This window comes from Methanoregula sp., assembly GCF_003170075.1.
Taxonomy (GTDB): domain Archaea; phylum Halobacteriota; class Methanomicrobia; order Methanomicrobiales; family Methanospirillaceae; genus Methanoregula.
The window spans coordinates 2305-58067 of the sequence record NZ_PMZU01000061.1 but is presented as its reverse complement, the minus strand read 5'-3'; the positions used below and the strand labels follow the sequence as shown (position 1 = coordinate 58067).

63 protein-coding genes, 2 tRNA genes and 1 other annotated feature (2 of these 66 only partly in view) are annotated in these 55763 nt (G+C 56.6%); of the genes, 38 read left to right on the top strand and 27 right to left on the bottom strand.

Annotated features, from left to right (window positions below; translation table 11 throughout):
- The 9 genes from QZN75_RS08085 to QZN75_RS08045 form a co-directional block, all read right to left on the bottom strand.
- Positions 1-288, bottom strand: partial view of a type I restriction-modification enzyme R subunit C-terminal domain-containing protein gene (locus QZN75_RS08085; protein WP_292427146.1) — the 5' end (the start) only. 2394 nt of this gene lie to the left of the window's left edge; the window shows 288 of its 2682 coding nt (coding positions 1-288); the start codon lies at positions 286-288; its stop codon lies beyond the left edge, outside the window.
- A gap of 104 nt (positions 289-392) precedes the next feature.
- Entirely contained in the window at positions 393-605 is a 213-nt protein-coding gene (locus tag QZN75_RS08080) for a hypothetical protein (protein ID WP_292427143.1), read from the bottom strand.
- 424 nt (positions 606-1029) lie between these two features.
- Entirely contained in the window at positions 1030-1866 is an 837-nt protein-coding gene (locus QZN75_RS08075; RefSeq protein WP_292427140.1) for a hypothetical protein, read from the bottom strand.
- 5 nt (positions 1867-1871) lie between these two features.
- Positions 1872-2732 carry a polymer-forming cytoskeletal protein gene (locus tag QZN75_RS08070; protein WP_366652812.1) on the bottom strand — a complete coding sequence of 287 codons (861 nt, stop codon included), beginning with the start codon at positions 2730-2732 and terminating at the stop codon, positions 1872-1874.
- 13 nt (positions 2733-2745) lie between these two features.
- Positions 2746-3981, bottom strand: coding sequence for a 2,3-bisphosphoglycerate-independent phosphoglycerate mutase (locus QZN75_RS08065; protein WP_292427137.1), 1236 nt, complete (start codon positions 3979-3981; stop codon positions 2746-2748).
- 175 nt (positions 3982-4156) lie between these two features.
- Positions 4157-4762 (bottom strand): 30S ribosomal protein S3ae, encoded by a 606-nt coding sequence (locus QZN75_RS08060; protein WP_292427135.1) that lies wholly within the window; start codon positions 4760-4762, stop codon positions 4157-4159.
- 4 nt (positions 4763-4766) lie between these two features.
- On the bottom strand, positions 4767-5036 hold the full coding sequence (locus QZN75_RS08055) for a KEOPS complex subunit Pcc1 (protein ID WP_292427132.1): 270 nt from the start codon (positions 5034-5036) through the stop codon (positions 4767-4769).
- Entirely contained in the window at positions 5033-6250 is a 1218-nt protein-coding gene (locus QZN75_RS08050; RefSeq protein ID WP_292427129.1) for a DHHA1 domain-containing protein, read from the bottom strand. The genes QZN75_RS08055 and QZN75_RS08050 overlap by 4 nt, the downstream gene beginning before the upstream one ends.
- Before the next feature lie 27 nt (positions 6251-6277).
- A complete protein-coding gene (locus QZN75_RS08045; RefSeq protein ID WP_292427126.1) occupies positions 6278-6736 on the bottom strand; it encodes a 30S ribosomal protein S15 in 459 nt (152 codons plus the stop codon).
- A 269-nt stretch (positions 6737-7005) separates the two neighbouring features.
- On the opposite strand from QZN75_RS08045, the gene QZN75_RS08040 reads away from it, so the two are divergent.
- Positions 7006-7743 carry a hypothetical protein gene (locus tag QZN75_RS08040; RefSeq protein WP_292427123.1) on the top strand — a complete coding sequence of 246 codons (738 nt, stop codon included), beginning with the start codon at positions 7006-7008 and terminating at the stop codon, positions 7741-7743.
- Between the two features lie 171 nt (positions 7744-7914).
- On the opposite strand, the gene QZN75_RS08035 is transcribed toward QZN75_RS08040, so the two are convergent.
- Complete coding sequence (locus QZN75_RS08035; RefSeq protein WP_292427121.1) at positions 7915-8328, bottom strand: Zn-ribbon domain-containing protein; 414 nt, start codon at positions 8326-8328, stop codon at positions 7915-7917.
- Positions 8329-8342: 14 nt separating this feature from the next.
- Positions 8343-8996, bottom strand: coding sequence for an Era-like GTP-binding protein (locus QZN75_RS08030; RefSeq protein ID WP_292427118.1), 654 nt, complete (start codon positions 8994-8996; stop codon positions 8343-8345).
- Positions 8997-9246: 250 nt separating this feature from the next.
- Between QZN75_RS08030 and QZN75_RS08025 the strand changes: the two genes are divergently transcribed.
- The 5 genes from QZN75_RS08025 to QZN75_RS08005 all read left to right on the top strand — a co-directional run bounded on the left by QZN75_RS08025 (position 9247) and on the right by QZN75_RS08005 (position 13384).
- A complete protein-coding gene (locus QZN75_RS08025; protein WP_292427115.1) occupies positions 9247-9813 on the top strand; it encodes a cyclic nucleotide-binding/CBS domain-containing protein in 567 nt (188 codons plus the stop codon).
- Positions 9810-10559 carry a CBS domain-containing protein gene (locus tag QZN75_RS08020; RefSeq protein ID WP_292427112.1) on the top strand — a complete coding sequence of 250 codons (750 nt, stop codon included), beginning with the start codon at positions 9810-9812 and terminating at the stop codon, positions 10557-10559. The genes QZN75_RS08025 and QZN75_RS08020 overlap by 4 nt, the downstream gene beginning before the upstream one ends.
- A gap of 298 nt (positions 10560-10857) precedes the next feature.
- Positions 10858-11751, top strand: coding sequence for a CBS domain-containing protein (locus QZN75_RS08015; protein ID WP_292427163.1), 894 nt, complete (start codon positions 10858-10860; stop codon positions 11749-11751).
- Between the two features lie 5 nt (positions 11752-11756).
- Entirely contained in the window at positions 11757-12611 is an 855-nt protein-coding gene (locus QZN75_RS08010; RefSeq protein WP_292427110.1) for a CBS domain-containing protein, read from the top strand.
- Positions 12608-13384: an HPP family protein gene (locus QZN75_RS08005; RefSeq protein ID WP_292427108.1), complete on the top strand. Its 777-nt coding sequence runs from the start codon at positions 12608-12610 to the stop codon at positions 13382-13384. Before QZN75_RS08010 ends, QZN75_RS08005 begins: the two co-directional genes overlap by 4 nt.
- 89 nt (positions 13385-13473) lie before the next feature.
- On the opposite strand, the gene QZN75_RS08000 is transcribed toward QZN75_RS08005, so the two are convergent.
- Both QZN75_RS08000 and QZN75_RS07995 read right to left on the bottom strand, forming a co-directional pair.
- Positions 13474-14247, bottom strand: a complete 774-nt coding sequence (locus QZN75_RS08000) for a sulfite exporter TauE/SafE family protein (protein WP_292427105.1) — start codon at positions 14245-14247, stop codon at positions 13474-13476.
- A 50-nt stretch (positions 14248-14297) separates the two neighbouring features.
- Positions 14298-14864: a cysteine hydrolase family protein gene (locus tag QZN75_RS07995; RefSeq protein ID WP_292427103.1), complete on the bottom strand. Its 567-nt coding sequence runs from the start codon at positions 14862-14864 to the stop codon at positions 14298-14300.
- Positions 14865-15543: 679 nt separating this feature from the next.
- On the opposite strand from QZN75_RS07995, the gene QZN75_RS07990 reads away from it, so the two are divergent.
- The 23 genes from QZN75_RS07990 (at position 15544) to QZN75_RS07880 (ending at position 32867) form a co-directional block, all read left to right on the top strand.
- Positions 15544-15628 (top strand) — tRNA-Ser (locus QZN75_RS07990).
- A gap of 35 nt (positions 15629-15663) precedes the next feature.
- Entirely contained in the window at positions 15664-16125 is a 462-nt protein-coding gene (locus QZN75_RS07985; protein ID WP_292427099.1) for a 30S ribosomal protein S13, read from the top strand.
- Positions 16126-16128: 3 nt separating this feature from the next.
- On the top strand, positions 16129-16692 hold the full coding sequence (locus QZN75_RS07980) for a 30S ribosomal protein S4 (RefSeq protein ID WP_292427096.1): 564 nt from the start codon (positions 16129-16131) through the stop codon (positions 16690-16692).
- A gap of 1 nt (position 16693) precedes the next feature.
- Complete coding sequence (locus QZN75_RS07975; RefSeq protein ID WP_292427094.1) at positions 16694-17092, top strand: 30S ribosomal protein S11; 399 nt, start codon at positions 16694-16696, stop codon at positions 17090-17092.
- On the top strand, positions 17092-17922 hold the full coding sequence (locus QZN75_RS07970) for a DNA-directed RNA polymerase subunit D (protein WP_292427091.1): 831 nt from the start codon (positions 17092-17094) through the stop codon (positions 17920-17922). The genes QZN75_RS07975 and QZN75_RS07970 overlap by 1 nt, the downstream gene beginning before the upstream one ends.
- Entirely contained in the window at positions 17919-18284 is a 366-nt protein-coding gene (locus QZN75_RS07965) for a 50S ribosomal protein L18e (protein ID WP_292427088.1), read from the top strand. The genes QZN75_RS07970 and QZN75_RS07965 overlap by 4 nt, the downstream gene beginning before the upstream one ends.
- A gap of 7 nt (positions 18285-18291) precedes the next feature.
- Entirely contained in the window at positions 18292-18720 is a 429-nt protein-coding gene (locus QZN75_RS07960; protein ID WP_292427086.1) for a 50S ribosomal protein L13, read from the top strand.
- 10 nt (positions 18721-18730) lie between these two features.
- A complete protein-coding gene (locus QZN75_RS07955; RefSeq protein ID WP_292427082.1) occupies positions 18731-19132 on the top strand; it encodes a 30S ribosomal protein S9 in 402 nt (133 codons plus the stop codon).
- Positions 19133-19161: 29 nt separating this feature from the next.
- Positions 19162-19350: a DNA-directed RNA polymerase subunit N gene (locus QZN75_RS07950; protein ID WP_292427079.1), complete on the top strand. Its 189-nt coding sequence runs from the start codon at positions 19162-19164 to the stop codon at positions 19348-19350.
- 9 nt (positions 19351-19359) lie between these two features.
- Positions 19360-19434, top strand: a tRNA-Pro gene (locus QZN75_RS07945).
- Positions 19435-19475: 41 nt separating this feature from the next.
- Positions 19476-19649, top strand: coding sequence for a DNA-directed RNA polymerase subunit K (locus QZN75_RS07940; RefSeq protein WP_292427076.1), 174 nt, complete (start codon positions 19476-19478; stop codon positions 19647-19649).
- Positions 19650-19662: 13 nt separating this feature from the next.
- Positions 19663-20850, top strand: coding sequence for a phosphopyruvate hydratase (gene eno / locus QZN75_RS07935; protein WP_292427073.1), 1188 nt, complete (start codon positions 19663-19665; stop codon positions 20848-20850).
- Positions 20847-21458: a 30S ribosomal protein S2 gene (gene rpsB / locus QZN75_RS07930; protein ID WP_292427071.1), complete on the top strand. Its 612-nt coding sequence runs from the start codon at positions 20847-20849 to the stop codon at positions 21456-21458. The genes eno and rpsB overlap by 4 nt, the downstream gene beginning before the upstream one ends.
- Positions 21459-21527: 69 nt before the next feature.
- On the top strand, positions 21528-22319 hold the full coding sequence (gene amrB / locus QZN75_RS07925) for an AmmeMemoRadiSam system protein B (RefSeq protein ID WP_292427070.1): 792 nt from the start codon (positions 21528-21530) through the stop codon (positions 22317-22319).
- A 1-nt stretch (position 22320) separates the two neighbouring features.
- Positions 22321-23190, top strand: coding sequence for a mevalonate kinase (gene mvk, locus QZN75_RS07920; RefSeq protein ID WP_292427068.1), 870 nt, complete (start codon positions 22321-22323; stop codon positions 23188-23190).
- The gene (locus QZN75_RS07915) at positions 23183-23938 is read left to right on the top strand and encodes an isopentenyl phosphate kinase (protein ID WP_292427064.1); all 756 of its coding nucleotides are present in this window, start codon (positions 23183-23185) and stop codon (positions 23936-23938) included. The genes mvk and QZN75_RS07915 overlap by 8 nt, the downstream gene beginning before the upstream one ends.
- 5 nt (positions 23939-23943) lie before the next feature.
- Positions 23944-25041, top strand: coding sequence for a type 2 isopentenyl-diphosphate Delta-isomerase (gene fni / locus QZN75_RS07910; protein ID WP_292427061.1), 1098 nt, complete (start codon positions 23944-23946; stop codon positions 25039-25041).
- Between the two features lie 81 nt (positions 25042-25122).
- Positions 25123-26460 carry an RNase J family beta-CASP ribonuclease gene (locus tag QZN75_RS07905; protein WP_292427057.1) on the top strand — a complete coding sequence of 446 codons (1338 nt, stop codon included), beginning with the start codon at positions 25123-25125 and terminating at the stop codon, positions 26458-26460.
- Between the two features lie 13 nt (positions 26461-26473).
- Positions 26474-27439: a polyprenyl synthetase family protein gene (locus tag QZN75_RS07900; RefSeq protein ID WP_292427054.1), complete on the top strand. Its 966-nt coding sequence runs from the start codon at positions 26474-26476 to the stop codon at positions 27437-27439.
- Position 27440: 1 nt separating this feature from the next.
- Complete coding sequence (locus tag QZN75_RS07895) at positions 27441-29132, top strand: glutamate--tRNA ligase (protein WP_292427052.1); 1692 nt, start codon at positions 27441-27443, stop codon at positions 29130-29132.
- A 92-nt stretch (positions 29133-29224) separates the two neighbouring features.
- Positions 29225-29761, top strand: coding sequence for a GNAT family N-acetyltransferase (locus tag QZN75_RS07890; RefSeq protein ID WP_292427049.1), 537 nt, complete (start codon positions 29225-29227; stop codon positions 29759-29761).
- 70 nt (positions 29762-29831) lie between these two features.
- Positions 29832-31085 carry a DNA methyltransferase gene (locus tag QZN75_RS07885; RefSeq protein WP_292427046.1) on the top strand — a complete coding sequence of 418 codons (1254 nt, stop codon included), beginning with the start codon at positions 29832-29834 and terminating at the stop codon, positions 31083-31085.
- A 126-nt stretch (positions 31086-31211) separates the two neighbouring features.
- A complete protein-coding gene (locus QZN75_RS07880) occupies positions 31212-32867 on the top strand; it encodes an AarF/ABC1/UbiB kinase family protein (protein ID WP_292427043.1) in 1656 nt (551 codons plus the stop codon).
- Positions 32868-32894: 27 nt separating this feature from the next.
- Here the strand turns inward: QZN75_RS07880 and QZN75_RS07875 are convergent, their stop codons facing one another.
- From QZN75_RS07875 to cofG, 4 genes are all read right to left on the bottom strand, one after another.
- Positions 32895-33401, bottom strand: coding sequence for a DNA-deoxyinosine glycosylase (locus QZN75_RS07875; protein WP_292427041.1), 507 nt, complete (start codon positions 33399-33401; stop codon positions 32895-32897).
- A 33-nt stretch (positions 33402-33434) separates the two neighbouring features.
- Positions 33435-33716 carry a ferredoxin-thioredoxin reductase catalytic domain-containing protein gene (locus tag QZN75_RS07870; RefSeq protein WP_292427038.1) on the bottom strand — a complete coding sequence of 94 codons (282 nt, stop codon included), beginning with the start codon at positions 33714-33716 and terminating at the stop codon, positions 33435-33437.
- Positions 33717-33809: 93 nt separating this feature from the next.
- Complete coding sequence (gene purC, locus QZN75_RS07865; protein WP_292427035.1) at positions 33810-34574, bottom strand: phosphoribosylaminoimidazolesuccinocarboxamide synthase; 765 nt, start codon at positions 34572-34574, stop codon at positions 33810-33812.
- A complete protein-coding gene (cofG, locus tag QZN75_RS07860) occupies positions 34571-35560 on the bottom strand; it encodes a 7,8-didemethyl-8-hydroxy-5-deazariboflavin synthase CofG (RefSeq protein ID WP_292427032.1) in 990 nt (329 codons plus the stop codon). The genes purC and cofG overlap by 4 nt, the downstream gene beginning before the upstream one ends.
- Positions 35561-35702: 142 nt before the next feature.
- Between cofG and QZN75_RS07855 the strand changes: the two genes are divergently transcribed.
- Entirely contained in the window at positions 35703-36737 is a 1035-nt protein-coding gene (locus QZN75_RS07855) for a hybrid sensor histidine kinase/response regulator (RefSeq protein WP_292427029.1), read from the top strand.
- A 59-nt stretch (positions 36738-36796) separates the two neighbouring features.
- On the opposite strand, the gene QZN75_RS07850 is transcribed toward QZN75_RS07855, so the two are convergent.
- Entirely contained in the window at positions 36797-37276 is a 480-nt protein-coding gene (locus QZN75_RS07850) for a GyrI-like domain-containing protein (RefSeq protein ID WP_292427026.1), read from the bottom strand.
- Between the two features lie 109 nt (positions 37277-37385).
- Here QZN75_RS07850 and cofC point away from each other — a divergent pair, with 109 nt between their 5' ends.
- The 4 genes from cofC to QZN75_RS07830 all read left to right on the top strand — a co-directional run bounded on the left by cofC (position 37386) and on the right by QZN75_RS07830 (position 40917).
- Positions 37386-38024 carry a 2-phospho-L-lactate guanylyltransferase gene (cofC, locus tag QZN75_RS07845; protein ID WP_292427024.1) on the top strand — a complete coding sequence of 213 codons (639 nt, stop codon included), beginning with the start codon at positions 37386-37388 and terminating at the stop codon, positions 38022-38024.
- A gap of 210 nt (positions 38025-38234) precedes the next feature.
- A complete protein-coding gene (locus QZN75_RS07840; RefSeq protein WP_292427022.1) occupies positions 38235-40025 on the top strand; it encodes an MFS transporter in 1791 nt (596 codons plus the stop codon).
- Positions 40026-40061: 36 nt separating this feature from the next.
- Positions 40062-40493: a universal stress protein gene (locus QZN75_RS07835; protein WP_292427019.1), complete on the top strand. Its 432-nt coding sequence runs from the start codon at positions 40062-40064 to the stop codon at positions 40491-40493.
- A 163-nt stretch (positions 40494-40656) separates the two neighbouring features.
- Positions 40657-40917, top strand: coding sequence for a hypothetical protein (locus QZN75_RS07830; protein WP_292427017.1), 261 nt, complete (start codon positions 40657-40659; stop codon positions 40915-40917).
- A gap of 652 nt (positions 40918-41569) precedes the next feature.
- Here the strand turns inward: QZN75_RS07830 and QZN75_RS07825 are convergent.
- The 3 genes from QZN75_RS07825 to QZN75_RS07815 are packed head-to-tail and all read right to left on the bottom strand — an operon-like array spanning position 41570 to position 43425.
- Positions 41570-42223: a DUF5591 domain-containing protein gene (locus tag QZN75_RS07825; protein WP_292427014.1), complete on the bottom strand. Its 654-nt coding sequence runs from the start codon at positions 42221-42223 to the stop codon at positions 41570-41572.
- 45 nt (positions 42224-42268) lie between these two features.
- Positions 42269-42829 carry a GNAT family N-acetyltransferase gene (locus QZN75_RS07820; RefSeq protein ID WP_292427012.1) on the bottom strand — a complete coding sequence of 187 codons (561 nt, stop codon included), beginning with the start codon at positions 42827-42829 and terminating at the stop codon, positions 42269-42271.
- A gap of 5 nt (positions 42830-42834) precedes the next feature.
- A complete protein-coding gene (locus QZN75_RS07815; RefSeq protein WP_292427010.1) occupies positions 42835-43425 on the bottom strand; it encodes a DJ-1/PfpI family protein in 591 nt (196 codons plus the stop codon).
- A gap of 244 nt (positions 43426-43669) precedes the next feature.
- Here QZN75_RS07815 and QZN75_RS07810 point away from each other — a divergent pair, with 244 nt between their 5' ends.
- A complete protein-coding gene (locus tag QZN75_RS07810; RefSeq protein ID WP_292427007.1) occupies positions 43670-44053 on the top strand; it encodes a hypothetical protein in 384 nt (127 codons plus the stop codon).
- 109 nt (positions 44054-44162) lie between these two features.
- Here QZN75_RS07810 and cofE read toward each other — a convergent pair whose 3' ends face one another.
- Genes cofE through glyA form a run of 4 tightly spaced genes read right to left on the bottom strand, consistent with a single transcriptional unit; the run spans position 44163 to position 47847 of the window.
- Positions 44163-44936, bottom strand: a complete 774-nt coding sequence (gene cofE, locus QZN75_RS07805; protein ID WP_292427005.1) for a coenzyme F420-0:L-glutamate ligase — start codon at positions 44934-44936, stop codon at positions 44163-44165.
- A complete protein-coding gene (folP, locus tag QZN75_RS07800) occupies positions 44937-45746 on the bottom strand; it encodes a dihydropteroate synthase (protein WP_292427002.1) in 810 nt (269 codons plus the stop codon).
- Entirely contained in the window at positions 45743-46570 is an 828-nt protein-coding gene (folD, locus tag QZN75_RS07795; RefSeq protein WP_292427159.1) for a bifunctional methylenetetrahydrofolate dehydrogenase/methenyltetrahydrofolate cyclohydrolase FolD, read from the bottom strand. Before folD ends, folP begins: the two co-directional genes overlap by 4 nt.
- 35 nt (positions 46571-46605) lie before the next feature.
- Complete coding sequence (glyA, locus tag QZN75_RS07790) at positions 46606-47847, bottom strand: serine hydroxymethyltransferase (RefSeq protein WP_292426999.1); 1242 nt, start codon at positions 47845-47847, stop codon at positions 46606-46608.
- Positions 47848-48194: 347 nt separating this feature from the next.
- Between glyA and QZN75_RS07785 the strand changes: the two genes are divergently transcribed.
- The 3 genes from QZN75_RS07785 to QZN75_RS07775 are packed head-to-tail and all read left to right on the top strand — an operon-like array spanning position 48195 to position 53079.
- Positions 48195-48701 (top strand): hypothetical protein, encoded by a 507-nt coding sequence (locus QZN75_RS07785; protein ID WP_292426998.1) that lies wholly within the window; start codon positions 48195-48197, stop codon positions 48699-48701.
- A gap of 21 nt (positions 48702-48722) precedes the next feature.
- Positions 48723-52163 carry a chromosome segregation protein SMC gene (gene smc, locus QZN75_RS07780; RefSeq protein ID WP_292426995.1) on the top strand — a complete coding sequence of 1147 codons (3441 nt, stop codon included), beginning with the start codon at positions 48723-48725 and terminating at the stop codon, positions 52161-52163.
- Complete coding sequence (locus QZN75_RS07775) at positions 52156-53079, top strand: ScpA family protein (protein WP_366652811.1); 924 nt, start codon at positions 52156-52158, stop codon at positions 53077-53079. Before smc ends, QZN75_RS07775 begins: the two co-directional genes overlap by 8 nt.
- Before the next feature lie 190 nt (positions 53080-53269).
- Here QZN75_RS07775 and QZN75_RS07770 read toward each other — a convergent pair whose 3' ends face one another.
- Positions 53270-53767, bottom strand: coding sequence for a DUF1508 domain-containing protein (locus QZN75_RS07770; protein ID WP_292426992.1), 498 nt, complete (start codon positions 53765-53767; stop codon positions 53270-53272).
- Positions 53768-54480: 713 nt separating this feature from the next.
- Positions 54481-54651: a hypothetical protein gene (locus QZN75_RS07765; RefSeq protein WP_292426989.1), complete on the bottom strand. Its 171-nt coding sequence runs from the start codon at positions 54649-54651 to the stop codon at positions 54481-54483.
- A gap of 582 nt (positions 54652-55233) precedes the next feature.
- Positions 55234-55763 (top strand) — a sequence feature (mutual gap in cmsearch alignment for this rRNA model is longer than 100); it runs 755 nt beyond the window's last position.

Genomic DNA, 55763 nt, shown 5'->3' with positions numbered 1-55763 from the left:
ATAATTGAACGGGCCACCGGAGATCCCGGTAGCGTACCGTTCGGCCTGAGTGAGAACATTCTGCGGACCGAGCGTGACCTTCTTTGCCTCGATCACGGCAACGATCTTCCCGTCAAGACAGAGAGCATAATCGGCCGGGCCGTTCCCGGTCGGGAATTCTTCGAGAGCATATCGGTTACACCGGGAAAGATCCATCCCGGTCTGGTAAGGTGTGATGACCCAGCCTGCGGCTTTCAGCTGGGGATCAATCCGCTTCTTACGGGTAACCCGCTCGCTCTCGCTTGTCATGGATGATCAAACCGGTGACCGGTATTATAGGTGTTTTATAAATGCTGTAACGTTATGTGTTGCGGTTTTTGTTGGAGGGGTTCCATCACGCAGAAAATAAAAAGTCACAACCTCCTCACCCGCTCGATCACCTTTTCATCATTTGCCGCCATACTATTCCCCCGCTCCGACACTACACACGCCTCCATCTCCTCAGCAGGAAACGGCGCAAGGATCTGGTGCGGCACGAGCCCTCTCGTCATAAGGGATACACTGACTTCCACATTCATATCCCCTCGCCGGAAGATCCCCGACCTCCAGCCTGGGATCAGCAACATAAGCTCACCTTCTACATCAAAATCCTCTGAAATCCCCCCAATCTCAAAACAAAGTCTAAATTGAGCCCCATATAATGCCCTTCACAGCCTCATATTCGCGTTCTGGCAGCGGTCATTTTCCGGATCGTCCAAGAGGCAATTTCACATGAGATCTGCCAAAAGAACCGCATTACTGGGTCCGTTTAAATTTGTCCAATTTCCAAAAATACGGCTAATTTGAGGCTATTTTTAATCGGAGCCCGATACGGGCTTCTTTTGGGATGTGAAAAAGGTAATCGGGGCTCAAAACGAGCCCGGATTGGGGGGAGGTGGTGATGGCAATCCCAATGCGGGTTACCAAGGGTGGAAGGAACGTTCGACCGGACATAAATCTATGAAACGGCGCAGGGCCACAACCCGGCCATTCACACACCTTCGGGAATTTTTATTCCTTCCGCGCCACGCACACCCAGTGATCGTAAAAAGCATCGCCGGGACTCTCGCGCACCTCGACTGTCCGCCCCGCCTCCTCTCCCCACTCCTTGATCAGGTGCGTCTCTGGTTCGGTCCCGACCGTGATTAGAGTCTCACGGCTCACCGCGAAAAGCCCGGCCGCGATCCGGTGCCACATGTCTTCGGAAAACGTGTTGATCTCGCCCATCATGATCCCGATACCTTTGGGCACCGTGTCGATATACCGGGATACCTGCGTTGCGTCAAGACACATTGTCTCCTCCGGGAGCAGCCGGCTCTTCTCAAAACCGAGCGTAAGAAGCGTCGGGTCGTTGTCGTACGAGAGCGGGGTAAACCCAAGTTCCCGGAGCACGAGCGAACCGACGCCCGAACCGCAGCCGCAGTCGATGCAGGTCTCTCCCGAACCCTTCCCCCAGACCCCTTCGATCACGTCCGTGAGGATACCCTTCCGGACCGGGTTGAGGTCCTCCATGGCCGGGGGCACCTCCTTTGCGAGCAGCAGGAAGAAATATTCCCTGACTGCCGCCGCCCACACGGCCCGGTCCTCCTGGTAGATCTCGCCGTTGACCTGCTCGAACGCATCGATCAGGGCAACACTGGGATGCCGGCAGAGAAACGAGCCCGCTATCCAGCCGGACTTCTCGTGGAAGGCGACCGCGATCGGGTCATCGTGTTCGTCCACGAGCATCCGGCCCTCGTCACCGTTGTCGGTGGCAAGCAGGTCTGTGTATAACGGGTCGGTAAGAGCAGCAAATGATGGTTCGATAAACGCGAGAGCGTCCACTTCGAGGATTGTAGCGGCCTTCATGGGTGTTACTCCCCCCGCTCGATGTGCATCCCGTGGGGGGCCTCGATGGTACCGTCAATCTTTGCATCCTCGTGCAGGAAGATCTCCTTTGCGATCACATCGCCGAGGATATGGGCGCCACATTTCACGAACACCTTGCCGCCGCCTTCGACGTTCCCGTGCACGGTGACCCCGCCTGAGACACTGATCCTGCTCCGTGCCCGGAGGCTGCCGAAGATCACGGTATCTTCAAGGACATCGATCGAACCGGCCCGGATGTTGCCGTGCAGCCGGCATTTTCTCCCGATCTTCATCGAGGAAGGAACCGAGAAAACCTTCATGTTCAGCCGGGAACGGGCAGGGATCATGAGCGGGACTTCCACAGCCTCCTCGTCTTCGGTAAAGAGGTCGTCAAGGATCTGGTCGAGATCCTTCTCATTCTCGATCCTGAGCATCGTCATGAGGTAGATGAGGATGAAGACGAGCACCGGCATCGGGTTTCTCACCGCGATCTCGCCGGTCGCCTCGAAACCCTCTGCAATCTCCACCTTCTCGCCGATATCGAGTGTCCCGCTCACCACCAGTTTGCCGTTGATCTTCACGCCCTCGCCAATATACGCGTCCTGTTTTGCAATCACGTCGCTTCCGATCTCGCAGAGGTTTCCTATCCGTGCATCGCCGCTTGCCCAGACATACTCATGGATCTTTGTCGATTCGCCCACGTAGATGTCCGCACCCCGCAGCCCGTAATCGATCTGGCAGAACTCACCGACTACGATGTCCCGATCGGTCTTGATGCTGTGCTCCTGGAGTTCCGTCCCGTCGGGAAGGATACAGTGCTTGTGCCAGTTCTTTACCGAGTCCCCGCTCATCGATCCGCCATCCACGCCAGCATCCGTGTCATGCCCCGTACTTGTGTGCCTGGTTTATGAGGTCGATTGCTGTCGGCAGGAGCCCGGCGCCCGTGATCCGGCAGAGGCCGCCTTTCGCACAGGAGCGTTCCCCGAATTCGGTGACATCGTCCACCCGGACACCCTCCCCGTGGATCAGCACCGGTACCGGGTCGGCGCTGTGATCCTTGATGCAGCAGGGTGTGGAGTGGTCGGCGCAGATGACAATGATGCAGTCTTTGAGATCAAGGAACGGTTCAAGCACGACATCAACCTTCTCGATAAAGGCTTTTTTCTGTGATGCAAGCCCGTCGTGGCCTGACTCGTCCGCTCCCTTGATATTCACGAGGACGAAGTCCTTCGTTTTCAGTTCATTGACCGCTGCGGTGATCTTCCCCTTGATATTGCTGTCCTGCGACCCGGTGATCCCCTCGACCGGCACCCGGGTAAGCCCGACTGCGCTCCCGATGCCGGTGATGAGACTTGCAGCGGCAATCACGCTTCCTGACAGTCCGTATTTTTTATCGAACGGCTCGAAGTGGCCCATCTCACCGGCGCCCCGCATCAGCACGATGTTTGCCGGGTTGAGACCCTGTTTGAGGCGATCTCTGTTCACCGGCTGGTCAAAGAGGATCTTTTTTGACTGCCGCACGAACTCGTTGCAGACCTCTGCGGTCTTTTTGTCTTTTTCGAGTTCCCTGACCGGGGTGATAGTGAGGGGTGCCACATGATCCTTTTTCGGATCGTTCGAGGAGACGCAGTGGCCGAGTCCTTCGCCTTTGAGAGCGAGTGCCGCCCGGTGTCCTGCCCCGGACCGGAACACGAACTCCACACCGAACTTCGAGAGGTCGACCCCGTTCTGGATCGCCCTCGAAAGAGCAGCCGTGTCATGGATCCGCCCGGCCCGCCGGTCGGTTACGAGACCTTCGGGTGAAAGTGTCGCGTAGTTGCACCGGAAGCCGATCATGCCCGGCTCCATGTGGATGCCCGAGCCCTCGCATTCGAGCGGGCCCCGGCCGGTGTAATAGGTATGAGGATCGTAGCCCAGAAGGGCGAGATGTGCGGTGTCTGACCCGGGCCGGATACCGGTCGCTATCGTATCCATGATCCCGCATACGCCTTCTGCTGCAAGCCGGTTGAGCGTGGGGCGGTGCGCCGCTTCAAGGGGTGTAAGATTTCCGAGTTCCGGACAGGGCCGGTCGGACAGACCATCAATAACGAGAAACAGGATCTTATGAGCGGTCATTCTTATGGATTGTTGGACGCGCGGATTAATTATGTTTCTTGGTTACGGTTCGGGAAACAGTACGTCGTAACCGGCCCGGGTAAAAAAATCCGCGGGCGGAATAAACCCATAACTATGAACCGGCGTCGTCCGGACGAATAATAACCCGATAATAATCACGAAAAAACAAAAAAATTTACTTTGTAGAGACAGGTGCTGCGACCTGCTCGACCTTGGACTTGGTGATCTCGACCCGGCGGGTGGGGTAGAGGGTCTTTATGACTTTAAAGAGGTCGCGGGAGAGCTCACCCGAGACAATCGCGTTCACCAGCGTCGTTAAGTCCCATGCCTGTGTCTGGGTTGCAAGGCTTGAGAGGATCGCGTTTCTGAGCGCGTGCTCCTGTGCGATATTTGCCCGTGCAAAGGTGTAGCAGCTGATCGTGAGCCGGACTTTCTTGTTATCTTTTGTGACAACAAGCGTGTGGCAGTCAACGCGGGTGCTGCGGCGCTTGACAAGGGACCTCAGATAGTCACGGGTCACTTCGTGGCCGACAAACTCGGTGTATGCCGCGTCGCCGGTGACTTCTGCGATCTTGAAGCTCATCTTGATGTGCTGCTTGGCGTAGTCATTGGTGATCTCGCCAAGGGTCGACTGCATGATCCTGCCCCTGACGGACTCAGCATCGTTTGCAATGGTGTCGCCGATATATGCCTTGCCGAGGTTATCGGGGGTGTATACCTTGAACCAGCTCTTGGCTTTCCAGCCTTCAACTCTTCTTCCAACCTGTTTTTTCTTTGCCATAGTATCAACTCTCTAATTTTTTCATTCCCTCGTTTCGTTTGTTTCCTGTCTTTTTTCGCGGGAGCGTTGTTGTCTCGTCCGCAATTGCCAGATTCATCAGGTAGTCGTCTACCGATGCGATGACAGACCGGATCTGCGTGCCGTTGATCACCGTCGTGACCTGGTCGCCTTCTGCGATGGTGATCATGCCCTTAAGGTTGTCCGGTGCCAGTGACGATGCCACACTCCCGGCGTCCGTGTGGACGGTGGTGATGAGACCGCTTACCTGCATCATGCAGCAAGCGCCTCCTGCCACCCTTTCACGAATGTCTCAAGCTGGTCGCAGGGAATCGTTGCCCCTGCACGGGAGTGGTGCCCCCCGCCGTTCCCGCCGCAAGCGGCGGCAAGGTTCCGGACGAGCGGCCCGAGATCGGTCGTGACACCGTGGGGGGATCGTGCCGAGATCCGGCAGGCTTCCCCCGACCGTGCATACACGAGCACCGGTACCTGGTGCACCCGGTCCCGGGAGAGCACGTCGGCGATGTCGCTTGCGAGCGTTGCATTCTGGCACTCGTAGACCGCTTCGCCCTCTTTTGCGGGATGCGCCGTTTTCAGGGCACCGATCACATCGAGGTGGTACCTTCGGGTAATTTCCCACGCCCGTTCGATCTCCGCTGACGAGCGAAGACAGAGTGCAACCGCAAGGTCGCCGTGCCCGGATTTACCGCAGGCGTCGATGACGGCGGTGAGTGCGTGGGCGTCCTCTATTACCTCGCGCTGGAGGTGCAGGGTGTCGCCGTAGAGCCTTGCAAGCCCTTCCGCGGATGTCTGCGGGGCGGATTTGAGCACCGCAAGGCTCATGAGCGTATCAAGCCGAAAGCCGTTTGCGCCCTGCGCCCCGGTGAGCAGGTCAGCGACAGCAGAATCGTCGCCGCTGATCCCTTCGAGATACGGGCAAGTGGCAAGCAGCCACTTCTCTGCCATGTCGCGCCCTGGAAGCATCATGCCCCGGTCCGGGACGATAATCCCGTTTGCCACACCTTCGTTGAAGATCTCAAGGTTCCTGCCGGCAAATACCTGGCCGTCGCCGATGATGCCGGGTATCACGAGGCCGGCAAGGTCGCGGTTGTCACCCATTTCCTGGGCGACAATGTACGCCATGCCGGCGGCGGAGAGTTCCCGGTCGCCATCGATCTTTTCGAGCCTCGGGTTTGCATGGAACTGCCCGGTAAAGAGCGGGAGGTGGTGGTCCACCACCATCGTTTCAGGGGGCAGGTTCTCCATGCCGGACCCGAGATCGCACAGGAGCGAGGCCGCGTCGTGGGAGAGGCTGGCGGAAGGGACTTCCGCACAGATTCTCATCCGGAACCGGATCCCGGTCCTTAACATCGCATGGCAGAGGATAGCCCCGGCTGCGATGCCGTCAGCGTCGTGGTGTGCATATACCTCGACGTACTGCTGGCGGCGGATCTGGTCCGCGACGGTTTTTGCGGCTTCTTCAAGTGACATGGGGATCGGTAGACGATATTACTTGAATTATCTGGACAACAGGATCTCGGTGGTCTCCGGCTTGTAGGTGAAACCTGCGGGCAGTTTCTTTGTGCCTACGTAGTACTTCACGAGCCGGCGGATCTTGGCCTCGACAAGGTGGAGCTGCCGCTTGTTGTGCAGGTCCTTCTTGTTGTCTTCCAGGTGCTTGCGTAAGCCTAGCGCCTTGACCATGAGGTCGCGGAGATCCTCGGGGATCTCGGAACTGATCTTGTTCTCTACTAAGATGTCGCCGATGCTTTTGCCGGTGACCATCTTGACATCAGGGACGCCGTGGCGGTCCCGCAGGATCAGGCCGATCATGCTGCTCGATGTGCCTTCCTTGCGGAGATCGACAATAAGTTTCTCGATCGCTGCCTTGTCCGTGTTGGACCATGAAGGCGCCTCATTCCGCGCAGGCCGCACAGAGCATGACTGTCCTCTTCTTCTGGTGTGCATTCGTGCCATAGTTATACCTCCGGTTAATATGTAAGTCCAGAAAAGTGCAGTATGCTTACTGACTCTCTGTAATCCCAAAGCCAAGTTTTGAGGCCGTGCCAAAAAAGGCACGTCGGACTTACATCTGTCAGCACCAATTTAAAAGTGCTGTCTTACTATTGACGGCCACAAATATTAAGGGTATCTGTGATCCGGCTGCAGCATCAGTGGTGTAGGTTGCCGGATTCCCGCACGGTTCCCTCATCTTTTTACTCTACGAAACAAAACGGGATGGTACGATGGACGACCCTGCCCGGGATCTTCAGGAGGATGAGGATCTTATCCGGTTCCGGGACTGTTTCTCGGTGAAATACATCCAGTCCGCCGCCCTCTTCAGCCGGCTGGGATACCGGATAGAACAAGACTATGCCGTAACCGGCACCCTCTATGCAGAGCAGCGGCTCAGGCACGAAGCGTTCATCCTCAACGCGCTCTTCTCTTCGGTTGCATTCCTTGAATCCACCATCAACGAGCTCTGGTCCGACGCAGCAGACAACGCGTATTTCTTTTCCGATAAAGATAGTGAGACACTATTGCAGGCGATCGGGGAGAAATGGAACAACGAGAATTATTTTGACCGCACCCCGTTACCGGTTAAGTACCAGAAGATTCTTGAAACCGGTAACAAATCCCTGTTCGATGAGGACGACCCGGTCTTCTCCGGTATAAAGGACCTGATCGGGATCCGCAATTACCTGATGCATTACCGCCGCGAATGGGTGGTCATAAAGGCGGGCCAGACTCCCGGTGCCCACACGGAGACCCATGCGGAAAAATTTGAACATCTTCTTAAAAACCGGTTTGCCGAGAACCCATTCGCCCCCAAAAACCTCCCGTTCTTCCCGGACCGGTGTCTCGGTCACGGGTGTGCTGAATGGGCGGTAACCACCAGTCTTTCGTTCACGGACCGGTTTTTTAAAAACCTTGACCTGCCCGCCCCGTACGACGGGATAAAAAACGAACTGCTGACACGGTGACCGTGCAGGGATACCGGATCTTTGCAGGCTCTCCCTGTCGGGAGTCCCCTATTGTGAGATGCGTTCCAGACAACTGATACATCAGGTAATCATTGTGTACGGGAAAATCTGCATGAAGGCTGATCAAAAACTATTAAAAAAAAGAGTCCCCCGCTGCCATGCCCGGGGTCCTTACCGCTTTTTTGCCCTCTTCTTCTTTGGTGTGTCCTTTGCCATTGACATCAGATCGATGATGTAATTGCCCTCTTCGCCGCCGACGCTCACGATCCGCTCGTCGCTCTTTGCCATCTTATCGATGTTGAGCTCGTAGGAACCGGGTCCCACGATCCGGATCGTCTCGACCCGGTCAAACATCTCCACTTCCTTTTTTGCCTTGCCCTTAACTCTGGGTTCGACAACTTCGAGGACTTCTTCCTTTGACTCGCCTGCGATCTCGTCAATCGACTTCTCTTCGAGTACGTCTTTGTTGATCTCGGACTCCTTGACGTAGAGGAATTTTTTGCCGCCGCAGCTCGCGCAGCCTTTGAGGATCTCGGTTGACCCGTCCTTATATTCCCTGCCGCATTTCGTACACTTGTGTGGCATGATTCCTCCAGCAATCAGGAGAAGTTATGGATCATCTTCTCGTACAGCTCTTCCGTGTTCCGGCCCTCAAGGCCTGAGATCGCAACGACCGGGTGCTGGGGGAAGGCGCTCCGGATCCGTGACGGGGCAGCCTCGGGCAGGTCGATCTTGTTTGCAACAATGATCACCGGCAGATCCCGGCTCTCGATGATCCCCACCATCATGATATTGACCTGCATGAAGGGATCAAGCGTCGCGTCCAGCATGTAGATGACCCCGTCGATATCCTCGCGCAGCCAGTGCATCGCTTCGGCAACTCCCTCGGTCGCTTCCCGGGCCCGGATGATCGCCTCATCTTTCTCCATCCCGAATTCCAGAAACTCGTGGTAATCGATCTTCGTCGTAACTCCCGGGGTATCTACGATATCGATCGTTACCGTATGACCGTTAGCCCCCGAGATCACGATATCTTCGCGCTTGCGTGCCCTCCGGGTCTCGTGCGGGATCTCGCTCACCGGCCCGACCGCATCTCCGGTCCAGTCCCGGGCGATCCGGTTTGCAAGTGTTGTCTTGCCGGCGTTTGGCGGCCCGTAGATCCCGATCCGGGTCCGCTTCTTCTTGAAAAACCGCTTGAGAAATACGGATAATTTCTTTTTTGCATTCCCTAATCTCTTGGAAAATGTCGTCATAGGGCCCCTCGTTTTGTCTGTATGGTATGCTGGTACAATCGATTCACCATCAATCGTTAGTAATGTTTAGAGACGGTTCTTTATTATGTTTCTTGTACCGCCCGTCTGGGTGCTCCCATGATATTCTTCCGGGATATTTTTCCTATTACCCGGCCGCATCGGTTTTCGCCGCAGCCAAATTGTATTTATACAAAGGGTGGAAAGGATGCTAATTGTAATCATCAGCCAGGCACTTTTTAGGAGGTGACTCATGAAAAAGACAACTAACACGATCCGGTTTGAGACCCGTGTCCCGTTGAGCGAAGTGATGAAACGCAACCCGACCATGATCAGCATGGAGGCAAATGTCGCAAAGGCAGCAAAAGCCATGTGCTGTGAAGAAGTCGGGAGCGTCATCATCCTCCAGAGGAACAAGCCCATCGGCATTGTTACCGAGGAGGATATCAACTGCAAGGTGGTGGCAAAAGATCTCAAGCCAAGTACAGTTCAGGTAAGTACAATCATGAGTACGCCACTCATTACGGTGAGTGCGGACAAGACGGTAATCGACGCAGCCCAGATGATGGTCAAGCATAAGGTCCGGAGACTTCCCGTGGTCGACAAGAGCGGCAAGGTCATTGGTATTGTGACCGTCCGGGATCTCCTGACCGTATCAAACGAACAAAACGAGATCCTCACCGATCTCATCGAGATCAACCGGGAGGAGCATATCGAGGTGGGCGTGTGCAGTCGATGCAGTCAGATGTCTGATGATCTTAAGCGTGTGGACAGCCTCCTGCTCTGCCCCCGCTGCCGTGAGGAGGACACCCTTACATGAAAACAGCACGGGATTTCATGCTCGAGATTCCTGTGCTCAACTGTCATGACGGGATAACAAAAGCACGGCAGATCTTACGAGATGACCGGTTCCGCGAAGTCTACGTTACCGGCACCAGAAAGGATCTGCTGGGATATGTCGATATCACGGATGCCCTGCGGGTGACCGCCACGAAATCGAACGTGACCGTCGAAGGGTTCGTGAAGGATGCGGCATGCGCCGGCCCGGAAGCCTCCATTGAGAGCGTGGCAAAGGCCATGCGGGAGTTCCGGACCGACAGCGCCGCGATCATCGATCCCGGCCGCCATATCCTTGGCGGGGTGCTTCTCTCCGACCTGTTCCCGGTCATCATCTCGCGGAACGAACTTTCGGGCCGGGTCAGCACCCACATGTCAAAGCAGATCACGACCGTAAAGCCGGCGGACACGCTCCAGCAGGTTTACATGAAGATCGTGGAAAGTGGGTTTACGGCATTCCCGGTCATCAAAAAGAAGCGGCTTGTCGGCCTGATCTCCCGCCGCGACCTGATCCGGTCGGGCGGGGTGCGGTCGGCGATTGCCCAGAGCAGTACCATGACGGTTGAGGATGTGATGGCACAGGAGGTCGTTACGATCTCGGGGGGGGCGCCGCTGTCCGATGCGGCCCGGCTCATGGTTGACAACGATGTAAGCCGGCTTCCTGTCCTTGACGGTCTGACCCTTGTTGGAATCCTCGACAGGCACGATGTCCTTGTCGGGCTCGCGTAATACATGCGATATTCCCGGATAAGGAGATAACGATGCAACCGGGATCGGCACGTGACGAAGGCACGATACAAAAATCACGAAAAGGCACGATGCACAAGAAACCATTTGGACAACCAATCCCAGAATCAAACGGGCCGGAAACGAACAGGGTAAAAAAAGCCGGCCATGATGCAGCACCTGTATAATCCGTACGGATGACGGGTGCGGCACTGGGTCGGCGCAGACGACGAAAAAAAACGGAGGAACGTTGACGCACCAGAACGGGCGGGCCACCAAGCAGGGTGACCGGCTCTTAAAAATGCAGGGGAAATTCGATCGGGGCCCGGTCGAGTTCAAATCCCATATCGTACAGAAAGAGGGGGAGGTTCTGGCATTCGCGACACGGGACGTCATTTCCGTGCCGCCCACCCAGAGCATCATCAGTGCGGTGGCCACGATGACGGAATGTGGGTTCCGCCGGCTGCCGGTTACCGATGCCGGTACAAAGAAACTTCAGGGAATCGTTACCTCAGGCGATGTGATCAACTTCATGGGCGGGGGTGACAAGTACCAGCTGGTCAGGATCCGGCACCAGGGGAACCTTTCCGCAGCGGTCAACGAAAGCGTTCGCACGATCATGACCGCGAAACCCGAGACACTCCCTTGCGATGCCCATATCATTGATGCACTGAAAATTATCGTGGGTAAAAAGATCGGGGGGCTCCCGATTGTGGACGATAATGGTGTGCTCGCCGGTATCGTGACCGAGCGGGACGTGCTCAGGATGCTTGCAGCAGAGCACAGCCCGCTCTTTGTCGAGAACGTAATGAGTTCCTCCCTGCAGGTGACTGCTCCCGACAGTCCAATCGCGGTCGCGACACGGGACATGACAAAGTTCCGGTTCCGCCGGTTGCCCGTCGTAAGTAACGACGTGCTCTTTGGCATCATCACCGCGACTGACATCATGCGGTACCTGGGAAGCAGGGAGGTATTTGCCCGCCTCACCACCGGAAACATCGCAGAGGTCATGGCCCTCCCGGTGCGGACACTCATGGCCGGTGGCCTGTTCACCACCACCCCCGGGACACCGGTTAACGAGGCTGCACGGGAGATGCTGAAGAAAAATATCGGGGCACTGCCGGTCATCGAGAACTCTCACCTTGTCGGTCTTGTAACAGAATTCGACCTCGTGCGTGCGTTTTCAGAGGAGTAACTGTTATGTCAGCCAGTTTCCTTACCGCACGCGACGTGATGAGTACGCCGGTCTTTGCCGTTACCCCCGGGGACACCGTGGCCCATGCCCGGAACCTGATGGTGCGGCACGGGATTTCGAGGGTTCTTGTCATAGATGCGAAAAAACTCACCGGGATACTCACGAAAAAAGATATCGGGTACCACCTGCAGCAGCAGGGAGCGGCGTGGCGGAGGCGCCCGCCCGATCAGATCCCGGTATCCGAATATGCGACACCCGGCCCGGTGGTCGTCGCGCCTGAAACCCTGCTTCGGACTATCGCCGGGATCTTCCTCGCAAAAAACATCGGCTGCGTGCCAGTGGTGGATCACGGCACAGTTGCCGGTATCGTCACGAGAACCGATCTGATGAAGTCCGCCCTGGCCGCGAGCCTCAAAGGCACGGTCCATGACGTGATGGAGGATGCAGTGACAGTCAACCGCTGGCACTCGCTCGCCCACGTGATCACACTCATGAAGGAGCGGGACGAGAAACTGGTGGTGATCAATAACGATGGATCTATGGCCGGTATCATCACGGAGACCAACCTGGCGTTCCATGATGAAGACCGGAAACGATCCGGGGTGATACAGGAAGACGTACCTCTCAGAAGACATGAAAATACCAGTATCGGGAGCGGATCGGATTCTCCGGAGAATGTCCCGGTGACCGCAGGTGACGTGATGACCAGCCCGGTGATCACTGTTGCCCCGGAAAGATCGCTCCCGTATGCAGTCGGACTCATGCAAAAAGAACAGGTCAACAACCTGGTTGTCGTCGAAAACGACACCATCGTGGGGATAATAAGACGTGATGATATCCTAAAGGAAGTGGCGAAATGACAAAAGAACTGTTTGTTAAAGATATCATGGCAAAACCAACGACTATATCCAAATCGGCAAAGATTACCGAGGCGCTCGATAAGATGCTTGATGAGGGAATCGATCCCCTCATCGCGCTCAACAATGCGTCGGTTGTCGGCACGGTATCCCGGCAGGCCATCGCGGAGAAACTGGGCAGCAAGCAGAATACCGCCCTTGCACCGACCGCCATCCACGTGGCAAGCGTCGTCGAGGAGGATTTCACGAGTGTCTATCCCGACGAGAGCACGAACGTGCTCGTCCCCCTGCTCCAGCGGTATAAACTGGTGGTCGTGTACGACAGCGACCACAATCTCATCGGGCAGGTGACGGCGATTGACCTGTTAAAGAAGTACCCGCACGAGGGCAGCATCAACGGAGCGATGGAACGGGCGGTCACCATCGAAGCGGATGAGCGTGTCGTCCACCTCCGGCGCCGGATGCTGGACGATGCGATCTCCCGGTTTGTCGTGACCACCAACGACAAGATCACCGGCATCGTGACCGAGACTGACGTGGCGGTTGCGATGCGGAAGTTCCGGGAGACAGTAAAAGACCAGCACCAGGATCACCGGATCCGCAACCTGCTCGTCAGGGATATCATGAGCGCTCCGCTGATCTCGCTTGAGCTCGGCACGGATTACCAGGAAGTGGTCGACCTGATGGTTGCAAAGAATATCAGCACGGTGCCGATCACCGACAAGGGAAAACTGGCCGGCCTTGTGACCCGCCGGTCGCTTGTCCACGCCCTTTAAACGGCCAGCCCGGAAAAATCCCTTTTTGGCGTACGAGAGAGAAGAACGGGTCCTTTGTATCCCCCGGTGCCCTCTTCCCTGCGTGGGGATCAGATGAACAACCGGATCAGGAAGTACAGCCCGATCGTAATTCCGATGGCGACAATGGTCCACCGGAGTCGGCCCGGATCGATCCTGCTGACAATGCGCCCACCGATCGCTCCCCCAATTAATGCGCTCGCCGCCATCACCAGCGCGAAGGGCCACAGGACGAGTCCTGAGAAGAGGAAGAATACCGCTGCCGCGACATTGGCGCCAAGCGATATGCACTGCTTGAGCGCATTGAGCCGGGTTAAGGAGTCGTCAAAGAAGAGCCCGAGCACGGCAAGGACGATCACGGAAAGCCCCGGCCCGAAATACCCCCCGTAGACGGCAGACAGGCCGACCGGAAGGGCCGCGATCCTGCTCCTCCTGTCATCGGCCCCGTCAGGTCCGGTGTGCCGGCGGATCCAGTCCCGGATCCGGTCCTGGACTGCCAGCAGGACGGCGGCAAGCAGGATTAATACGGGGACGAGAAGGTGGAAGACCTGTTCGCTGATGCACAGCAGCAGGATGCCCCCGACAATACCGCCGATGATACCGGCCGGGACAAGCAGCAGCAGGCGTTTTTTCTGTCCCGCAAGATCTTTTTTCTGGGCGAGCGCACCGCCGAGATAGCCCGGGCAGAGCGCCACGGTATTGGTAATATTTGCAGCGACCTCGGGCACCCCGAGCGCCACGAGGGCAGGAAACGAGATAAGGGTTCCCCCACCGGCAAGGGCGTTTACCATCCCTGCGGCAGCAGCGGCAAGTCCTGCAAGTGCAAGTTCCGATCCGGGCAGCATGCTTTTAGAGTCCTGTGTGATTTCCTGCGGTGTACCCCGGCAGATATGTGTTATTGCTGCAGCGTGATGAATGCCTGTGCAGTCATGATCTGGACCCCGATGTTTGCCATGTCGCGGACGTTTGCCCGGTGAATCTCATCCGATTGTGCGCCGGTCGCATCGTCCACAAGGATCACCGGGTAGTTGTACGCGATGGCGTCAAAGACCGTGGTGCGGATGCAGTTGGGGGTCTGGACCCCGGTGACGACAAGCTCCGTGATGCCCAAGCTCCGGAGCATGAGATCGAGTTCGGTGCCGATAAACGCACTCATCCGGGTCTTTTCGATCACGTACTCCCCCGGAAGCGGTGCAAGTTTTTCGATCTCTTGTGCGCCCGGTGTGCCCTCAACGGCAAACGGGTGCTGAAAAAAGAGAACCCTGCGGGTGATCTCGACGTCAGCCCCGTCCCTGCGGTGGATCCGCAGGATATGGAAAACCGGGAGGTTCTTTTCCCGGAAGTACCCGAGAACGTCCTGGATTTTCGGGATGACAGCCCGTGCCTGGGCCACGCTGAGCCGGGCCCCTTCACGGACAAAATCGTTCTGCATATCGATGATCAGCAGTGCGGGATGTTCCATGGATGATCATCTAATACAGAAGGTGATGCGGTAATAAGGATTGTGTGCTGGCCGGGAACAGGGTGGATGCGGGGGGTCACATGTTGTACCCATGTGACCCCCCCAACCTCTATGAGGGGTACTTCCCCTCCCGGTAATGGTATTTTACTGTTAGAAAAATGTCAAATTCCGCATCCGGAACCGGGCCAGACACATGGAGGGTCGGAGGGGGTCGGGCTCCTTTTTTCGTGCGGATACGGGGTATGGAAGCGTGGCTGCAATGAAAAATTACGACGGAACCTGCTACGAATCCCCTGTTTTTTATAGAGTGGATGTACCTGTCCGACCCCCCCCTTACGCCGAAATGCAATCATGAAATTGCGACACATGTTCCATGAACCGGTGCCGAAAAAGGGAAGGTGGGGATCCGGGTACCCTGTGGGTTACTGCAATCAGGTCGTAACCCTTGCCCCCCGCACTCTAACATGATATAGTACAGAACCTATACTGAGAGTGACAAGCTCCCGGGTTCGCACATATATAATATACAACCCAGGTCTCACACACCCCATCGCGATCAGGTCATGGGGGTTTCATCCCCCCAAACACTTATTACCCCAACCCTACCATAGTATAAAGCACCATTCATGGAGCAGCGGAATATCCGTTGCGAGTGTCTGAGAAGATGCGAGATTCCTCTGTTGAGGTAGCCAAGCTTGGTATGGCGCAGGTTTGCTAAACCTGTGTCCCCTTGGGACTCGAGGGTTCAAATCCCTCCCTCAGCGCTTCAAAGAGACAATCTCAAAATCGAGGGGATTGGATGGCACAGGAACAAGAAATAAAATACTTTGTACGGATTGGCACAACCGATCTGGACGGCACGAAGTCAGTGCGGGTAGCACTGACCGGCATCACTGGTGTCGGTAAGCATACCGCCATGGTTATATCTCGTATGGCCGAAGTTGACGAGTACGCAAAACTCGGCCTCATGGACGAGGTGTCCGTCAACCGGATTCGCGCCGCAGTTGAGAAATACTCCGGGAACATCCCGATGTGGATGGCAAACCGGCCAAAAGACCTCTACACCGGCGAGACTAAGCACCTTGTTGGCGGGGACGTCGCGCTCGCCCGCGACGAAGACGTCAACACGATGCGGAAGATCCGCTGCTACAAGGGCATACGGCACGAAACCGGCCAGAAAGTCCGTGGGCAGCGCACCAAGTCAACCGGCAGGACCGGCATGACGGTCGGCGTCAAGAAGACCAAGGAAGGGAGCCAGTAAGCCATGGGATACCCAGGGAAGAATCACAAGTCCTACCAGACGCCCAAGCGCCCGTGGGAGAAGACCCGGATCGAGGAAGAGACCCGGCTTGTTATCGAATATGGCCTGCGCAACAAGCGCGAGGTCTGGAAGGCCCAGAGCCACTTAAGGAAGTACCGCAAGGCTGCCCGGGAACTGCTCGTTCTCATGTCCAACAGCGCCGATCAGGCGGTTTTTGACGCAAAAAAGACCGAACTCATCAGCCACATGCAGCGTATCGGCCTTCTCGGCCCCGATGCGGACATCGACAACGTGCTTGCGCTCAAGATTCAGGCACATCTCGAACGCCGGCTCCAGACCATTGTCTACAGGAAGGGACTCGCCCGCTCACCGAAGCAGGCACGCCAGCTCGTCACGCACGGTCATATCGCAATTGCCGGCCGGCGTGTCACCATCCCGGGATATCTTGTACACAGCAATGAGGAGCATGATATCGCCTACTATGGCAACTCTCCGTTCGTGGATGCCGCTCATGCAGAGCGCACCCGGATTACCAAGCCTGCCGGTGCAGGCTCAGGAGTGAATTAAGATGGCGGCAAACGACAAGGAAAAGTGGGGCATCGCACACATCTTTGCCTCCTTTAACAACACGATCATCACCGTCACTGATCTCTCCGGTGCCGAGACCATCACCAAGAGCAGCGGCGGCATGGTCGTCAAGCAGGACCGGAACGAGAGTTCCCCGTACGCGGCTATGCAGATGGCCGGAAACGTCGCCGCCATCGCCCGCGAAAAGGGTATCGTCGGTGTCCATGTGAAGGTACGTGCACCCGGCCAGGCCAAACAGCGCAGCCCCGGACCCGGTGCACAGGCAGCAATCCGTGCGCTCGCCCGGGCTGGCATGCGTATCGGACGGATCGAAGACGTCACACCTGTCCCGCACGACTCATGCCGTCCAAAGGGTGGCAGACGGGGAAGGAGAGTGTGATGGAGATCGAATTCGCGAGTCTGGACGACAACCTTGCACGATTCACGCTCTCAGGAGCGAAGCCCGGCTTTGCAAACGCGTTTCGGCGGGCAATGATCGGCGAGGTGCCGACCCTTGCCATTGAAGACGTGCGCATCTACGACAACACGAGCGCACTTTTCGACGAAATGCTGGCGCACCGCCTTGGGCTTATACCCATCAGGACCGATCTTTCCAGTTATTCGACTCATGAAACCTGTACGTGCGGAGGGGCAGGCTGCCCGTCCTGCACGTCAACCTACACGCTCAGCGTTGAGGGCCCCAAACTGGTCACCTCAAGCGACCTCATCCCGCAGGATCCCAAGGCTGCGCCCGTGTACGACAACATCCCCATCGTGAAACTCACGAAGGGACAGAAACTGGTTATCGAAGCGCGTGCCGTCCTCAACACGGGCAAAGTGCACGCAAAATGGCAGCCGACTCTCGTGTGCGGGTACAAGAACCACCCGGAAATCACGATCAGCACCACCTGCGACGCGTGCGGGAACTGCGTGGACGAATGCCCCCGCAGCATCCTTGCTGTAAAGGGTAAAAAGGTCGAGGTTATCGAGGGCAAGCTTCCCGACTGCTCCATGTGCAAGCTCTGTGAAAAGGCCTGCATTGCGAGCGGCATCGGGGACGAGCCCGCGATCAAGATTACCGCCGCGCCCGACCGGTATATTTTTGTGGTCGAGGGAGACGGGTCGCTACCGACAAAAGAGATCATGGTCCAGGCGCTTTCCGTTATAAAAGAGCGGGCAAACGAGCTGGAGAGACAGACAAGCGAGATTTCAGGGGAGGAAAAGAAATGACACGACAAGTGGAGAAGACGAACCCCCGTCTTACCAACCTCATTTTACTCTTAAAGAACACATCACGAGAGAATGAGGCAAAGATCTGGCGCGAAATTGCAGGCAGGCTGGAGACCCCCAACCGGAACTACGCTGAGGTCAACCTGTCCAAGATCAACCGCTACGCCCAGAACGGCGAGACAATTCTCGTCCCGGGAAAGGTACTGGGCAGCGGTATGCTGGAGCAGTCCGTGAAGATTGCAGCGCTGAATTTTTCCGAATCAGCAACGTGCAAGATCAGGGACGCAAACGGGCAGTGCATGACTATCGAGCAACTGTTAAAGGACAACCCCAAGGGAAGCGGTGTCCGGATCCTGAGGTGAACATAACATGGTTACCGTAATCAACGGAGACGGGCTCATCCTTGGCAGGCTTGCAAGCATTACAGCCCGGCGTGCCATTGCCGGTGAAGAGATCGCGATCGTGAACGTCGAAAAGACCATTATCTCCGGCAGCCGAGCACGTGTTCTTGCCAACTACTTCCACAAGCGCGTCCGCGGCGCCTCCGGCGACCGCTGGGGACCGTTCGTCCCGCGCCGGCCGGACCATCTCATGAAGCGGACCATCCGTGGCATGCTCCCCTACAAGCGCCCCCGTGGCGTCGATGCGATGAAGCGTATCAAATGCTACGTCGGTGTCCCGGTGGAGTTTGTCGGCGCAACGATGGAAGTCCCCGAGGAAGTCCACATGGATCGGCTCAACAACCCGCAGTTTGTCACGCTTGCAGCGGTCTGCACGGCCCTCGGAGCCAAGTTCTAAGGTGGTCACTATGGCAAAGATCATAAACACAAGCGGAAAACGCAAGACGGCGATCGCACGGGCGACCATAAAGGCCGGGAAAGGCGTGATCCGGGTCAACTCCGTGCCGTTAGAGAAGTACGGCACCGAGACAACCCGGATGAAGATCGCCGAACCGCTCCTCCTTGTCCCCAGCGCGACGAGTGAAATTGACGTGACCATCGACGTCTCCGGCGGCGGGGTCATGGGACAGGCAGAGGCAGTGCGCACCGCGCTCGCCAGAGGGATCCTTGAGTGGACAAACGATCCCGCGATCAAGGATGTCTACCTGGCGTACGACAGGACGCTTCTTGTCAACGATTCCCGTCAGAAAGAAGCCAAGAAGCCCCACGGCCGTGGCGCACGCAAGAAGTTCCAAAAGTCTTATCGTTAAACCAAAAGATATATGAGAGGTCGAAAATCTTGATACCAGTACGATGTTTCACCTGTGGAAAACCAATTTCCACAGCGTGGGAAGAATTTAAGGCGCGTCGGGAGAAAGGCGAGGATCCTAAAAAGATCCTCGACGATCTCGGTATCACCAGATACTGCTGCCGGCGTATGCTTCTGACTCATAAAGAGATCATTGATGAGCTCAACCCGTACCAGTAATATGACCGAGGGGTCGTGGGGTAGCCTGGTCTATCCTATTGCGTTCGGGACGCAGTGACCTGAGTTCGAATCTCAGCGACCCCATTTTCCAATTGTACGCAATGGAACAATTTTCGAGGACAGGAATGCAGACGCAGGTTTACACCCGGTATGAACGGGCGAGGATTATTGGAGCAAGGGCTCTGCAGATATCAATGGGTGCTCCCTTACTTATCACTACTTCCCGAATCGATCCCCTTGAGATCGCAATCGAGGAATTCAACGCGAACATTATCCCCATTACCGTAAAGAGAAAATGAGAGGAACGGCTTTATGACGATCATTGAGGCAATCGAGCTGCGGACGATCCTTGACAGCCGGGGAAACCCGACTGTTGAAGCCGAGATCTCCACGGCAGGCGGTTTTGGCCGGGCAGCAGCCCCGAGCGGTGCAAGCACCGGTGCGGCGGAAGCAAAAGTCCTGCCCCCCAGAAAGGCAATAGACAACGCCATCCAGAACCTGATCCCTGCCCTTATCGGCATGGACTCGGCCGACCAGGAATGTTTTGACGACCAGCTCCGGGATATTGACGGAACGGCCGATTTCTCCGGGATCGGTGCAAACGTGGCAGTCGCACTCTCCCTTGCAAATGCAAAGGCCGCCGCATCGGCGCTGGGGCTTCCGCTCTTCCGCTACCTTGGCGGGGCGTTTGCGAGTGAGATGCCCTTCCCGCTCGGTAACGTTATCGGCGGCGGTGCGCACGCGGCAAACGCGACCGAGATCCAGGAATTCCTGATTGTCCCGGGAGGCGCAGCGGATGTCGAGGAGGCAGTCTTTGCGAATGCCGCCGTCCACAAAAATGTCAAGGATCTCCTGAAGAAAAAGGGAATTGCCGCCGGCAAGGGTGATGAGGGTGCATGGGCACCGCAGATTGACGATGCCCTCGCATTTGAGCTCATTGCTGAGGCAACCGGACGTGTGGCCGACGAGATGAATGTCTCGGTCGATATGGGTATCGACGTTGCGTCGAGCCAGATGTGGACGGGAGAAGGGTACAAGTACCGCGACCGTGTCCGCTCGACCGAGGACCAGATCGCGTATATCACCGAACTCGTCGACAAATACAACCTTGTCTATGTCGAGGATCCACTCCACGAGAACGACTTCGATGCGTTTGCAGAACTCAACCACCAGATCGGTGACCGGTGCCTGCTGTGCGGGGACGACCTCTTTGTTACCCAGGTCGACCGCATCGAAAAGGGCATCGAGACCGGCTCTGCAAACTGCGTCCTCATCAAGCCAAACCAGGTCGGGACACTGACCGACACCTTCGAGGCGGTCCGCCTCGCTCACGCCCATGGTCTGGACACGGTGATGAGTCACCGGTCCGGCGAGACCACGGATACCACCATTGCACACCTCGCCACCGCGTTTTCCTGCGTATTCTTAAAATGCGGAGTGGTAGGCGGCGAACGCATTGCCAAATTAAACGAACTCATTCGCATAGAGGAACAACTATGACCCCAGTAAACGAGATGGAAATCGAATTAAAGGAACCGCTCGTCCCCGTTGAGGAGTACCTGGCAGCCGGTATCCACATCGGCACCCAGCAGAAAAGCGAGGACATGAAGAAGTTCATCTACCGCGTCCGCGGTGACGGGCTCTATATCCTTGATATCCGCGAGACCGACGCCCGGATCAAGACCGTTGCAAAATTCTTAAACCAGTACGAGGCACCCGATGTCCTTATCGTCACCTCCCGGCAGTACGGCCAGTACCCGGCAAAGAAGTTTGCCGACACTATCGGCGCGATGTCCGCGACCGGCCGGTTCATCCCGGGCCTCTTAACAAACCCTGTCCTTGACGGCTATATCGAGCCGAAGGTCATTGTCGTGACCGACCCGATCGGGGACGCACAGGTCATCAACGAGGCCGTCCAGTGCGGTATCCCGGTTGTCGCGCTCTGCGACACGAACAACATGACCAAGTTCGTCGATCTCGTGATCCCGACAAACAACAAGGGCCGGAAAGCGCTCTCGATGATATACTTCCTCCTGACCCGTGAGATGCTCCACCTGCGTGGAATCTCGACGGCTCTTACCCTGGAAGATTTCGAATCCGAGATCTGATGCGATACCCTTCGATCCCCTTTTTGGATCGATCGTTAAATATAACAGAACGACCAGAGGGTTGATCCGATGAAGACGCGTTCATGCGCAGTTGCAGGGATGTTCTATCCGGAGGATCCCTCCCATCTCGGGCAGCTGCTGGAAAGCTTCTTTTCCAGAACCGTCCCTGGGGGGGGGAACTCCCTTGGGATTGTCTGTCCGCATGCCGGGTACGTCTACTCCGGGCAGGTCGCAGCCCACGCATTTTCCACCATTGCCCCTGATTTTTCCGGCACGTTTGTTGTGATTGGCCCATCCCATCACGGGTATCTCACGAGCGTATCCGCAATCCCGTGGGAGACCCCTCTTGGGATTGTCGATACAGATACGGAGTTTATCGGGGCGCTGGATATCGGGATCGATGAGCGCTCCCATGTGGATGAGCATTCGATCGAAGTGCAGATGCCGTTTATCAAGTACCGGTTCCCGAGATCAAGGGTCGTGCCCGTGATGATGGGGGAGCAGGATCCCGCTCATGCCGCGGCCGTCGCAGAAAAGATTGTCGCTGCACAGCGGCTGACGAAACGGGAGATCCGGATCGTCGCATCCAGTGATTTCTCGCACTACGTACCCGAGGCACAGGCAAAGGACGGCGATCTCTACGCGATCGATGCGCTTACAACGCTCGACGTGAAGGAATTCTACCGGCGGATCCGGGAGAAGCACGTCACAGCCTGCGGGTACGGCCCGATCAGCGCCATGGTCTCAGCATGCATGTGTATGGGTGCACGATCAGGGAGCCTGATTCGCTATGGGACCAGCGGCGATGTTTCGGGCGACCATAGTCAGGTCGTGGGGTACGCAGCCATTGCGGTGATGTAGGTTGGCAACGTGGAGTGCGCCGGGCAAGGTATTTCTGTTCGGCGAGCATGCAGTGGTGTACGGAAAGCCCGGCATCGCCATGGCAATCAAGCCCCGTGTCTTTGTGACGGTCAGGAAGACCCGGCGCCCCCAGCGGGCAAAATCCCCCTATATCGACGGGTGCTTTGACGCGATGGGCGTCATCGGGAGCGTGTACATCAACTCGCAGATCCCCAGTTCCTCGGGTCTCGGGTCATCTGCGGCGGTAACGGTCGCAACGCTGTCGGCCATAAACGACGAGTTCGCCGTCGGCAAAAGCCGGGAAGATATTGCAAACATGGCATTTGAGATCGAGAAAACGGTGCAAAAAGGGCGGGCGAGCCCAACGGATACCACGGTCTCCGCATTCGGGGGGATCGTGCTCATCACCGGCGGATCGCGCCGGCGTCTCCCTCCCCAGAGCATGCATCTGGTGATCGGCGACTCGATGGTCTCGCACAGCACGTCAAAGATGGTCGAGCAGGTTGCGGACCTCAAAAAGAGCAATCCGAAGATTGTCGACCCGATCCTGGACGCGATAGAGGGGGTGAGCCTTGCGGCCATCCACCACCTGAATAACCCGAAGGAACTGGGCAGGTACATGAACATGAACCACGCACTGCTTGATGCTCTGGGCGTCGGGCACCCGCAGCTCTCCCGGCTTGTGCTCGCTGCCCGTTCGGCCGGGGCGTTTGGTGCAAAGATCACGGGTGCCGGCGGGGGGGGCTGCATGGTGGCACTCTGCGCAAAGCCGATCCTGCACCGTGTCGCCCACGCGATCCAGGCCTGCGATGCAAGGGCGATTGTGACCGGTATTGATACCGAGGGAGTACGGAAGGAGAAGAATGTCTGACCGCGTCATTCTCAAGCTGGGCGGCAGCGTGATCACGGACAAGGGTACAGACTGCACCGTCAACCGGGCAGCGCTTGTCGGGATTGCAACGGCCATTGCCGGGGCACCCACAGATCAGATCGTCGTTGTCCACGGTGCCGGTTCCTGCGGGCATCCGGAAGCGCACCGATACCACCTTGACAAGGGTGCAGCGGCCGGCCAGACAGAAGGGATCTATGTCACCCACCGTGCCGTCAGCGCCTTAAACGAAGCGGTTGTCAGTACCCTGCGGGAAGCCGGCGTGCCGGCGCTGGGCGTCCACCCGCTCCATGTCGGAGTCGCCGACAACGGCAGGCTTGTCGCGTTCGAGAGCAGGCATCTCGAACAGATGCTCGGGCTCGGCATGGTTCCTGTGATCCATGGCGACGTGGTGATGGACCTTTCACGCGGAGCCTGCATCGTATCGGGCGACCAGCTCGTGCGGTATCTCGCGGTTGCACTGAAATGTACCCGCGTGGGACTCGCCACCGATGTACCGGGAGTGCTGGATGGGGGACGTGTTGTTCCGGAGATTACTCCGGAGACAGCGCATACACTCCAGATCGGCAACTCGTCACATACCGATGTAACCGGTGGAATGAAAGGGAAAATTGATGAACTGCTCGGGCTTGCCACGGCAGGTATCGGGGCAGATATATTTCAGGTCTCGCGTCTTGGGGATTTCCTTGCCGGAAACGACCATGGCGGGACAAAAGTAAGGGGAGAGTAAAGGGTATGGCCGATAAGAAACGGTTCACGTCATCGCGCAAGCTCGACCACCTGCGCATCTGCGCGGAAAAGGATGTCGAGTCCGGTGACACAGGGTTTGGTGATGTCAGGCTGGTCCATAATGCGCTGCCGGAATGCGACATGCGCACGATTGACCTGTCCACCCGCTTCCTCGGCCACACCCTCTCATCCCCCCTCTTTATCTCGGCAATGACCGGTGGTCATCCGGGAACAAAGGAAGTAAACGCCCGTCTTGCCCGGATCGCCGAACGATTTGGTCTGGGGATGGGCGTCGGCTCCCAGAGGGCTGCCCTTGAGAACCCTGAACTTGCGGATACGTTTTCGGTCGTCCGTGACGAGGCGCCTCACGCGTTTCTTGTTGCAAACCTCGGCGCCGTACAGCTCCGTGATCACGGGGTGGAGTGGGCCAAAGAGGCTGTCAGGATGATCGGGGCGGACGCGATTGCAATCCACCTCAATTTCCTGCAGGAGGCCATCCAGCCGGAGGGCGACCATAACGCGACCGGCTGCTTTGCTGCGATTGCCACGCTCTGTGCGGAGATAAAAACCCCGGTGATCGTAAAGGAGACCGGATGTGGGATCTCAAAAGAGGTCGCCCGCCAGTGCTGGGGAGCAGGCGCCCGGGCCATCGATATCGGTGGCTGGGGCGGCACCTCGTGGGCAGCAGTCGAGAGCGTCCGCGCCGACGAGAGCAGGAATGCACAGGACAAGCGTCTCAAAACACTTGGCGAGGACTTTGCCGGCTGGGGTATCCCCACGGCCGTGAGCCTTGCTGAAGTGGCAGGTACCGGAAGCCCGGTGATCGCATCGGGGGGCATCAGGAACGGCATTGACATCGCAAAGTGCCTTGCCCTCGGGGCCGATCTCTGCGGTATGGCGCTTCCGCTGTTAAAGCCGGCCCTTGAGAGCGACGAGGCGCTTGCCTGCAAGGTCGAGACGATCCACCGCGAACTGGTGGGTTCGATGTTCCTGTGCGGCGCTGCACGGGTATGCGATCTGCGCAGGGCCCGGCTCTTTATTACAGGGAAGACCCGGCAGATGATGGATGACGGGAATCCTCGCGTGATGCAGGACAAACCTTGACAGACCACGAAAAATGTGGAAAACAACAACAGGTTTTTCTAAAAAAATACCTGTACGACAACACCAAACAGGAGAAAAAACATGGATATAGAAATTATTGCAGTGGGCGGATATAACGAGGTCGGGCGAAATATGACCGCTGTCCGCTGCGGAAAAGAGATTGTCATTTTTGACATGGGACTCCGCCTGGATCAGATGATGATCCACGAGGATGCAGAACTCGAGAATATGCACTCCCTCGATCTGATCAAGATCGGGGCGATACCTGATGACACCATGATGAACTCGGTCGAGGGAACCGTAAAGGCGATCGTCTGCTCCCACGGGCACCTCGACCATATCGGGGCGATCCCGAAGCTCGCGCACCGGTACAATGCGCCGATCATCGCCGCGCCCTACGCGGCGGAACTGATCCGGCAGCAGATCTCGGGCGAGCAGAAGTTCGGGGTTAATAACAAGATCTTCGCGCTCAAACCCGGGCAGCGGTACACGATCTCGCAGCACCTGGTGCTCGAATTTGTCCGGACCCAGCACTCGATCATCGATACCGTGACGCCGGTGCTCCACACCCCGCATGGTGCAATCGTCTATGCCTGCGATTTCAAGCTCGACCGGACCCCGGTCATCGGCGAACCCCCGGACTTTGCCCGGTTCCGCCAGATCGGAAAGGAAGGCGTGCTCGCGCTTATCGTGGAGAGCACGTACATTGACCGGCCCGGCCGGTGCCCGAGCGAGCGGATCGCACGGGACCTTGTCCGGGACGTTATGACCAGTTACGAGGATGACAAGAGTGCCATTATGGTCTCGACGTTCTCGTCCCATATCGCCCGTGTCAAGACCATCGCGGAGTGTGCGCACGAGATCGGCCGTAAGCCGGTGCTTCTCGGCCGCTCGATGGAGAAGTACTCGGTTACCGCCGAGCAGATGAAACTCGTCTCGTTTCCCCAGGACACAAGTGTCTTTGGGAACCGGCGGACGGTCGACCGTACCCTGCGTCGGATAATGAAGGCGGGAAAAGAAAAGTTCCTCCCCATCATCACCGGTCACCAGGGAGAGCCGGGTTCCATCCTGACCCGGATGGCCCTCGGCGACACCCCGTACCAGCTTGCAAAGGGCGACAAGATGCTCTTCTCCGCAAACGTGATCCCCAACCCCATGAACTTCGGTCAGCGGTACATGGTCGAGGCGCACCTGAAAATGGCAGGCGCCCGGCTCTTTGAGGATCTCCACGTGAGCGGGCACGCGTTCCGCGAGGATCATTACGAGTTTGTCAGCCTCTTACATCCACAACACATTATCCCGGCCCACGGGAACGTCAAAATGACTGCCTCATACGCGGAGTTTGCCGGCGAGCTCGGGTACACGCTGGGTAATGACGTGCATCTCATGCAGAACGGCCAGCGGCTCAAATTAAATTAAACGAGGAATCACGATGTCGGAACTGTCACCGTACCTGAAATCGGTTGCGCACCAGATTGATGGCATGATCGACCGGTATTTCAACCACATGCCCGGGGAACTTAACGAGGCGTCTGCCCACCTGCTCAATGCCGGTGGGAAACGACTCCGGCCTGCGGTCGTCATGCTCGCGGCAGAATCGGTAAGACACGGGAGTTCCTCCGATGTTATGCCAGCGGCACTCGCGCTCGAAGTGACCCATACGTTCACCCTCATCCATGACGATATCATGGACGGCGACTCGCTGCGGCGCGGGGTTCCGACGGTTCATACGAAGTGGGATATGCCGACCGGCATCCTTGCCGGCGATGTCCTGTACGCCCGGGCGTTTGAGTTCATCTCGCAGGCAAAGGCCGGAGATGCAGCGAAGGTGCGGGCGACATCCCTGCTTGCCCGTGCCTGCGCCGACATCTGCGAAGGCCAGCACATGGATATGTCATTTGAGCACCGGACCGATGTGACCGAAGAGGAATACCTGCAGATGGTGGAGAAGAAGACCGGCGTGCTCTACGCGGCGGCAGCTGCGATCGGCGGCACTCTTGCAGGTGGGAATGAGCGGCAGGTGCAGGCGCTCTACCAGTTCGGGCTCAATACCGGCATCGCGTTCCAGATCCAGGACGATCTCATCGATCTCCTGACACCGGCCGACAAGAGCGGTAAGGACCAGGGTTCGGATCTTCGGGAAGGAAAGCAGACCCTGATTATGATCATGGCGCGCAAAAAAGGCGTCGATCTCCTGAAGTACCGGCGCAAACTTTCTCCTGCTGATATCAAAGCGGCAATACAGGAACTCACCGATGCGGGTGTCATCGATGAGGTGAAGAACAAGGCTCTGGGGCTGGTTGCGGACAGCAATCGGCTGCTCTCGGTCCTCCCGGCCACAAAGGAGCGCCAGCTCCTCATGGATGTCGGCGAATTTTTTGTGACACGGAGCTTCTAGGATGGCAGGGGACGACATTAAGTCAGCCCTGTTTTTGTGCGCACTCCAGAACGCGGTAAAGCATGGCGGGGTACCGCAGAGCGGGGCGGTTATTGGTATGGTGATGGGAGCGCACCCCGGGCTGCGCAAGCAGGCAAAGGAAGTCTCTGCTGCGGCAAAGGAAGCGATTGCCGATGTGGCGGCACTTTCCCCGGAGGAGCGGGTCGTAAAACTCCAGTCTCTTTCCCCGGAGATGTTTGCGGCGCTCCACGAGAAGCACGAGCACAAAAAGGTGCTCCCCGATCTCGAAGGAGCGGAGCACGGCGTGGTCATGCGGTTTGCACCGAATCCCTCGGGTCCTCTCCACATCGGGCACGCCCGGGCCGCAGCGCTCAACGATGCCTACGTGAAGCAGTACGGTGGGCGGTATATCCTCCGGATCGAGGACACTGATCCAAAACGGGTCGACCCTGACGCATACGAGATGGTAAAGGAGGATATCGAATGGTTGCGCCTCGGGATCACCGAGACCGTGACCCAGAGCGACCGGCTTCCTCTCTACTACGATCTCTGCAAACAGCTGATCGAACGTGGTGGGGCATACATCTGCACGTGCGAGAACGAGCACTTCAAGGCGCTCAAGGATGCGAAGAAAGCCTGCCCCTGCCGCGATCAGCCGGTAGAGACGGCACTGTCCCTCTGGGAGAAGATGCTTGACGGCGGCTTCGCGGAAGGCGAGGCCTCGGTTCGGGTCAAGACCGATCTCCTGCACCCCGACCCGGCGATGCGTGACTTCCCGATCTTCCGGATCCTCGATGCCCCCCCGCACCCGAAAGTCGAGGCACGCATCTACCCGCTCATGAACTTCTCGGTGGTGGCCGATGACCACCTTCTCGGTGTAACGCACGTGATCCGGGGCAAGGATCATATCGCCAATACCCGGCGCCAGCGGTATATCTATGACCATTTCGGCTGGAAGGTGCCGGTGTACCGGCACTACGGAAGGATGGGTATCGAGGGTGTTGTGCTCTCCACCTCCCAGATGCGTCTGGGGATAAATGAGGGGAAGTATACCGGCTGGGATGACATCCGTCTCGGGACGCTTCGGGCGCTTGCCCGCCGGGGGATCAGCCCCGATGCCGTGAAGAACGCGATGGTCGCGATCGGGATTGGCGACGTGGACATCTCGTTCTCGTGGGACAACCTCTATGCGGAGAACAAGAAATTGGTCGACCCGGTCGCAAACCGGTACTTCTTCGTGCCGGAACCTGTCACCGCGGTGGTTGAGGGAGCCCCGCGCCGCATGGCGCATGCGATGCTCCATCCCGGCGATCCGTCGAAAGGGAACCGGGAGCTTCCGTTTGAAGGGACAGTCGTGCTGCCAAAATCCGAGATTGTGCCGGATGCGGCGATGGTCCGCTTGAAGGATCTCTTCAACGTGAAGATTGCGTGGGCCGGTTCTTCACCTTCGTTCTCCTACGGTGGGGACTCACTTGCCGATGCCCGCACAGCAAAGGCGCACATCATCCAGTGGCTGCCGGCACGGCAGACCCTGCCCTGCACGCTCCTTACGATGGATGGGAAGATGCAGGGCGTGTGCGAACCTGCCGTGGCAAAAGAGCAGGGAAAAGTCGTGCAGTTCGAGCGGATCGGGTTTGTCCGGATCGATACGGTCAGCGAATCCGGCGTTCTTGCATATTTCACGCACACATAATTTTTTAAGGTAAGCCCGGGGCAAATCCATCCCGGTCTATGGCGGTATCTGTAATAGTCTCCTTCTTTTACTTCGGCATCCTATAGAACAGGATGGATTCTTTTTTTATCCGATCTGAAATTCCTGCTGATATTCCCGCAATTTTTGCTGTCAATCTTCAGGCATTCGGCGAGGACGGTGAAGCCCGGCTTGTCCGCGCCCTCAGAAATGATGGAGATTATATCCCCGGGCTCTCGCTCGTTGCCGTGTATGAAAACAAGATTATCGGGCATATACTCTTTGTCCCAATAACGATTGAATCCGATCATGCCCACGTACCTGCTATTGCTCTTGCACCGCTTTCCGTATGTCAGGAGCATCAATGCCAGGGTGTGGGTTCGAGCCTTGTTGAGGAAGGGCTCAGGGCCTGCCGCCAGCTGGGGCACCGGATTGTGATCGTGGTCGGGCACCCCACTTATTACCCCCGGTTCGGGTTCACCACTGCGCCGGCACTGGGGATCAACGCGCCGTTTCCCTGCAAAAATGAAGTGTTCATGGTATGTCCCCTTGTTCCCGGGGCGCTTGACGGTATCCATGGCACCGTCCGGTATCCCCCGGCGTTTGATGCGGAAGGGGCACACGCCGGTTAAGCGTTCTCGTCATTGTCGTAAAAATGCGGAAGAAAAGAGCATATTACCCGGCCTCTCCCAACATTTTAGTATGGAGGCGCCATTGATGACACCAGACCGGGACGGCAATAATCTCGACAGGTACCTGAAGACGTTTTCAGGACCGGCCGGTCAGGCAACTATTGTGGATACGGTAGAAAGTGGTACTGCCTCTCTGCCCAGATACATTAACGAGTTCTGGACGTCCCGCCAGCGTCAGGCATCGTCACTCCACGAGATCTCCTACCGCGCCTGCTTCAAGCCGCAGCTGCCCGGGTTTTTTATCGATCTCCTGACGCAGGCAGGCGATATCGTGTATGATCCGTTCAGCGGAAGGGGAACGACTGCGATTGAGGCCGGGCTTCGCGGCCGGCAGGTGATCGCAAACGACGCCAACCCGCTCTCCTGGATCCTCACCGAACCACGGTTCTTCCCGCCCACAGCGGAGGAGGCGGCCACACGGCTTGAGATCATCCCCCGGGACGGTGACCGGGCAGATCGCGATCTCTCCATGTTCTATTATCCCGACACCGAACGCGAGATCATCGCCCTGCGCCGGTACCTTTTAGGACGATGGGAAGACGGTACCTCCGATGCTGTTGATCGTTGGATCCGGATGGTGGCGACAAACCGGCTGACCGGGCATTCAAGCGGGTTTTTCTCGGTGTACACCCTTCCCCCTAACCAGGCAGTATCTCAGAAAAGCCAGGAACGGATCAACCGCAAACGCCACCAGGTACCGGAATACCGGGATACCCACCGGCTCATCATGCGCAAGACAAAGAGCTTACTTGCCGGCCTGTCCTCTGCTGAACGGGCAGACCTGAACCGCGCCGGCGCAGGTGCCCGTTTTTTCACCGGTGACGCACGGGCGACACCGGGGATTGAATCCAATACGGTGCGACTCACCGTGACTTCGCCGCCGTTTCTGGATATCGTCCAGTACCGGGAGGACAACTGGCTTCGGTGCTGGTTCTGTGGCCTTGACGGGGACGCCATCGGTCACACCATCACGATGGCGAGGACGATCGCGGAATGGGAGACGGTGATGGGTGCGGTATTCCGGGAACTGTTCCGGATCACCGCCCCCGGAGGCTGGGTTGCCTTTGAGGTGGGTGAGGTACGAAAAAAAACCGTCAGACTTGAAGAACATGTCGTCCCTCTCGGTCTTGCCGCCGGGTTTACCTGTGAGAGTATCATCATCAACCAGCAGGTCTTTTCGAAAACCTCCAACATATGGGGGATCGGAAATAACGAATCCGGCACCAACACGAACCGGATCGTAGTCTTTTCCAAGTCTGAATGAGAGTAACTCCCTCTTTTTTAATCTCCTTTGTCTCCTGCCGTTTTGCGGCTCAGATTTCCTTATCAGACGGGCCGACTTTGAGCAGAAAAAGCCAGTGTTAAGTATCCCCAGTGCCAAACTGTATCCATGGTCACCCGTATCGGGCGGTATGCGCAGATCATCGATATTTTGGGGAAGTACGGTTTTGGTATTGTACTGGAGCAGGCATTCCCGGGTAAGACCCGGTTCCGTCTTCCGGGTACAGAACAGGCGCCGGATCAGTCCACCGTGTACGAACGGGTGCGGCTTGCCCTCGAAGAACTCGGGCCCACGTTTGTTAAGTTCGGCCAGATCATGAGCACGAGGACGGAGATCTTCCCTCCCGAATTGATCGTGCAGCTCAAGAAACTTCAGGATCATGCAAAACCGCTGCCGTTCTCAGAAGTTCTCGGGGTGATCCAGCAGACCTGCCCGAAACTGGAAGACTGGTTCTGTGAGGTCGACGAGACTCCGGTCGCATCAGCATCAATCGGACAGGTCCACCGCGCAGTGCTCAAAGACGGGACGGTTGTCGCCCTCAAGGTCCAGCGCCCCGGCATCCCGGATCTCATTGAGAACGATCTTGCCATCCTCCAGTCCATGGCAGAGAGGATCGAGGCAGTCTTTCCCGAGAGCCGGATGTACAATCCGACTGGTCTCGTGCAGGACTTTGCCACCCAGATCCGAAAAGAACTGGACTTCACCCGCGACGGCAGGAACGCGGAACGGATGGCACGCAACTTCCAAAACGTGCCCGGCATTCATTTCCCGAAAATTTACTGGGAATATTCATCCCCCAATCTGCTCGTCATGGAATTTGTAAAAGGGGTCAGGATCGACAATGTCGAAGCGATCACCGCACAGGGATGTGACCCGCACGATATCGCGGTCCGGGGATTCTATGCGTACCTGAAGATGATCTTCGAGGACGGGTTTTTCCACGGAGATCCCCATCCGGGCAACCTTCTCGTTTCAGACATGGGGGATCTGGTCTTCCTTGACTTCGGTATCGTCGGATTATTGCGCCCGGAGAAAAAGCAGCTCTTCATCACCCTGCTCATCGCCCTGACAACCGATGATGTCGACATGATCCTCAAGGCACTTGAGGGCTTTGGCATAGTTGTCGCCGAGGAAAACCGTGAGGCGCTCAGGGACGACCTCTACATCATGCTGCATGATTTCGGCGGAGGGGACGAGATCATTCAGTTCAATTTCGGCCTCATGATCAACGAGCTCACGGAGGTGATGCGCCGGTACAGTCTCAAGGTGCCGATGAGCCTGATGCTCCTGTTGAAGACGCTCGTGATGGTACTGGATGATGCTGTCCGTCTCGACCCGAAGTTCAGCTTCGGCTCGGAGATCACTCCCTACCTGCGCAAACTCTCCGATTCGAGCATCCTCTCGGCCGGGTACGCAAAGAGGGCTTCAAACTCCCTGCTGGAGGCGGTCGACGCAGCGTTTGACCTGCCGCGCAATATCAATCTCATGTTAAAGCACGTCTCGACGGGGACAATCAGGTTGGGTATTGTCGAAAGTGATTTAAAAAAATTCGAGATGGCACTTGACCGGGCAAGCGACAAGATCATTGTGGGCCTCATTGTAGCCGCGCTCGTGGTCGGGTCGTCCCTGGTGCTACAGGCCTCGCCTGTCAGCATGCCAAAGGAAGTTATGTGGGTTGCCGTGCTCGGGTACACCGCTGCGGTGCTCTGCGGGTTCTATGCGATCTACCACGTCGTTTTCCTGAAAATGCGGCTCGAACGGTAAGCCCCGGGGTCGATTTTCTCTCTCTTTTTATTGAATGTGCCGCGTGCGGATGCACGCCCATGTCTGCGCTTTTTTTGCAAGTGTCATGCTAGCATATGCAGGACTTGTCGATGGCAGGATCGTACAGGAAACACCAATGTTCATCCGGGCATAGTAACGGCCGGCGGTGTTCCCGTTGAGCGCAATGCAACGGATTGTCGGGTGTGCAGTAAGAAATTCCCTGATATCGTTTGGGACCGGGTCCCTGATCGCGGTATCCGCGCTCCCGTCGCGTGTACAGGTCGCAAGAACGTCCCAGAGGGCGATCCGGTGCTCCACAAGCAGGGAGGTGCGGGCGGTATAGGGAAGGGTGCGGTCGATCCCAAAAATCATCTCCACAATCTTCCAGAACTGGTTCTGCGGGTTGCCGTAATACTCGCCCTTAAGAAGCGACTGGCGGCTGGGGCAACTACCGAGAATGAGGATCTCCGGATCACTGCCGGCGATCGGTGCAAGACCGGGTTTTTCTGGGAGATTACATACCGTCGTGGTCATACGGGGCGTTCGGGCTAAAAAAGGTGCTTTTCTTTATGGTTTTTTATAGTAAAGCAGGCAGTGGCAGTGCCCGTCGTGCGCGATCTCGTCCTTGTGGTAGATGCACGGGCATTCGATAGCGCGGTCGCGCTCCTCGTCGCCGCTCCTGATCCGGCAGGGGCAGAAGGGTCTCCCAAACTTCTCCTTGTTCCGGACAAGCCCCCGGATCACGGTACTCAGGTGTTTTTCATCGGGATTGAGCACCCATCCGTTCTTGCGGGCGATACCCTGCGCCCATTTGAGCATATCCGCTTCATCCTGGGAGTCCTGTGCCATGATAGTCCGCCAAACTTCGGTGGTACGAGTATTTTTCTCTGATACCTTATGTTTTGTGTCCGGTGATGAAAAACCGGTATGACCGGCTGGCCGTTACCGGGCCTGCATTCTGGTCTTCTTTGGGGTTGCCACTGTCTTTTTTGCAACGCCGAGTGTTTTTGTGATCCGTGCTGCCACCTGGTTGTAGGTCGCCATCACATCGCCCTTGTTGAACCGGTATACATCCTTATCAAGGGACTCACCGGTCTTTTTGTCCCAGAGGCGCATCGAATCCATGCTGATCTCATCGCCGAGATAGATCGTTTTCCCCTGCCAGCCAAACTCCATCTTGAAATCCACGAGCGCAATGCCCTGTTTGGCGAGCAGGCCAGAAAGGAGCGCATTAACCCGGAGCGCGATTGTTTTTATTTTCTTAAGTCCCGCCGGTGTTGCAATCCTGAGCGCAACGATGAGATCGTCATTGATCATCGGATCGTGCCGGGAATCGTCCTTGTAGTCGATCACGATCACCGGAGGTTTTAAGGGGGTGCCCTCTTTAAACGGGTAATTTCGGACGATCGAGCCGGCCGCGAGGTTTCTTACGATCACTTCGAGCGGGATCATGGAAAGTTCACGGACGACCATTCTCTTTTCGTCCAGCATCTCGAGGAAATGCGTTTTCACTCCGTTCTTTTCGAGGCAGGAAAAGATGAATGCGGAAACGCCGGCATTGTAACTGCCCTTGTTCTTGAGCGTATCTTTCTTGCCGCCGTCAAACGCGGTGATGTCATCGCGGAACTCGACGATCAGTTTTCCTTTCACATCGGTACGGTAGACCGATTTGGCCTTGCCGGTATACAGGAGTTTTTTCTGCTTCACGGTTCCCTGCTCCCTGTGGTAATACGTTGATCGAGCCGGTTTATTAGGGGTTGCAGGCCGGGGTCGTACCAGCCCATGCGGATAAACCTGGGGTAGATGCAGAGGCGCTCGCGCAGCGTCGCGTTGCCGGTGATATTTTTGAGCTCCGTGATCGCCGGCCACGGGTGCTCGGGGTTCACGTAGTCAATGGTGACCGGTGATACGCCTCCCAGGTCGTCAACCCCGCACCCGATAAACCGGGACGCGTCGATGAGGTTCGGGGCTATCTGGATCGCGATCTCCGCGGGCAGGATCCGGCGCGCCATGCGGATCGTGTCGCAGATCTCCTCTGTTTCTGGCACCCGGAACGCGGCCATGGGGGTGTTGTCCTTGGGGCAGAAGTTCTGGAGGATGATCTCCTGGATGTGCCCGTACTTACGGTGGATGTCCCGGATAGCCTCAAGAGACTCCTCCCGATCGGTCACCGTCTCGCCGATGCCAAGGAGCAGGCCGGTGGTAAACGGGATTTTGAGTTTTCCCGCGTCCTTCATCATAGCGAGGCGCACCTCAGGGGCCTTCCCCTTGGACCTGTTATGCGCCGGTATACGTGCAGTGGTTTCGAGCATCAGCCCCATGCTTGCATTCACTTTACGCAGCCGTTTCATCTCATCGTACGTGAGGATGCCGGCATTCGTGTGGGGCAGGATCCCGATCCTGATGCTCAGCTTACACATCGCCTCGCAGTAATCGAGGATAGTATCGTAACCGGTTTTTTTCAGGTACATAGAAAACCCGGGCTCTTCCTCCGGGTGCTCGCCGAAAGTAAAGAGCGCCTCTGTACACCCAAACTCTTTTCCACGTCGCAGGATCATCTCGACCTCATCCGGCAGCATGACACACCCATCCTGCACCGGCGTGCGGAACGAGCAGTACCCGCAACGGTTCCGGCATACGCTGGTGAGTGGCAGGAAGACGTTTTTCGAGAAGGTGATCACCCGTGGCTCCATAAAGTACAGTTCCTTTTTGTACATGTTAAACTCTGGCGGCAGATCTGGCGGGCTGCCAGCGTTGGTACTTCGTTGAATGGCCTTTATAGGATCCGGAGGAAATAGAATGGTACTGGGAAACGAAAGCCTCCTGTGATACGGTATGATCCCCCTCATTGTTATCGATGAAAAGACAGACCGCTGTACCGTGCTTGGGCGATACCTTACCGGTACCGGTGCCTACCGTGTGATGGCTTCCGCATCATCAGAGGTAACGTTCAGCCGGAACCTGATTGAATCGCCGGCGGTTGTTATTGCCGTGCATGAAGTAGATCAGAACGGTCTTTTGTTTTTAAAGAAACTACGGGAACGGGAGATCGATCTCCCGGTGATTATTCTTGCCGCAGGGTATGATCCGGACGTTTTCCGCGATGCGGTGGCAAACCGTGCGGAGTACCTTGTCATGGCAGGGCCTGCGGATACCTGGTACCCGGTGCTCGTGCAGCTGATTGAGAAGGTATCGGCGATCCGGCGGGCAAAGGATGGAGTGATGTTCCTCAACAAGAAACTCAACCTTGTGGGAAGCGCCACCCGCCATGATGTGCTCAACCAGCTTACGGCGGTCAGCGGTTATACCGAACTGCTGGAGATGGTGGTCGAAGACCCGCAAATGAAATCGTATATTGAAAAGGAAAGGTTTGCTCTGGATAAAATCCGGCGGCAGTTCCAGTTTGCGAAGGACTACCAGAACCTCGCGACCGAACCACCCTGCTGGCAGCCGCTGGTTTCCGTGATCCGCCGTGCCGGGGATACGGTTACCTTAAAAGGGGTCACGATCGCGGAGACCTGCGGGAACGCCTCCGTGTACGCAGATCCGTTGCTTGAAAAGGCCGTGGCTCAGCTGCTGGACAATGCGATCCGCCACGGCCACAGCGTCTCGCGTATCGGCATCTCCGTTCATGACGGTGAGAACGGGGTGGTACTCATTGTTGAGGATAACGGCATCGGTATTCCTGCTGCCGACAAGGAGCGGATCTTCGAGCGCGGATTTGGCAAGCATACCGGCTGGGGACTTTTTCTGGTCCGTGAGATTCTTGCGATTACCGGCATGATCATTGCCGAGTCCGGGGAGCCGGGGAAGGGTGCACGGTTCGAGATCCATGTCCCCGCCGAATCTTATAGGAAAGAGTGCTCCTGAAAAGAGCAACGCCGTATCGCGGTTTCTCCGGTTGCCAAAAAACAGGGCAGCAATTTTTTTTATTCGTCCTTTATGCCGACGTAAACGTCCACTTCCGGGTTCTTCTTGTCGGTAAACCTGGCATCGTATACTTCAAAATCGCACAGGTACGTCCGGGGCAGGTCAGATCCCCAGATCCCTGCCCAGACACCGACCACTGCGTCCGGCATCGGACCCTGTGCCCTGAAATGTGCATACGTCTGGGCCGGGATGTGCCGGGTCACAAGGCCTTTTGGGAGTTTGTCCGCTTTCGTCACACCGCAGCCGAGGAGGTACGAGTATTCCCCGGTCCAGTCGGTCTCATAGTCTGCATATATGGCATACATGACCGTGGGCCTGGCCCGGTTGGGGGTACGTGCCGCCGCTTTTGTTGAAAGATACTCCTGCCAGCAGGCAGGGATATCCTGAAGGCTCCGCCCGTCAGCATTGCAGGTGCGCCGCTCGATCCCGACGGCGATCCGTGCCGGGATCTTCTCTACCGTGTACGGAAGATCGTCCATTACCTATTCTGTTTGCCGGCCACCCTTGTTAAACCCTGTTTCTTTCGTGTTGCCTTAAAAAGAGAAATCAGTACCTTTTTTAAAATTGTCCTGCGTATGAGCGTATCACATGTGTCCCCATGCAATGATTCCCTTTAAGCCCGCGAGTCCCAAGAGCCGGCTTGCCGGGATACTTTCACCTGAGGAACGGGAGGCGTTTGCCCGTGCGATGCTCGAGGATGTGATCGCTGCTGCAAAGGATGCGAACTGCAGCCCGGTGATCGTCGCGACCGAGCTCTTTGACAGCGAGGACATCCAGATCACCATCGCCGATAAGGATCTGAGCGGCACCTTGAACGAGGTGCTCCCCCAGTCAGTGGGGTCGATCCTGATCCTTATGGCCGATCTCCCGCTTGCCACCGGCGCCGCAATAAAACGGGTGATCTCCACAAATAGCGATATGGCCATCGTCCCTGGCCGGGGCGGGGGGACGAACGCGATATTCCTTAAGGAACCGGCAAAGTTCCACGTCGATTATTACGGGATGAGTTTCTTAAAGCACATGAAGATCGCAGAGAAGGCCGGGCTCTCCTGCGAGGTGATCGACTCGTTTTTGCTCCATACGGACATCGATGAGAAAGACGATCTGGTGGAACTCCTGACCCACGGGACAGGGAAGAGCCGGGCGTATCTCGAACAGCTCGGCTTTGCACTCTCCGCAGAGAACGGGCGGGTCGGGGTGGAGCGGAAGGCTGCCCCCCCTCAATAAGGTCAGATTATTTTTCAGAGGCGCCTCTCCCACGTGCCCTGATCCGGTGTTCCTGCTACGCCTGGCCGTATTATTAATTGCCCAATGACGTTCTGTTCGTCATCATGCATCGCTGTGCCCGAAGATACATATGCTAAAATGCCCAGTGTTTCCTATAAATGGAGTATCAGAAGAAATAATCCGGGATACCCCGCAGATCCGGTGAAAACCTTGGATACAGCACCACAACCGGTACCAGCACCCGGGACACCTGCCGGTGAACCGGCAGCCCCTGTCCGGGACCCCCATTACAAATGGGTGGCCCTCTCGAACACGACCATTGCCACGTTCATGGCCACGGTCAACGGGAGCATTATTTTAATCTCCCTTCCCGCCATCTTCAACGGCATTAACATCGACCCGCTCACCTCGTTCCAGTATCTTCTCTGGATCCTGATGGGATACGGGATCGTGACCGCCACCCTCCTCCTCAGTTTCGGACGGCTTTCGGATATCTATGGCAGAGTCCGCCTCTATAATGTCGGGTTTGCAATTTTTACGGCCGGTTCCATCCTCCTCTTTTTAACACCCAGTACCGGTGATGCCGGTGCAATCGAACTCATTGTCTTCCGGCTCATACAAGCGGTCGGCGCAGCGTTCATCTTCTCCAACAGTGCCGCGATCCTTACCGATGCATTCCCTCCCGATGAGCGGGGGAAGGCGCTCGGCCTCAACCAGGTAGCGGCGCTCTCGGGCCAGTTTGTCGGTCTCATCATCGGAGGGATCCTTGCAGTCTTCCACTGGCGGTATGTCTTTTTGATCAGCGTGCCGTTCGGGGTTATCGGGACCATCTGGGCATTTATGAAACTCAAAGAGCCGGCCTACCAGAAACGGTCCCAGAAAATCGATATCTGGGGGAACCTCTCCTTTATCTGCGGCCTGACCCTCTTTCTTGTCGGCATCACCTACGCGCTGCTCCCGTATGGGAGCGCATCCATGGGCTGGGGAAACCCGTGGGTCATCGCTACGCTCTTTTGTGGTATCCTGCTCCTTATTGCCTTCCCCATTATTGAGACACGGGTGAAGGATCCAATGTTCCGTCTGGATCTCTTTAAGATCCGCAACTTTGCGTTCGGGAATGCAGCCGGCTTCCTCTCCGCCCTTGCCCGGGGCGGCGTGATGATCATTTTGATCATCCTGCTCCAGGGGATCTGGCTGCCCCTGCACGGCTATAGTTTCGAATCGACACCGTTCTGGGCCGGTGTCTACATGCTGCCGCTCACCATCGGCTTTGTGGTGATGGGCCCCATCTCTGGCATCATCTCCGACAAGTACGGTGCCCGGTGGATCAGTACGCTTGGCATGGTGCTCGTCGGGATCTCGTTTTTGATCCTCGCCGTCCTGCCGTACAGCTTCGATTACCTGCCCTTCGCACTGGCGCTCCTGATTATGGGTCTCGGAAACGGGATGTTTTCCTCGCCCAACGCTGCGGCGATCATGAACGCTGTTCCCCCTGAAGAGCGGGGTGTTTCCTCCGGCATGATGTCGACTCTGTTCAACTCTGGTTTTGTCCTCTCTATGGGGATGTTCTTTACAATCATCGTCGTGGGACTTACGAGTGCGTTTCCCCCGGATTTATCTGCGGCGTTGTCGGCTGCCAATGCGACGCAGCTTATCCCCGCGATGAGTGCGATACCCCCGACCGGCGCATTGTTCGCGGCGTTCCTTGGCTACAACCCGGTCCAGATGATCCTTGCCGGGCTCTCCCCTGCGTTGCTTGCAACAGTCGCACCTGCAACCATTGCAACCATCACCGGTGTGGTCTGGTTCCCGACGACGCTTGCTCAGGCATTCATGCCCTCGCTTGCCCTGTCATTCTACATCGGGGCAGCCATCTCATTTATCGCCGCACTGCTCTGTGCGATGCGGGGAGACAAGTACGTGGAGGAGATCGACGGGACCGGCCGGGATGACGACAGTAGCGCCGGTCCGCAACAGGTATCAGTGGAGAATGTGAAGTAGGAACTGTCCATACAAAAAGTGGGGAGGAATCGTACAATGACAGAAATATTGCTCGGCAGGATCCTGATTGCCACGGACGGTTCGGAGAAGAACCGTGCTGCCCTTGATGAGGGAATAATAATTGCCCGTGCGTTCGGGTCGATTGTGTATGCGGTATATGTGATCGATACGGGTACGTTCTCATCGATGTCAGGGGACATCCCGCTCGGGGATACCTACACTGTCTTCCATACCGAGGCAGAACAGGCATTTGCCCGGATAAAATCCCAGGCTGGTGATGTGAAGGTTGAGACCTCGATCCTTGAGGGGCATCCAGCGGCCGAGATTGTGAAGTTTGCTCTCGCAAAAAAGATTGATATGATCGTGATCGGCACGCAGGGAAAAAAGGGGCTGGAGCGCCTGCTTCTCGGGAGCGTTGCAGAAGAGATCATACGATCAGCACCCTGTAAAGTGCTTGTAGTGAAGTGACGGGATCATGATGGCGGTCTGCGCCCGGCCCTCCCCTTTTAGGAAACCATTATCCTTTTTTGCCTTGGACTTTTTTTTCGCCCGGTGCTACAGATCTGGCCGGTGATAAATGAATGCGGCATGCAGCGCACTCCTTTAAACGTACGGCGTTAATCAGTACGTGATGATCCTGCCTGAGTGGTTTACCCCGGTTCTTATCGGGATTGATGTGCTGGTGGTGATCTACGGCCTCCGGGTGGCTGTCACGGAGAAAAAAACCTATGGCTGGTTCCTTGCGCTTGCGTTCTTTTTATTTGGCGTAAAAGAGGTGCTGCCGTACAACGGGATAACTCTGCCCCCTGTGCTCGCGCTGGTCATTTCTGTGGCAGGTCTTGCATCAGCGCTCTGCGCCTTTTACCTGCTCGTGAAATCACTACCGTCATGAGGGAAGTGATCCCACCCCTTTCTGGAAGCGATAGGGATACCGGCCAAGTGCCGGTCTCCCTGTTAAGGCGGAATGAAAAAGCATAATGAATGCGCCATCGCGGGTTTATCCAGGTTTTGCATTCAAAGGATGTAAAATAAAAAAGGGGAATACCGGTTAATGATGAAGGCCGGGCGTCGAAATGGTTGAACGTTTCCTGCAGTGCCGGCATGAGGAATCCCGGGATGCCTTGAAGAACTCCGACGGGGTTCTGTTGATAATCACATTTTCCGAATAACAGTCAGGACAGGTCCACCGGATAACGTACCCGGAGCGTGTTCCCATAATCACCGATTTTAAGGATTGCTTCGCCATTGTTTCATTCTTTAATTGTTGGTAGACCAGAGCGAAAAATAACGGTCTCTGGATTTTAATCGTTCGATACTACAAAAATGGTTTCTTAAGGGAGGTGATGGATCGCCGTTACGTTTGATCAAGAACGGGCGCGATCGTAGGTATGCCCAAAACCGTTTGTGTACCAGATATTGGTTGTCCCAACGTATAGTATGATGGTTTGATTCCATCTGTGTCGGTCAGGGAAGTTTTGTCCAGGAGGAACTCCCGTCAGGCCGGAAAACATATATCGGGCCAGCCGGATCCCTTAAAACTCCCCCTATGCATCTTTCATAAGATCGGAATGCGCATTTCGGAACCGGATCAACCCGTCGCAGAACTCGCCGAGGTACTCGTCCATCGAGAGGCTCCCCTCCTGGAACCGGCACTCTTCTTCTTCGATCACCCGGTTGATCATGTCCTTTGTGGGAAGCAGGAGATCGATCTTTACCCCGGATTTCTCCGAACCCCGGATCAGGGCTTCGCGGAAGAGGCCGATGCAGTATGCGATCCGATAGTTATACACATGCCGGGTCTTCTCCAGGTACCCAGCCACCCGGTCGGTCTCGATGGTGAGAAAATCCTCCATCACCTTGTCATCGTTGCATTTCCCGAGCATGTACTTATAGTGCGCATAGGGGTACATCGTTTCGAGCTCGGACGGGACGATCCCGCAGGTACCAAAGATAACGATATGGTACTGGGATTCGTCAAACACCTGCGAGATGATCATCCTGATGATCTGGTGGCTCGGGCTCGTGCTGTAGGGTTTCCGCACGGCGCAGGGCATGAAGATCGCAATGTCCTTTGGCTGCACCTCGTACTCGTCGATGATGTACCGGTAGGACTGCTCGAACTCCTTGAGATAGAATGGCGGGCCGGTGAGAAATGGCTTGTCGGGGTCTTTTCGTGGTTCGGGTGGAGGAGTTCCCATGGGTCTTCCTTACAAAATTGTTCACGCACCAGATGAAACAACCGTTCACCGGTGCCCTGTATCATTTCTCTTCAGCACGTACCCGAGCGTCCCCTCAAGAAGACCCTCTCCGGGGAGGGTCGTACCGGTGCAGACAAACCCGGTTTTCTCAAGGACCCGGATAGATGCCCCGAGCTCCGGGTAGGTCGTTGCCATGATCCGTGTGATATGATGGTCTGCAAAGATCACCGGGATCAGGTGCCGGACCGCCTCGGTTGCATAGCCCTGACCCTGGTACTCGTCCAGCACCGAATACCCAACGAGAACAGTGTCCGATGTGTATGAGGCCGAGGCGATCCCGCCACATCCGATAAGGACACGCCCAACCTTGTTTGGCGTATCCCTCACCCAGTACCAGCAGGCAAAGAACGGATCGGCCGTATCAGATGCCATCCGGATAAACTCAGTGAGCATCTCGTCGTTCATCTCATCGGGTGGCCATGCGGCGGGGACCGTGGCATCCAGCAGCCGGGCGAGCGCTGCATGGTCGTGGAGATCGCTTTTCAGGATCTCCACGGTTGCCGGGATCAGGTCGAGCCGTTCTGTCCGGATACGCGGGGTTGCCATCGTGATCACCGTGTCGGCGTCGGCCCATCTGTCGGCGGATAATACGGGTAGTCCATCTGTTTCTGAATCTTCTCCCGGACTTCGTGGCCGGCGATCTTCTCGCAGAGGTATAGCCCCATATCGATGGCGGCGGTAACTCCCCCTGCCGTGATGACATAGTCATCCTCAACGATCCTATCGCGGGATACTTCTCGTGCGAAACGCTTCAGGACTTCCTGTAAACCGGGATGCGTGGTTGCCCGTCGGTCGCGGAGCATCCCTGTTGCCCCGATCAGGAGCGTGCCCCCGCACACAGCAGCAACGGTTGTCCTTCCCGGGCGAACCGCAATCCAGGAAAGGAACACGTTGTCCCTCATAAGGCCCATGACACCGTCTCCTCCCGGAATTACCACGTAATCATACTCCGAAAGGTTTGGGCTGACTAAATTCGCTTTCAGTGCAGTGCCTTCTGATGATAGTATCCACTCCTTTTGGGCACAAGTCTGGCACTCCAGATCCGGTACAAACCCCATGGTTTTAAGCCGGCTGAGCGGGTCATATGCCCCGGCAAAGTCAAGGAGCGTGACGCCATCATAGAGAACAAATGCGATCTTCACGGTGTCTTCCCAATCTTTTTTTAGTGTGTGGAGCGTTATGTCTGTTGCCCTGCGTCCTGCGTCAGGAAAATGGCGAGTCCCTCTAGGAAAAACCACGGCATTCCCTTGCGGGTTAAGCCAAGCCTCACCACGATCCTGATCCAACGGGATGCCTAGAATTCGCCGGAATCGTCTGCTTTTTCTCTGTTTGCAGCTACAATACTTCAAGAGAATTTTAACCAAAAAAATACAGGGGACTGACGGTATGAGATGGTATGGCTGGATCGTGCTGGCGTTATGCTTGTGTATGCTTGGTGTCGGCTGCGTCTCCAAAGCCCCGAATACTGCAATCACCGTCACGAGCGATGATCTCGACTCTTTTACCCCTGTTAACACCGGTTCGGTCGATTTTTACACCACCGACTTCCGGATCGAGAACCCCTCCAACTGGACGTTTGAGAATATCGAGGTGCATGTCACCTTGAACCCGTTGACGGCGTTCTGCCATGCGCAGTCTGCAACATTCGAGATCCCTTCCCTTGCCCCCAAAGAAAAAAAGACCGAGCAGATATCGTTCTCTGAGTTTGCCGACATGGACTGCGCATATAACTTCACCTTTTCCGTGACTTCGGATCAGGAGTGGTACTGACAGGTTGCGATCATCCGGGTTCCGGATTCAAAGCCAGGGAATACCGCAGCTGTCGTTCTTCTGGTTGTTTAAAAAAGCAGGGTTGGCGTCTGTTTACGGCTGCATGCGTTTATTTCTGCCGGCTCTTCCGGAACACGCCCATGAAGAGGCACTCGTCCGCATCAATGGTATCGACACCGACCTGATCCCCGATTGGCATTCCGAGGCCCCGGACGATGACCGCAGGAGTACACTCGTCTGCCTCGCCCATGACGAGTTCGGCGGCGGATGCAATATTGTCCGCCACCGCCCTTTTTGTCACTTCCAGTTTGCGGCCGAACAGGTCGCTTCGTCCCCGGTCATCGATAACCGAAGTGATGCCGGTACTGCCGATGGCCACCCCGGAACACCCGAGGCGCATCGCGTGAGTACGGCTGTCAATGACAAGCACCCCGATTTTTATCCCGCACTGTTGTTCGATCTCGTTACGGATACGAATCGCGCTTTTGTTGGGATCGGCAGGCAGGGGCACGATGCAGCCCGGCGGGGCGTTTGAGGCGTCTACACCCGCATTCGGCAGGAGCGTGCCATGTTTCATGCAGAGCAGAAAACCGGGGATACCTCCGACCACCGAATCACTCTCTCTTAAGACAACCTCAACGGTGCGGGGGTCCATGTGGTACCTGGCGGCCAGTTCCTTTGCATGCGGGGACGGGGTGACCGTATCGAGTTGGACTATGTTTCCCTCGGCCGTCGCCACCGCGGTCTCGGCAAGGATAAGGATATCCCCGTCTTTAAATCCCCCGCAGGCCGTCGTTGCCGCTGCGATGATCCTGTCAGCGAACGGATCGTGGGGCTTGATGATCCCGGTGGAGAGACCGAAAACAGTGTAGGAACTGTTCATTTACGCTTTCACCATGTGCTCGTACACTTTCATGAGGTCACGGGTGGCTGCCACATCATGTGCCCTGACAATCGATGCGCCTTTTTTCAGGAGTTCCATGGTCACGGCAAGGGTGCCCGGCAGCCGGTCTTCCGGTTCGCGGTCAAGAAGCATCCCGATAAACGTTTTCCTCGATACCGCAGCAAGTACCGGGCGGTCAAAGCGCAGGAATTTGTCGAAGTGCCGACAGAGTTCCCAGTCGTCCTCAAGCGAGCGCAGAGGTGTCCAGCTGCCAACCCCGGGGTCAAGCACGAAGTCTTTTACACCGACCGTTTCGCATCGCTTCATGACACCCTCAAGCGAGGCAAGGGTCGCATCCACGCCCACCGGGTCCCCGGGCTGCTGGTTTGCCGCCATCACAAATGCCGGTATCCCGGCATCCGCGACCTTTCGTGCATATGCGGGATAGATAAATCCGCTGATGTCGTTGGCCGCGTGGATGTCATGCTTCAGGCATACGTCGAGCACACCCGGGTGCATCGTATCGACCGAGAGGGTAATCCCGCTCCCGTCCAGTTCCTTTAAGGCGGCATCGATCCGCTCCGCCTCGGTCTTGCCGCTGATCGCCTGTACGTTCGGCGCCGTGCTCCGTGCCCCGATATCGATCATGTCGGCGCCCTGCTCGATCATCGCCACTGCGGTGGCATGTACCTCTTCAAGTGGGACGTACGAACCTGAATAAAAGGATTCATTGCTGCAGTTGATGACGCCCATCAGCCGGGGCGGGGCGTCCCCCCCGATGTCCAGTTTGTTCACCCGGCAGGTCTTCATTGCATCCTCGTCGCTGCCGCGAAGGTGTTCTCCATGAGTGTTGCAATGGTCATGGGTCCGACTCCGCCGGGGACCGGGGTGATCGCCGACGCGATACCTTTTACTGCAGCAAAGTCCACATCGCCGACCAGTTTCCCGTTCAACTGGTTGATCCCGACATCGATAACAACTGCGCCGGGTTTTACCATCTCCGACGTGATGAAATGGGCTTTTCCTATCGCGGAGACCAGAATATCTGCCCGCTTGAGTTCAGCCGGAAGGTCACGGGTTTTACTGTGGCAGATGGTCACTGTCGCATCGGCATTGGTGAGGAGCGCCGCCATCGGACGCCCGACATCGATGCTCCGCCCGACAACAACTGCACGGGCACCGGCGACGAGGATCTTGTATTCCTCAAGCAGGGTCATGATCCCTTTGGGTGTGCAGGGGGAAAACCGGGGTTTCCCGCTCATCAGGAGGCCAAGGCTGGTCGGGTGGAACCCGTCCACATCTTTCTCGATCTTCAATGAGGAGATGACTTTGTCGGTATCGATCTGTCTGGGGAGCGGGAGCTGGACAAGGATACCATTGATCTCCGTGTCCTCATTGAGCCGTGTTATTGTTTCAAGCACCTTCTGCGTGGTGGCGTCGCCCGGGCACTCGATCCCGACCGACCCGATGCCGACCCGCTCGCAGGCCCGGTGCTTCATACGGACGTACATCTGCGAGGCCGGGTCGCTCCCTGCAATCACGGTGGCAAGCCGGGGATACAGGCCGGATTCGCCGATCGCTTCCTTGAGGAGTTCGAGCCGCTTTTCCGATACCGCTTTCCCGTCAAGAATGATACCCATTGCCGCACCCCGAAAAAATGAGAGTAAGATTATACTGTCGGGTAAATCGGGAACTTCTGCGCCATCTCGGTGACTTCCCGGTTGACCTTCTGGATCAGTGTTTCGTTCTTGATGTCTTTTACCACCGCAGAGATCCAGTTCCCGATCCGGCGCATCTCGGCCTCTTTCATGCCCCGTGAGGTGACAGCCGGAGTGCCGACCCGGAGTCCGCTCGTGACAAACGGGCTCTTGGTCTCGTTCGGGATCGTGTTCTTGTTCACCGTGATAGCGGCTTTACCCAGCGCTACTTCCGCTTCAAGGCCGGTGAGGTGCTGGTTGGTGAGGTCAATGAGCATCAGGTGGTTGTCCGTGCCGCCCGAGACGAGCCGGATGTCGTTGTTCATCAGGGTTTCTGCGAGCACTTTTGCGTTTTTCACGATCTGCTTGTTGTATTCTTTGAACGAGGGCTGGAGGGCCTCCTTGAAACAGACCGCCTTTGCCGTGATCGTGTGCATCAGGGGGCCGCCCTGCATACCCGGGAAGACTGCCTTGTCGATCGCCTGCGCGTATTCGCTGTTGCACATGATCGCGCCACCGCGTGGTCCACGGAGGGTCTTGTGGGTAGTTGTGGTGGTGAAGTTTGTTACGCCAACAGATGTCGGGTGGATGCCCGATGCGACGAGCCCGGCGATGTGTGCGATATCGGCCATACAGTAGGCACCGACATCATCGGCGATCTCCTGGAACGCCTTAAACTCGATCGTACGGGGGTAGGCGGACGCACCGCAGACGATGATCTGCGGTTTCTCCTTCTTTGCCATCTCACCGATAACACCGTAATCGAGCATCTCGGTCTTCGGGTCGACGCCATACTGGGCGATCTGGTAGAACTTGCCAGTGAAGCTGACCGGCGACCCATGCGAGAGGTGGCCACCCTGGTTGAGCTTCATGCTCAGGATCTTCTCTCCCAGTTTCATGTACGCAAAATAAACCGCCATGTTTGCCTGGGTGCCCGAGTGGGGCTGGACATTTGCGTGCTCCGCGCCAAAAAGTTTTTTCAACCGGTTGCGGGCAAGATTTTCGGCCATATCATGGAACTCGCAGCCGCCATAGTACCGCTTTCCCGGGTAACCCTCGGCATACTTATTGGTCATGATCGACCCCATTGCCTCGAGCACCGCACGGCTGACAATATTCTCGGACGCGATCAGTTCGAGACCGTTTGTCTGGCGGAGCCGTTCCTTCTCAATGATATCTGCTATCTCTGGATCAGTTTGGGAAAGATACGACATATGCACAAAGGTTGGCTTGGATCAGGTAATACCTTTTCTTAAAAATGAGCGCAGGGATAATGGAATACAGGTGCCGTCAGGCAGAAATGCTGGTTATCACGGCAATACGCCGTGCCGCAGAAAGCGCGTGAGGCCCGGATCGGACGGGTTACACGGATCCTTCCCCTGTTTTTAGAGAAAAAGAAGCACAAACCTTTTTTTCCTCATCTGCAGATCACTACTGTTATTAATAAGGAGTGCGCCGCACCAGTATATATCACAAGATATACAGGTATGGCATGGTGTAACCGGATGCAAAGATCAGGTACTTAGAGTTCGAACTCGATGAAAAGGAGAAAATGATCAAAATGATGGAAAGTTCAGGAAGCGGTGCAGGCGAGGACCGCGTTGCAGCGCTCGAAAAGAAGGTCAACGAGATGGAAGCACTCGTCAAGGGGCTCACCCAGGAGCTCCTCGACCTCAAGTCCATTGCGATGAAGATGTCCAAGCAGACCGAGGAACGCAGCCGTCAGGAACTTAAACGCATGCAGCCGATTGTCCAGGGATCTCAGGTTCCTGGTTCAGTCGCCGGCAGTGCGGCGCCGCAGCAGGGTGGAAGCACGGTTGTTATCCGCAAAGGTTCCCGGGCTGCGGATGCCGAACCGGAGGCCCCGGCAGAGCCCGCGATGGACATGATCATGCAGACCGACGGGACGATGAAACTTGAGCCCCGGCGCGGGGAAAAGGATTATATTGTCGCTTCAGCCGGCTATGGCAGGAACAAGAAAGGAATCTCGGTCAAGCCCAAGCAGAGCGATCTCATCTACGCTGTTGAAGAAGACAAGTCCAAGTCATCTGATTCTGCAAAGAAGTAAGCTGTATCGGGAGCCGGATCTTTGCACATCACAGAGCTGGAGATAGATAATTTCAAGTCTTTTTCAAAAAAGACAAAAATCCCCTTTTTAGAGGGTTTCACCGTAATATCCGGCCCGAACGGCTCCGGGAAGAGTAATATCATCGATTCTGTTCTTTTTGTTCTCGCCCTTTCGAGTTCCCGCAACCTGCGTGCCGAGAAACTCACCGATCTCATCAACCTCAACTCCGGGAAGAACACCGCCGAGGTCGCCATCGAATTTTCCGACGGGACGAAGATCCGCCGCCGGATAAAAAGAACGGGGAATGGCTATTATAGTTATAATTACTTAAACGACCGGCTCTGCAAACAGAGCGACATTGTCGACCACCTTGCAAAGTTCGGTATTATCCCGCACGGTTACAACGTTGTGATGCAGGGTGACGTGACCCGGATCATGGAGATGAGCGACAACGAGCGCCGGAAGATCATCGATGAGATCGCCGGGGTCTCCGAGTTCGATACGAAAAAGCAGCAGTCGCTCTCCGAGCTTGACGTGGTCCGGGAGCGGATCGAGCGCGAGGAACTTCTGCTTATCGAGCTCACCAAACGGGCGAATGATCTCAAAAAAGAGCGCGAACATGCGCTCGAATACCAGAAATGGCAAAAAGAGCTCGGTTTCTACCAGGGATGCCGGTCGGCCGCCCGGCTCCACGACAAGGAGAAGGAACGGGCCACGCTTTTAGCGTCCGCTGAAGAGCAGAAGATTAAGATCTCCCGGGTCGAGGCAGACCGGGGATTGGAGGAGAACGAACTCTCCTACCTCAAGGCCGATCTCAAAGATGTGGACGAGCTTATCAACAAAAAAAGCGGGCCCGATTACCTGAAGCTGATTGCGGATCTCGAAGAGGCAAAGAGCGGGATCAAGCTTGCGGAGCAGACGATCGCCCGGCTCAGAAAAGACAAGGAGGCAAATCTCGAAGCGATCAACCGGGTCTTTGCGGACACCAAACGTGCCGAGGCACGGGTCGCAGAGCTTTCCGACAAGATCCGCACGCTCACCATCGACCGCACGAACATTGCCATGGAAGTGGCGACCTCAAAGGCGCAGCTTGAGAAGGTTGAGACCGAGATCCGGCATCACTCATCAGACACGGAGGAGTCCCGGCAGAAACTATTTGCCCTGATGGAGGAGGTCGAGGTAAAAAAAGGTGAACGATCCACCATCCTCCACCAGCAGGACATGCTCATCGAAAAGAGCCGGATGCGTACAAGCGAGCTCGAACGCCTCACCGCGCTCCAGAAGCAGCTTGACGAGGAGTACGCGGCAAAGCAGGAGCAGTTGTCCGGGAACGAAAAGACGGTCGCAGCGCTCGCCGGCCAGAAACAGGAACTCGACCGCAACCTCTCGGAACTGGAAGGCGGCATGTTTGCCCAGCGCTCGTCACTCGAACACCTGCGCGGGGAGATGAAGGATGCCGAGCAGGATGCGATCCGGCTCGAAGCCGCACAACAGGCCCGGGGCGAGTCCGGGGGAAAAGCGATCGAGGCGGTCAGGGCCATGGACGGCGTCCACGGCACGATCGCGGACCAGGGCCGGGCCCCCCCGGAATACGCGACGGCGCTCAATGTCGCTGCGGGAAACAAAGTCCATTTTGTGATCTGCGACACAGACCAGATCGCCGCCGATGCAATCCGGTACTTAAAGGACGAGCGGCTGGGCAGAGTGACATTTCTCCCGTTAAACAAACTCAGGCCGCCCACGCTCCCCCCTGTCAAGGAGCCCGGCGTCATTGATTATGCGGTCAACCTCCTCGACTACGACCCCGTGTACGACCGGGCGTTTGCCGTGGCGCTCGGGGCGACGGTCGTTGTCGATACGCTCGAACGGGCACGGAAACTGATCGGGAAGTACCGGATGGTCACTCTCGAAGGCGAACTGCTCGAAAAGAGTGGGGCGATGACCGGTGGTTCGGCAAAGAAGCCTGTGCGGGGATTCGGTGCTGCCGTGGACGACGAGATCGTCCGGATCCGATCGCACCTTGCCGAACTCGCGGGAGAGGCCGCGACGCTTGAAGCAGGTGTCAGGCGCATGACCGAAGAGGTCGACCAGAAACGGGCGCTCCGTAACGAGATCGACCAGAATATGGCCCGGGCCGGGGTGCTCACCGAGGAATTCACCCGCCGGTTCGAGGCGATCACGGTCGAGAAACAGACCATCGAGGCCGCGGTTGCCCGACAGGAAGAGGAGACCGGCAACAGTGCGGCGGAACTATCCGCACTCGAAGGTGAACTCGACAAGGTCACCGAAGCGGTGAACGCGATCACGGCCCAAATCGACGGGATAAAAAAGAAGCTGGACGACACCAATATCCCGGCGCTCACCGACCAGATGGAGAAGAAGAAAAAGGAGATTGAAGAGGCGGAACGGCGCCTGCGCAACAAGGAGGCAGACATGAACGACGCCTCCCGCGAACGCCAGCATTTCACGGCCCGGATCGGGGAACTGGGCGAGGAACGCGCCCGGCTGGACGAGCGCAACCGGCAGATCGATGCGGAGATTGCCGGGTCAAACGAACAGATCGCTGCCCACAAGAACGTAATTGCCGAGCTCGAAGAGAAGCAGAAGGAGTTTTCCGGGGAACTTGAAGAGCTGCGGAAAAAGCGGACTGACGTGTCCGGGAACATCCACGCTTCGGAATCGAAACTGATGAAGTTCGATGCCGACAAGGAACGATTCACGATCCAGCTGACCGCCCTTGAGGAGCGGGCACAGGTACTTGCGACCGAGATCGCCGCACTCACGACTCTGGTCGGCGAGACAAAGACCGATCTCACCATATCGGAGATTGAGGGGAAGATCGCCGATGCCGAACTCGCGCTCCATAAAATAGGCGCCGTCAACATGCTCGCCATTGAGGAATACGAAAAGATTCAGCGACAGGTAGAGGAGCGGACGGACAGGAAAGACACCCTCTCCAAGGAGCGGGCGAGCTTAATCGAGCGCATCGAGCAGTACGAGCAGATGAAGTTCGAGGCGTTCATGACCGCATTCAAGGCGATTGATACCAACTTCCGGGAGATCTTTGCCCGGCTTACGAGCGGGAGCGGGAACCTGGTGCTCGAAAATGAGGAGGACCCCTTCACCGGCGGGCTCACGTTTGCGGTCAAGCCCCGGGACAAGAAAGTCCACCTTCTCTCATCCCTCTCGGGGGGGGAGAAGTCGCTGACCACGCTCGCGTTTATCTTCTCCATCCAGCACTACATTCCGGCGCCCTTCTACGCGTTCGATGAGGTGGATATGTCGCTTGACGGTTCGAACGTGGAACGGATCGCGGCGATGATACAGGAGCTCGCCCCCTCGTCGCAGTTTGTTATCGTCTCGCTGCGCAAACCGATGATCGACGCGGCGCAACGGATCATGGGCGTGACGAGCCGGCCGGACAAGAGCACGCTCGTTACCGGAGTCAAGGTCCATGGCTGAACCGGGCGGGAACGGGAAGCGACGGGCTGATAAGGGCGCAAAGGCAGGCAGGGCCGGTGAACCTGCCCTGACAGAGGCCCCGGACGGGGAGCGGTCCGGAACCGAAAATACCGACGCTGCAGGGCCCACCGAAGTTCCTGATGCTGCCGCCCATGTAGTCTCTCCTGCGGCAGGAGACACTCCAGGAGAACCGGAGCCGGGGATCGTCGAGGACCCGGTCGAGATCCTCGTTGGCCTTGCGGAACGGGGCGAGATTGACCCGTGGAATATCGACATCATCGAAGTGACCGACCGGTTCCTCTCCGAACTGGAGCGGTGCCGGCAGCTCAACCTCCAGATCTCGGGGCGCACACTCTTTTTTGCGGCCACGCTCCTGCGCATGAAGTCCGAACATCTGGATCTCGCGTCAGATGAGGACGACAGCAACAGTGAAGGCGATACAGGGGAAGACTTCGATCTTGCGGGCGACCTGGATTTCGAGGCCGAGAGCCGGTTCGGGCCCATCGAACGGCTGGAACGGGAGATCCAGCGCCGGCTCGACAGGAAGAGCCTGCGAAAGAGTCCGGTCACCCTCTTTGAGCTGATCATCGAGCTCAAGAACCTCGAAAAAGAGGAGCGGAGGCGCCGCCGGCTTCCCCCCGCAGATGATTACCTGATTGAGGTCGATGATGTCGTGGGCATCGCCCACGAGGAGGGGTACCAGGACGCGGCCCGGCAGGTCATCGAAGAGTGCCTCGCAAATGCCGACCCGGACACCGAGATCACGCTCGACGAGCTCTGCAAGGACCTCGGGTGGGGACTCCCGGATGTCTATATCCCGCTGCTCTTTTTAGCACTGGACGGCCAGTGTTCGCTCAGGCAGGAGGAGTTCTTTGGGGACGTGTACGTTCATGTTGTGAAAGTGGACGGGGAGTGATGTATCGGTTGAGTGATCCCGATACATCCGGACACCAGCATGGGAAGAAGTGAGCGGACGAATCGAGGATAGGGGTAGAGTTCACGAAGGGATATCACTGTCCGGCATTCATTGAGGTATGCCTGGACCAGGATCATACTATTATTAGAAGTAATTCAGCTTGATCCTCTCCCGCATTACCTAAAATGTCTTATCCCGACACACCATCTGCCCATATCTCGACACGTTTCCGGATTTCGTCATCGCTAAAGGATGAAAGGGTCAGCCGGTCCCGTGCGACACTCAGGAAATACAGTTCGCCATTGGGATCATGGCACTTCAGGGTCACGGAAAATAAATCGGCACTTAGTAAGTGTTTGACCTTCCCGCCATGCGCTGCTCTGTTTGCCATGTTCGAGATCACCGCGGCAATACCGTTCTGGTAGCCTTCTATAGTGTTGTACACCTCAGACCCTCTCCCGATCTGTTTTCCGTTCGTATCCCTATAAACGAATTTTGCCGTGTACATTTCCCTTACTCTCTGGACCGGCGGGTGGTTGACCTTTGCACTCCTGTAGGGTGTGCATCCGAGCGCATTTTTCAGGATCAACGACCGGATGATTGCGTCAAATGCAGTTATATCCGGAAACGGGTCTGGAAGAATGCGGACTGCACTCTTGGTTCCTGGTCTCTGGCGAAATTGTGTCATGGGTAACCTCAAGGGGGATCTGCCGCAGGAGTACCTGCGACAGAATCCCCTGCACCGCCCCATCCCGTTGCACAGCGCCAAAGGCATGGGGAAGGTAAGGATCTTAATCAAGGAGAATGCGGGGGACGGAGAAATCCTTATTGGTTGCAGAGGGGTCATGCAGGTACATTTGTTCTGATACCTGCTACACCGTGTTCCTTGTCCCGCTTCGGTATTGTCTGATTTACCCTCGCGATGGAAATGATCTGACCCGGTCTTTACAGGTCCGGGGCACATGCGCCGGATTGCCAGGATTTCATTTGTACCCATGCGACCCCCTCAAACATCCTTCATGCCCGCCCAGGTTTTGCGTATAAAAAATACAATTTTATGACGGTATATTCCCGATAAAAGGCAATTCAGCTGAGCTTATGGGTGGAAGCGGGTTGCATGGGTACAACTACATCGCAGAAGGGTTGTGGCGTATCCGCCCTGGTTTAGAGCGCCCCGGCCCAGAAAACCATGTGCGATAGTGTGGACCTGATCCCAGTATTATAGATCAAACCAGCCTTGGGATCTCATTTCCGGAGTTTGTGCGATTGTGCAGAGTTGTGGGCATCAGGATAGAGAATGGTGCGCGGCAGGACAGATATTATTGGGCACCCGGTACTGCAAAACGGTGCAGGGGAAGGGGCGCATGCTCATGTGTAAGATGCGGCAGGGTGGGGCCGGGTTCATGGTATTTCCTGCGCGACCCGTTCCGGCCGGTAGTTCTCAAGGGTATCGTTCCCGTGCAAATGTGCGTCATTTCCTGCATTGGCTCCTGATTTCAGCGGTGTTTCGGAATCGATCCTGGGGACCCGGTGGCAGTCGCGCCGTATGATCCGGCCGGGACGGTCCCTCAAACCTGAAATCGGGATGTACGGATTTGAAATGCAATTCTTGCCGTTTTGAAGTGGTATCTGGCCCTCAGATATAATCCCGGCAATTGTTACAGGGTTTGAAAATGAGGTAAAAGGGGAGTAATCCTTAAATGCTAGAGTGTGGTATAATGTAATCCACAATTTCTGATGAAGACCCGACGAAAACTGCCCGCAAGGGACGTATCGGGTCCGAAGTGGGCACGATGCAGGCAACAAGGTATAAATAATCCTGTAACCTACATTGTAAGCCCGTGTTTACATCAAAAACACGACGAAAGGCGTGTGATGAAGAACCAACAAAACCGGCAGATCCCGGGGCTCGGTTCCGAATACAAACACTGCATGTAACAAGGTATAAATATCCTTGAGACATACATTATGAGCCCGTGTTCAAGTGAACAAACACGACGAACACAAGCATTCTTTGATGGAGATCCAACAAGACCCGGCTTGACCGGAGTTGGTTCTGACGTTGATACTGGCAATGCGGAAATTTGTTTAGTAACCGCTAATTCCTCGAAATTAAGGTTCAGATATTAGTGTGCGTACAGATGTACAATTTGAATTCTGGTTGATCCTGCCAGAGGCCACTGCTATCGGAGTTCGATTAAGCCATGCGAGTCGAGAGGTGTAAGACCTCGGCATACTGCTCAGTAACACGTGGACAACCTAACCTGAAGAGGGGGATAACCCCGGGAAACTGGGGATAATACCCCATAGACTATAGATGCTGGAATGCTTTGTAGTTGAAAGGTCCGCCGCTTCAGGATGGGTCTGCGGCCGATTAGGTTGTTGTTGGGGTAACGGCCCAACAAGCCTGTAATCGGTACGGGTTGTGGGAGCAAGAGCCCGGAGATGGATTCTGAGACACGAATCCAGGCCCTACGGGGCGCAGCAGGCGCGAAAACTTTACAATGCNNGGTGAAGAAAGGGCCGGGCAAGACCGGTGCCAGCCGCCGCGGTAATACCGGCGGCTCGAGTGGTGGCCACTATTACTGGGCTTAAAGCGTTCGTAGCTGGTCTGTTAAGTCTCTGGGGAAATCTTCCGGCTTAACCGGAAGGCGTCTCAGGGATACTGGCAGACTAGGGACCGG

Coding starts and splice junctions, on each gene's coding strand:
- cofE (WP_292427005.1), bottom strand. CDS start 44,936: ATGAACAGTTCCTACACTGTTTTCGGTCTCTCCACCGGGATCATCAAG.
- QZN75_RS07855 (WP_292427029.1), top strand. CDS start 35,703: ATGATCCCCCTCATTGTTATCGATGAAAAGACAGACCGCTGTACCGTG.
- QZN75_RS07770 (WP_292426992.1), bottom strand. CDS start 53,767: ATGACACAATTTCGCCAGAGACCAGGAACCAAGAGTGCAGTCCGCATT.
- QZN75_RS07875 (WP_292427041.1), bottom strand. CDS start 33,401: ATGACCACGACGGTATGTAATCTCCCAGAAAAACCCGGTCTTGCACCG.
- QZN75_RS08060 (WP_292427135.1), bottom strand. CDS start 4,762: ATGGCAAAGAAAAAACAGGTTGGAAGAAGAGTTGAAGGCTGGAAAGCC.
- QZN75_RS08055 (WP_292427132.1), bottom strand. CDS start 5,036: ATGATGCAGGTAAGCGGTCTCATCACCACCGTCCACACGGACGCCGGG.
- QZN75_RS08075 (WP_292427140.1), bottom strand. CDS start 1,866: ATGAAGGCCGCTACAATCCTCGAAGTGGACGCTCTCGCGTTTATCGAA.
- amrB (WP_292427070.1), top strand. CDS start 21,528: ATGAAGACGCGTTCATGCGCAGTTGCAGGGATGTTCTATCCGGAGGAT.
- QZN75_RS07940 (WP_292427076.1), top strand. CDS start 19,476: ATGCAGACGCAGGTTTACACCCGGTATGAACGGGCGAGGATTATTGGA.
- rpsB (WP_292427071.1), top strand. CDS start 20,847: ATGACCCCAGTAAACGAGATGGAAATCGAATTAAAGGAACCGCTCGTC.
- QZN75_RS08005 (WP_292427108.1), top strand. CDS start 12,608: ATGACAAAAGAACTGTTTGTTAAAGATATCATGGCAAAACCAACGACT.
- QZN75_RS07820 (WP_292427012.1), bottom strand. CDS start 42,829: ATGGCAACCCCGCGTATCCGGACAGAACGGCTCGACCTGATCCCGGCA.
- QZN75_RS07965 (WP_292427088.1), top strand. CDS start 17,919: ATGACACGACAAGTGGAGAAGACGAACCCCCGTCTTACCAACCTCATT.
- QZN75_RS07985 (WP_292427099.1), top strand. CDS start 15,664: ATGGCACAGGAACAAGAAATAAAATACTTTGTACGGATTGGCACAACC.
- QZN75_RS08045 (WP_292427126.1), bottom strand. CDS start 6,736: ATGGCACGAATGCACACCAGAAGAAGAGGACAGTCATGCTCTGTGCGG.
- QZN75_RS07895 (WP_292427052.1), top strand. CDS start 27,441: ATGGCAGGGGACGACATTAAGTCAGCCCTGTTTTTGTGCGCACTCCAG.
- QZN75_RS08080 (WP_292427143.1), bottom strand. CDS start 605: ATGTTGCTGATCCCAGGCTGGAGGTCGGGGATCTTCCGGCGAGGGGAT.
- QZN75_RS07995 (WP_292427103.1), bottom strand. CDS start 14,864: ATGGAACATCCCGCACTGCTGATCATCGATATGCAGAACGATTTTGTC.
- QZN75_RS07870 (WP_292427038.1), bottom strand. CDS start 33,716: ATGGCACAGGACTCCCAGGATGAAGCGGATATGCTCAAATGGGCGCAG.
- QZN75_RS08000 (WP_292427105.1), bottom strand. CDS start 14,247: ATGCTGCCCGGATCGGAACTTGCACTTGCAGGACTTGCCGCTGCTGCC.
- QZN75_RS08050 (WP_292427129.1), bottom strand. CDS start 6,250: ATGTCACTTGAAGAAGCCGCAAAAACCGTCGCGGACCAGATCCGCCGC.
- cofG (WP_292427032.1), bottom strand. CDS start 35,560: ATGGAGCCACGGGTGATCACCTTCTCGAAAAACGTCTTCCTGCCACTC.
- QZN75_RS08010 (WP_292427110.1), top strand. CDS start 11,757: ATGTCAGCCAGTTTCCTTACCGCACGCGACGTGATGAGTACGCCGGTC.
- QZN75_RS07970 (WP_292427091.1), top strand. CDS start 17,092: ATGGAGATCGAATTCGCGAGTCTGGACGACAACCTTGCACGATTCACG.
- folP (WP_292427002.1), bottom strand. CDS start 45,746: ATGAAGACCTGCCGGGTGAACAAACTGGACATCGGGGGGGACGCCCCG.
- QZN75_RS07975 (WP_292427094.1), top strand. CDS start 16,694: ATGGCGGCAAACGACAAGGAAAAGTGGGGCATCGCACACATCTTTGCC.
- QZN75_RS08040 (WP_292427123.1), top strand. CDS start 7,006: ATGGACGACCCTGCCCGGGATCTTCAGGAGGATGAGGATCTTATCCGG.
- QZN75_RS08025 (WP_292427115.1), top strand. CDS start 9,247: ATGAAAAAGACAACTAACACGATCCGGTTTGAGACCCGTGTCCCGTTG.
- fni (WP_292427061.1), top strand. CDS start 23,944: ATGGCCGATAAGAAACGGTTCACGTCATCGCGCAAGCTCGACCACCTG.
- QZN75_RS07835 (WP_292427019.1), top strand. CDS start 40,062: ATGACAGAAATATTGCTCGGCAGGATCCTGATTGCCACGGACGGTTCG.
- QZN75_RS07915 (WP_292427064.1), top strand. CDS start 23,183: ATGTCTGACCGCGTCATTCTCAAGCTGGGCGGCAGCGTGATCACGGAC.
- QZN75_RS07905 (WP_292427057.1), top strand. CDS start 25,123: ATGGATATAGAAATTATTGCAGTGGGCGGATATAACGAGGTCGGGCGA.
- QZN75_RS08020 (WP_292427112.1), top strand. CDS start 9,810: ATGAAAACAGCACGGGATTTCATGCTCGAGATTCCTGTGCTCAACTGT.
- cofC (WP_292427024.1), top strand. CDS start 37,386: ATGTGTCCCCATGCAATGATTCCCTTTAAGCCCGCGAGTCCCAAGAGC.
- QZN75_RS07850 (WP_292427026.1), bottom strand. CDS start 37,276: ATGGACGATCTTCCGTACACGGTAGAGAAGATCCCGGCACGGATCGCC.
- eno (WP_292427073.1), top strand. CDS start 19,663: ATGACGATCATTGAGGCAATCGAGCTGCGGACGATCCTTGACAGCCGG.
- QZN75_RS08035 (WP_292427121.1), bottom strand. CDS start 8,328: ATGCCACACAAGTGTACGAAATGCGGCAGGGAATATAAGGACGGGTCA.
- QZN75_RS07980 (WP_292427096.1), top strand. CDS start 16,129: ATGGGATACCCAGGGAAGAATCACAAGTCCTACCAGACGCCCAAGCGC.
- QZN75_RS08015 (WP_292427163.1), top strand. CDS start 10,858: ATGCAGGGGAAATTCGATCGGGGCCCGGTCGAGTTCAAATCCCATATC.
- QZN75_RS07830 (WP_292427017.1), top strand. CDS start 40,657: ATGATCCTGCCTGAGTGGTTTACCCCGGTTCTTATCGGGATTGATGTG.
- QZN75_RS07785 (WP_292426998.1), top strand. CDS start 48,195: ATGATGGAAAGTTCAGGAAGCGGTGCAGGCGAGGACCGCGTTGCAGCG.
- QZN75_RS07900 (WP_292427054.1), top strand. CDS start 26,474: ATGTCGGAACTGTCACCGTACCTGAAATCGGTTGCGCACCAGATTGAT.
- QZN75_RS07960 (WP_292427086.1), top strand. CDS start 18,292: ATGGTTACCGTAATCAACGGAGACGGGCTCATCCTTGGCAGGCTTGCA.
- QZN75_RS08065 (WP_292427137.1), bottom strand. CDS start 3,981: ATGACCGCTCATAAGATCCTGTTTCTCGTTATTGATGGTCTGTCCGAC.
- QZN75_RS07775 (WP_366652811.1), top strand. CDS start 52,156: ATGGCTGAACCGGGCGGGAACGGGAAGCGACGGGCTGATAAGGGCGCA.
- glyA (WP_292426999.1), bottom strand. CDS start 47,847: ATGTCGTATCTTTCCCAAACTGATCCAGAGATAGCAGATATCATTGAG.
- QZN75_RS08030 (WP_292427118.1), bottom strand. CDS start 8,996: ATGACGACATTTTCCAAGAGATTAGGGAATGCAAAAAAGAAATTATCC.
- QZN75_RS07825 (WP_292427014.1), bottom strand. CDS start 42,223: ATGGGAACTCCTCCACCCGAACCACGAAAAGACCCCGACAAGCCATTT.
- QZN75_RS07890 (WP_292427049.1), top strand. CDS start 29,225: ATGGATTCTTTTTTTATCCGATCTGAAATTCCTGCTGATATTCCCGCA.
- QZN75_RS07810 (WP_292427007.1), top strand. CDS start 43,670: ATGAGATGGTATGGCTGGATCGTGCTGGCGTTATGCTTGTGTATGCTT.
- QZN75_RS07885 (WP_292427046.1), top strand. CDS start 29,832: ATGGAGGCGCCATTGATGACACCAGACCGGGACGGCAATAATCTCGAC.
- QZN75_RS07955 (WP_292427082.1), top strand. CDS start 18,731: ATGGCAAAGATCATAAACACAAGCGGAAAACGCAAGACGGCGATCGCA.
- QZN75_RS07880 (WP_292427043.1), top strand. CDS start 31,212: ATGGTCACCCGTATCGGGCGGTATGCGCAGATCATCGATATTTTGGGG.